The organism is Streptomyces sp. NPDC046915 (assembly GCF_040644935.1).
Classification (GTDB): domain Bacteria; phylum Actinomycetota; class Actinomycetes; order Streptomycetales; family Streptomycetaceae; genus Streptomyces.
In genome coordinates this window covers 1-41,976 of record NZ_JBEYXB010000041.1, presented here as the reverse complement: position 1 = coordinate 41,976, position 41,976 = coordinate 1, and the positions used below count along the sequence as shown (strand labels likewise).

General features: G+C 74.4%; 23 protein-coding genes. 7 read left to right on the top strand and 16 right to left on the bottom strand.

Translation table 11 applies throughout. The features are described from left to right. The 4 genes from ABZ915_RS47170 to ABZ915_RS47155 all read right to left on the bottom strand — a co-directional run. Positions 1 to 244 (bottom strand): biotin carboxylase N-terminal domain-containing protein (locus tag ABZ915_RS47170; RefSeq protein WP_361817194.1); only part of this gene is annotated, 244 nt, incomplete at its 3' end. Then, positions 241 to 462 carry an acyl-CoA carboxylase subunit epsilon gene (locus ABZ915_RS47165; protein ID WP_361817191.1) on the bottom strand — a complete coding sequence of 74 codons (222 nt, stop codon included), beginning with the start codon at positions 460 to 462 and terminating at the stop codon, positions 241 to 243. The genes ABZ915_RS47165 and ABZ915_RS47170, both read right to left, overlap by 4 nt. Next, positions 459 to 2,126 carry an acyl-CoA carboxylase subunit beta gene (locus tag ABZ915_RS47160; protein WP_361817188.1) on the bottom strand — a complete coding sequence of 556 codons (1,668 nt, stop codon included), beginning with the start codon at positions 2,124 to 2,126 and terminating at the stop codon, positions 459 to 461. The genes ABZ915_RS47165 and ABZ915_RS47160 overlap by 4 nt, the downstream gene beginning before the upstream one ends. Positions 2,127 to 2,192: 66 nt before the next feature. Then, positions 2,193 to 3,527 carry an MFS transporter gene (locus ABZ915_RS47155; protein WP_361817200.1) on the bottom strand — a complete coding sequence of 445 codons (1,335 nt, stop codon included), beginning with the start codon at positions 3,525 to 3,527 and terminating at the stop codon, positions 2,193 to 2,195. A 486-nt stretch (positions 3,528 to 4,013) separates the two neighbouring features. Here ABZ915_RS47155 and ABZ915_RS47150 point away from each other — a divergent pair, with 486 nt between their 5' ends. After that, positions 4,014 to 6,305, top strand: coding sequence for a LuxR C-terminal-related transcriptional regulator (locus tag ABZ915_RS47150; RefSeq protein ID WP_361817185.1), 2,292 nt, complete (start codon positions 4,014 to 4,016; stop codon positions 6,303 to 6,305). A 216-nt stretch (positions 6,306 to 6,521) separates the two neighbouring features. On the opposite strand, the gene ABZ915_RS47145 is transcribed toward ABZ915_RS47150, so the two are convergent. Then, positions 6,522 to 6,689: a hypothetical protein gene (locus ABZ915_RS47145; protein ID WP_361817183.1), complete on the bottom strand. Its 168-nt coding sequence runs from the start codon at positions 6,687 to 6,689 to the stop codon at positions 6,522 to 6,524. Between the two features lie 135 nt (positions 6,690 to 6,824). Here ABZ915_RS47145 and ABZ915_RS47140 point away from each other — a divergent pair, with 135 nt between their 5' ends. Both ABZ915_RS47140 and ABZ915_RS47135 read left to right on the top strand, forming a co-directional pair. Further along, positions 6,825 to 7,844 carry a hypothetical protein gene (locus tag ABZ915_RS47140; RefSeq protein ID WP_361817180.1) on the top strand — a complete coding sequence of 340 codons (1,020 nt, stop codon included), beginning with the start codon at positions 6,825 to 6,827 and terminating at the stop codon, positions 7,842 to 7,844. A gap of 156 nt (positions 7,845 to 8,000) precedes the next feature. Further along, positions 8,001 to 9,020 (top strand): AfsA-related hotdog domain-containing protein, encoded by a 1,020-nt coding sequence (locus ABZ915_RS47135; RefSeq protein WP_361817177.1) that lies wholly within the window; start codon positions 8,001 to 8,003, stop codon positions 9,018 to 9,020. Here the strand turns inward: ABZ915_RS47135 and ABZ915_RS47130 are convergent. The 8 genes from ABZ915_RS47130 to ABZ915_RS47095 form a co-directional block, all read right to left on the bottom strand. Continuing rightward, the gene (locus ABZ915_RS47130; protein ID WP_361817174.1) at positions 9,000 to 9,860 is read right to left on the bottom strand and encodes a 4'-phosphopantetheinyl transferase superfamily protein; all 861 of its coding nucleotides are present in this window, start codon (positions 9,858 to 9,860) and stop codon (positions 9,000 to 9,002) included. The two genes, ABZ915_RS47135 and ABZ915_RS47130, sit on opposite strands and share 21 nt — an antisense overlap. Further along, complete coding sequence (locus ABZ915_RS47125) at positions 9,857 to 10,126, bottom strand: phosphopantetheine-binding protein (RefSeq protein ID WP_361817171.1); 270 nt, start codon at positions 10,124 to 10,126, stop codon at positions 9,857 to 9,859. The genes ABZ915_RS47130 and ABZ915_RS47125 overlap by 4 nt, the downstream gene beginning before the upstream one ends. Continuing rightward, positions 10,116 to 12,125 carry an HAD-IIIC family phosphatase gene (locus ABZ915_RS47120; RefSeq protein WP_361817168.1) on the bottom strand — a complete coding sequence of 670 codons (2,010 nt, stop codon included), beginning with the start codon at positions 12,123 to 12,125 and terminating at the stop codon, positions 10,116 to 10,118. Before ABZ915_RS47120 ends, ABZ915_RS47125 begins: the two co-directional genes overlap by 11 nt. 145 nt (positions 12,126 to 12,270) lie before the next feature. After that, a complete protein-coding gene (locus ABZ915_RS47115; RefSeq protein ID WP_361817165.1) occupies positions 12,271 to 13,329 on the bottom strand; it encodes a 3-oxoacyl-ACP synthase III family protein in 1,059 nt (352 codons plus the stop codon). Further along, on the bottom strand, positions 13,326 to 16,241 hold the full coding sequence (locus tag ABZ915_RS47110; RefSeq protein WP_361817162.1) for a beta-ketoacyl synthase N-terminal-like domain-containing protein: 2,916 nt from the start codon (positions 16,239 to 16,241) through the stop codon (positions 13,326 to 13,328). Before ABZ915_RS47110 ends, ABZ915_RS47115 begins: the two co-directional genes overlap by 4 nt. 5 nt (positions 16,242 to 16,246) lie before the next feature. Continuing rightward, positions 16,247 to 16,531, bottom strand: a complete 285-nt coding sequence (locus ABZ915_RS47105) for an acyl carrier protein (RefSeq protein ID WP_361817160.1) — start codon at positions 16,529 to 16,531, stop codon at positions 16,247 to 16,249. Between the two features lie 35 nt (positions 16,532 to 16,566). Continuing rightward, positions 16,567 to 18,318, bottom strand: a complete 1,752-nt coding sequence (locus ABZ915_RS47100; protein WP_361817157.1) for an acyl-CoA dehydrogenase — start codon at positions 18,316 to 18,318, stop codon at positions 16,567 to 16,569. Then, a complete protein-coding gene (locus ABZ915_RS47095) occupies positions 18,312 to 20,630 on the bottom strand; it encodes a fatty acyl-AMP ligase (protein WP_361817154.1) in 2,319 nt (772 codons plus the stop codon). The genes ABZ915_RS47100 and ABZ915_RS47095 overlap by 7 nt, the downstream gene beginning before the upstream one ends. A 397-nt stretch (positions 20,631 to 21,027) precedes the next feature. Here ABZ915_RS47095 and ABZ915_RS47090 point away from each other — a divergent pair, with 397 nt between their 5' ends. The 4 genes from ABZ915_RS47090 (at position 21,028) to ABZ915_RS47075 (ending at position 25,839) form a co-directional block, all read left to right on the top strand. Further along, a complete protein-coding gene (locus ABZ915_RS47090) occupies positions 21,028 to 23,628 on the top strand; it encodes an AfsR/SARP family transcriptional regulator (protein ID WP_361817151.1) in 2,601 nt (866 codons plus the stop codon). A gap of 152 nt (positions 23,629 to 23,780) precedes the next feature. Beyond that, on the top strand, positions 23,781 to 23,936 hold the full coding sequence (locus ABZ915_RS47085; protein ID WP_361817148.1) for a hypothetical protein: 156 nt from the start codon (positions 23,781 to 23,783) through the stop codon (positions 23,934 to 23,936). A 116-nt stretch (positions 23,937 to 24,052) separates the two neighbouring features. Beyond that, the gene (locus ABZ915_RS47080) at positions 24,053 to 24,886 is read left to right on the top strand and encodes a hypothetical protein (RefSeq protein ID WP_361817145.1); all 834 of its coding nucleotides are present in this window, start codon (positions 24,053 to 24,055) and stop codon (positions 24,884 to 24,886) included. Continuing rightward, the gene (locus ABZ915_RS47075) at positions 24,883 to 25,839 is read left to right on the top strand and encodes a hypothetical protein (RefSeq protein ID WP_361817142.1); all 957 of its coding nucleotides are present in this window, start codon (positions 24,883 to 24,885) and stop codon (positions 25,837 to 25,839) included. The genes ABZ915_RS47080 and ABZ915_RS47075 overlap by 4 nt, the downstream gene beginning before the upstream one ends. Positions 25,840 to 25,913: 74 nt before the next feature. Here ABZ915_RS47075 and ABZ915_RS47070 read toward each other — a convergent pair whose 3' ends face one another. The 3 genes from ABZ915_RS47070 to ABZ915_RS47060 are packed head-to-tail and all read right to left on the bottom strand — an operon-like array spanning position 25,914 to position 41,973. Beyond that, complete coding sequence (locus ABZ915_RS47070; RefSeq protein ID WP_361817139.1) at positions 25,914 to 26,750, bottom strand: alpha/beta hydrolase; 837 nt, start codon at positions 26,748 to 26,750, stop codon at positions 25,914 to 25,916. Between the two features lie 35 nt (positions 26,751 to 26,785). Continuing rightward, positions 26,786 to 27,817 (bottom strand): ketoacyl-ACP synthase III family protein, encoded by a 1,032-nt coding sequence (locus ABZ915_RS47065; protein WP_361817136.1) that lies wholly within the window; start codon positions 27,815 to 27,817, stop codon positions 26,786 to 26,788. Between the two features lie 17 nt (positions 27,818 to 27,834). Then, complete coding sequence (locus ABZ915_RS47060) at positions 27,835 to 41,973, bottom strand: SDR family NAD(P)-dependent oxidoreductase (protein ID WP_361817197.1); 14,139 nt, start codon at positions 41,971 to 41,973, stop codon at positions 27,835 to 27,837. Between the last annotated feature and the right edge of the window lie 3 nt (positions 41,974 to 41,976).

Here is a 41,976-nt window from a genome sequence, read left to right as displayed (position 1 = left end):
CCCGGGCGGCCCCGAGGACCTTGCCGATGTCGAGGTAGCTGGTGGCCGGGGTGTCACCGCCCAGAGCGAACGCCTCATCCGCGGCGCGGACATGCGACGCGTCCCGGTCCGGGTCGGCGTATACGGCCACGCTCGCGATCCCGGCGTCCCGGCAGGCCCGGGCCACGCGGACAGCGATCTCACCACGGTTGGCGACGAGCACCTTGGTGACGCGGCCGGTGCCGTGGACCGTACGACCGGTCATGACGCCCACGCCCCCGGCGGGCGGAAACGGGCGCCGGGGTGCCGCCACACCGTCGGCGTCGGCGTGGCCTCCTCCGCCGGCTCCTCGGCACCGCCGGACAGGCGGGTGACGAGCAGGACGGTGAGCGCGGCCACCTCCTCCGCGGTAGGCGTGCCCCGGGTGACGCGCAGCCCGGCGGCGGCGAGATAACGGGTCGCGTCGGGCGGCGTGGCGGTCACAGGGGGAGGTTCCCGTGCTTGCGGCTGGGCAGTGCGGTCTGCTTGGCCCGCAGCATGGACAGCGCGTCGATGAGCCGGGCACGGGTGTGGACCGGGTCGATCACGTCGTCGACGAGGCCGCGCTCGGCCGCGTAGTAGGGGTGCATGAGTTCCGTCCGGTACTCCTTGATCCGCTGGGTGCGCATCGCCTCGGGGTCCTCGGCGAGGGCGATGTCCTTGCGGAAGATGACGTTCGCGGCGCCCTCGGCGCCCATCACGGCGATCTCGTTGGAGGGCCAGGCGAGGGTGATGTCCGCGCCGATGGAGCTGGAGTCCATCACGATGTAGGCGCCGCCGTAGGCCTTGCGCAGGATCAGCGAGACACGGGGCACGGTGGCGTTGCAGTAGGCGTAGAGGAGCTTGGCGCCGTGCCGGATGACACCGCCGTGTTCCTGTTCCACACCGGGCAGGAAGCCGGGCACGTCGACGAGGGTGACCAGCGGGATGCTGAAGGCGTCGCAGAACTGGACGAAGCGCGCGGCCTTCTCGGAGGCGTGGATGTCGAGGACACCGGCCAGGGTGGCCGGCTGGTTGGCGACGATGCCGACGACCTGGCCGCCGAGCCGGGTCAGGGCGCAGACGACGTTGGTGGCCCACTGGGAGTGCACCTCGAAGTACTCGCCGTGGTCGACGATCTCGGCGATGACCTCGCGGATGTCGTAGGAGGCGTTGGGCCGGGAGGGGACGAGGTCGAGCAGGCGCTCGCAGGCGCGGTCGGCGGGGTCCTCGAGGTCGCCGGCCGGGGCGAGTTCACGGTTGTTGGAGGGCAGCAGGGACAGCAGGTGCCGCACGTCCTGAAGGCACTCGGTCTCGTCGTCGTAGGCGAATCCGGCCACGCCGGACAGCGCGGCGTGGCTGTCGGCGCCGCCGAGGTGCTCGTGGCTGACGTGTTCGCCGGTGACCGCCTGGACGACGTCGGGGCCGGTGATGAACATCTGCGCGGTGCCGCGCACCATGAAGACGAAGTCGGTCAGCGCCGGGGAGTACGCGGCGCCGCCCGCGCACGGGCCGAGGATCACCGAGATCTGCGGGATGACCCCGGAGTTGCGGACGTTGCGGCTGAAGATGCCGCCGTAGCCGGCCAGGGCGGTGACACCCTCCTGGATGCGGGCGCCGGCGCCGTCGCACAGGCCGACCAGCGGGGCGCCGGCCGCCTGGGCGAGGTCCATCAGCTTGTGGATCTTCTGGGCGTGGGCCTCGCCGAGGGCGCCGCCGAAGATGCGGAAGTCGTGGGCGTAGGCGAAGACGGTACGGCCGTGCACCAGGCCCCAGCCGGTGATCACGCCGTCGGTGTAGGGCTTCTTGTACTCCAGTCCGAAGCCGGTCGCCCGGTGCCGGCGCAGGCCCTCGACCTCGGTGAAGGTGCCCGGGTCGAAGAGCAGGTCGAGGCGTTCGCGCGCGGTGAGCTTGCCCTTGGCGTGCTGGGCCTCGGTGGCCTTCTCGCTGGGGCCCCGGGTGACCTGGCGTCGCAGGGCGCCCAGTTCGGCCGCGCGTTCCCGCAACGAGGCGTCGCGTACGTCGTCCTGGAGGGCCGTCGGCGGTGGCGCGGCGGCGGGGAGCGGGTTCGCGGGGACGGTGTCCGCGATCGCGGTGGGGATCGTGGACCGTTCCTCGATGACGCTCATGCAGACCTCTTTCGACGCGGTGGATCCCGGCTCGGGGACGCGGCCTCGTGAGGGTCAGCGGATGGCCTAAAGGCGGGCTTGCGCGTGGGCGGCCGGGTCGCCGTCCGGGGCGGCCGGTGCGGGTCGGCGGTGCAGTACCGCGAGTCCGGCCAGGGCGGCCACGGCGGGCAGCAGGGTCATTCCGGCCACGACTCCGGCGTGGGCGGTGGTGCTCTGACGGGCGGCGTGGCCGGTGCCGGAGGAGACGTATCCGGTGGCCTGGAGGGCGAGGGCGTACAGGAAGGGGCCCACGGCCAGACCGAGCGACTCGGCCGCGCCGAACAGGCCCGACAGGGTGCCGGCCGGGCGTCCGGTGCGGTCGGCCTCGGCGCAGCGCTCGGCGAGCAGGGCGTACAGCAGCAGGAGTTGGCCGGCGTGGCCGGTGCCGGCGACGAACACGGCGAGGGGCGCCGCGGCGGGCAGGGCGGGTGTCACCGCGAGCAGCAGGCAGCCTGCGACGAAGACGGCGGTTGCCTGGCGGAAGGCGGCGCGGTGGCCGGTGCGGGCGCCGCGGCGGGTCCACCAGGGGGTGGTGAGGAGATTGGGCAGGACGAACGCGGCGACCAGGACGGAGGTCATGTCCTCGTGGCCCAGGGCGTGTTCGGCGAAGTAGGGGCCGCCCGCGAGGAGGCAGCCGGTGGCGGTGACCTGAAGGGCGGTGCAGACGACGAGGGCGGCGAAGCGGGGGGTGGTGCGCAGGACGGTCCAGGGGCGTGGGAGGGGGGCCGAAGGGGTGGCGGCGGGCGGGGAGGTGTCCGGGCGGGTGGAGCGGGGTGGTGGGGCGGCTGTCGCGCGGACGGCGAGGGTGGCCGCCGCCATCACGCTGGCGCCGAACAGGCCGGCCCAGCGGTAGCCGGTGAGGCCGCCTCCGGTGGCGGTGACGAGGGCCGGGGCGGCGGCTCCGGCGGTCAGTGCGGCGACGGCGATGCCCGCCACCCGGGCGGCGACCAGACTCGTACGGGACTCGGGGTCGGCGGCGAGTTCACCGGGCAGCGCGGCGTAGGAGGCGTGGAAGAAGGCGAAGGCCGTGGCGGCGAGGGTGAGGGCCAGGGTCGCCCAGAGGGCACCGGCGGTGCCGTGGGCGACTCCGGCGAAGGTCAGGGCGAAGGCGAGGGCGGTCGCCGTGCCGCCGGCCGTGAGGTGGGCGCGGCGGATGCCAGGGCGGCGGGCGCGGTCGCCGAGCCGGCCCGCCCAGGGGGTGGCCAGCACGTCCCACGCCTTGGGGAGCAGTACGGCCGCGCCCGCGGCCACGGCGGGGATGCCGAGGGTGTCGGTCAGGTACGGCAGCAGGAGCAGACCGGGCAGCGTGGTGAAGACGCCGGTCACCGCGGATCCGCAGGCATAACCGACCCGACTGCGCACACGGAGGGCAGGTGACACGTCTGTTTCTCCCTACGCACGGGGGGTACGGCCGAGAACGTGTTCCGATCATGGGAACCATGCGGTCGAACGCCAGTCGGGAATTTCCCCGGCATCGGACCCCGGCCAGCTTGTCGTGAACCGTGTCCGGTGCGGCCGTGCCCGGCCTGCCCGGTTCGGGAGCTGAGCCTTGCCTAAGTAAGAAGTGGGCAAGAGATCCGTGAGACTCCAGAGAGAGTCAAGCGATCCTCGAACGATCCTCAGGTGGAAGAGGAATCCCGGCGCGCCGACAGTGGATTGCCCGTGCTTTACCGCTGGCATACCCCTGCTTTGCTCCACTTGGCGGCGCCTCGCGCGCGCTGGAATTCCCCGTCACCGCACCTCGCCCCACCTGCACTTCCTGCCATGCAGGCAGTGGTCGGCGGGGACCGCTTGGCGCGCGCGCCAGCGCGGGTGAGCCTGCACGCAGCCAGCGACGAAGGAGGCCCCGTGCCGCATGGGCCGACCGGGCGGCCGGGCCGGACCGCCCGGACTGATCCGCGTGCCCGCGAACTCTCCTTCCTGGTAGAGGAGTTGCGCCGGGCTCGCGGGCGGGCCGGGATCGTGCGGTTGTCGGGGGAACCCTGGATCGGCAAGACCCGTCTGGCTCGCCGGCTGGCCCGGGAGGCGGCACGCCAGGAGTGGGCCGTGGTCTGGGGCCGGGCGGCGGGCGGGGAGGGGCCGGGGCGGCCCTTCCACGCGCTGGTGGACGCGCTCGACGACCGGCTGGCCGCGCTGGAGCCCGGGGTGCTGCGCCGGCTCGGGGCGGCGCGGGTCCGCCGGCTGGCCGAGGTCTTCCCCGCGCTCGGTGCCGGGACCGTGCCGGGGCCGGAGGACCTCGACGTGTACGCGGTGTCGCGGGCGGTGCGCGCACTGCTGGAGGAACTCGCCGGACGGGAAGGGCTGTTGCTGGTCCTGGACGACGCGCACCGGGCGGGGCCCGAGGTCGCGGAGTTCGCCGAGCACCTCCTGCGGCGGCCGCCGGCCGGCGCGGTGCTCACGCTGCTCGTCCATCGCGGTGGCGGTCCGGGCGCCCGGCGGCTCACGGCGCTCGCGCACGGGGACGACGCCGTACGGGACGTCGTGCTGCGGCCCCTGTCGCGGGCCGAGGCGGAGACGCTGCTGCCCGCCGGGCTCGCCCCGCTGCGCCGGGAGCTGGTCCTGCGGGACTCCGCGGGGGTGCCGGGGCTGCTGCGGGCGCTGTCGGCCGACGGCGGCCCGGAGGACGACTGGGACATGCACAGCGGCCTCGAACTGACCCGGGGGGACTGCCCGTCGTCGGCGCTGCCGGCGTTGGCGCCCGCGCTGGATCTGCGGGTGCTGTCCCCGCTCGCCCGGCGGACCGCCGCGGTCGCGGCGGCCGTGGGGGACCCGTTCACCGTGGAACTGGTGGCCGACGCGGGCCGGCTGGCCGCCGGGGACGTGCTGCGGGCGGTGGACGAGCTGTACGGCGAGGGGATGCTCCGGCCCGACACCTTGGCGGGCCGGTACCGGTTCGCGCGGCCCGCGGTGCGGGCGCTGGTGCAGCGGGCGGCGGGCGCCACGTTCCGTGACACGGTGCGCGAGCGTGCGGTGCCCGTGCTGCGGGCCGCGGGTGCCGGGGGTGAGCCGCTGCTCGGCGCGCTGCTGGAGACCGCACCGGCGTTGACGGCCGAGGACGCCGGGCTGCTCGCACGGCAGGCGCACGCCACACTGTTCGTCCAGCCCGCCCGCGCGGCCCGGATGGCCCGCCGTGCGGCCGAGCGGCCCGACGCCCCGCTCGGCGTACGGCTGCTGCTGTGTCAGGCGCTGGTGCTCAGCGGGCGGCTCGTGGAGGCGGTGGGCGAGTACGCGCGGGTGACCGCGCCGGTGCCGGGGGCGACGCAGGGATACGGGCAGCGGTGGCCGTCGGCGGAGAACCAAGTCGCCGACTGGGCCGAGGCCGCCGTGTGGCGGGCGCGGGCCCTGCGGTTGCTGGGGGTGCGCCGACAGGCCTGGGACGTGTTGCGGGCGGTGCCGGGGGAAGGACGCGCCGCCGTGCCGGAGACGGACGCGGAACTCGCCGCGCTGCTGCTGGAGTCGGGGCGGGCGGCGCGCGGTGCCGCCTCGGCCGTCGCACGGCGTCTGGCGCGGCGGGTGCCGGCCGAGGAGGCCGGTATGCGGGGGCACGCCCTGGCGTTGCTGGCCGCCGCGGACGGCGGGGAGGCGGTCCGGGAGGCCGAGCTGCTGCTCGCCGGGGCCGGCCCTGAGCGGTCGGCGGCGCATGTGGAGGCGTGGCGCTGGCTGGGCGAGGCCGCCGCGACGGCCGGCGACGGGGCCCGGTCCCGGCGCTGCTTCCAGTACGGCTTCGATCTGGCTCTGCGGCACGCCCAGGGCCACTTGCTGGGCCGGTTCGCGCTCGGGCTGGGACAGGCCTGTCTGGACACCGGCGACGCGGCCGCCGCGGTGATTCACGCCCGTTTTGCGTCCGCGGAATTCGAGCGGCTCACCGCCCACGACTTCACAGCCATTGCACAGGAACTGGCAAAACGCGCCGACCGGGTGGCGGCGAAGGATTCGGAAGGTGATCGAATAGCTCTACTCAGTGCCCGGGAGCGAGAAATAGCGCTGCTTATCGGACCGGGTCTGACGAATCAGCAGATTGCCGTGCGACTCAATATCAGCGTGAAGACGGTGGAAACTCATATGGCCCGGATATTCCGGAAAATGGGGGCGGCATCCCGGGCCCAGGTCACTTATCTCCTGTCGGCCCCGCCCGAATGAAGATCGCCCCGCTCTCGGTATTGGGACCGAGGGCGGGGCGGCGGGAGGCGTCCACCGGCGGGGGATCCGGTGTGCCTCGCGGAACTCATTGTTCCCGGCGTGTCTTGCGAAGGGCTAAAGTCCGCCCCGCTCACACGCGAGCGAGCGGACCGGGTCGATCCGGTCCGCTCCGGTGCGCGGGGACGCCCGACGGGGCGAACGTTGCCTGTCGCGGCACTAGCCCCACTGGTCGTCCGCCGGGGTGTTCGATGTCCCGGCATTCGAGACCGACGCGGTGACCGCGCCATGCGGAATGCGAGCCTCCGTCATGTTCGATCCCAGTGCGGCGAGGATTCCCGCCGCGGTCAGAAGTCCGGCTGTCGTGAATCGCAGCACCTTGCCCATGTCTACCCCCAAGTTCGACAGTTGGCGTGCGGTACGACAGCAATGCTGGCCGACCCTGGTTTTCCTCCCAAGACATTCCTGATGTCGTAAAGTTGCCTGACAAGAAGTTCTCGGGACGCGGGGAGTGAGCCTGCAATGTCTGAAAGCGCCCTCTCTGACGGCGGTTTCGCCATGCTGGATGATGCCGAGGCGAGCGCGTACCGCAATGCGGTGCTGCTGGGGCGCTTTGTACGCGAGGAGATGGCGACCACCCTCGGGGTCTCGCTGGAAAAGGCGGCCGCCATCGAGGAGCGGCTGAAGGCGCTCAGCCTGCTGCGTTCCCTTCCCGGCGAGCCGGGACTGCTGCTGCCGGTGAGCCCCGACGCGGCGGTGGCCGATCTGGTGGGGGAAACCGAGGACCGCATCCGTGACCTGCAACGGACGGTCGCCGAGGTGCGCGACCAGATGGGCACCCTGCGCTCGACGTACTTCGAGAGCAGACAGCAGCGCAACCAGGCCGAGGCCTTCGACGTCATCAGTGACATCGACGCGTTACAGGCCATGCTGGACGAGCAGGGCGAACGCTGCCGCCTGGAGATGCTCACCGCGCAGCCCGGCGGTGCCCGCCCCTCCAACCTCCTGGCCAACGCCCGCCCCAAGGTCCTGGAACGGCTGCGGCGCGGGGTGCGGATCCGGCACCTCTACCAGCACACCGCGCGCAGCGATCTGGCCACCACCGCCTACGTCCAGGCGGTGACCCGGCACGGGGCGGAGGTGCGCACCACCGACGAGCTGATCGACCGGATCGTCATCTACGACCGGGAGGTGGTGTTCCTGCCCGAGCAGCACGTGGACGGCCGGGTGCCCGGGGCGGTGGTGGTGCGCGAGCCGACGCTGGTGGCCTTCCTCTGCCGGGTCTACGAGCATCTCTGGGACGGCGCCACGCAGTTCGACCCCGGCGCCGAGGACGGTGCCGAGATCACCGACGACCTGAAGCGGTCCATCGTCAAGCTCATGGCCCAGGGGTACAAGGACGAGCTGGTGGCACGCCGGCTGGGCATGTCGGTGCGCACCTGCCGCCGGTACATCTCACAGATCATGCTGGGCGTCGACGCCACCAGCCGTTTCCAGGCCGGGGTCAACATCGCGCTGATCGGACTGCTCGACGGCCAGTAGCCCCTACGACTCCCCTCGTACGGCGGGACCGGCGGCACAGTCTGCCAGTCCACAACGTGCCAGCGCCCGAACCTGGTTCGGGCCACCGGCCGCCCGGCACGCTGGAAGCGCGTACTGTCGCAAGGCGGCCGGATCCCGGCCGGGGAGGGTGAGCCGATGAGCAACTCCGCGCCCGTGCCGGCCCCACGCGGCCGCATCGGCCGCCACCTGGTGCACCGGCCGCACTCCTTCGACCCGCTGGCCGTGGACACCCCCGCCGACCGGGTGCAGGAGTTCGTACTCACCGGTGAACTGCCCACCGGACACCCGCTGTTCGGCGACGGTCCCGGGCACTTCCACGACCCGCAGGCCGCGCTGGCGATGGTCCGTCAGGTCAGCGAGGGCATCGGGCAGGGCCACTTCGGCATCCCGGCGGACCGGGTCGGCGTCTTCTACCGGTTCGGCCTGGACATCGGCGACGTCGGCGCCTGGCGCCGGCACGGCGGGCCCGGCACGCTGGCGGTGACCATGCGGGTGCGGCCGGACAAGGTGATCTCCGGGATCCCGCGGGCCCTGGAGTTCGACACCCGGCTGGAGATCGACGGGATCCCGGCGGGCACCGGGTCGGCGAGCCTGCTCTTCCTCGCGCCGCTGCTGCACCGCAGCCACCGTGAGCACAACCGCGCCACCGCGCTCGCCTCCGCCGGACAGGACACCCAGCCGGCCGGACACGGCGGCGCACACCGCCCGTTGCAGCCGGACACCGCCGCCCCGGCCGGCCCCGGAGCCGCCGAGGTGGGACGGTCGACGCCCGGCAACGTCCTGCTGCGGGAGCCCCTGACCGTCGACGGCAGCCGGCTGTCCGTCGCGGTCCGCCCGCCGCACACCTGGCCGGCCGTGGTGGCGCGGGAGGACGGCGTACCCGCCCCGGCGCTCCTGCTCGAAGCACTGCGCCAGACCGCGCTGCTGGCCGCGCACCGGCTGCGCGGCCTGGACCCCCGGCACAGCACGCCGGCCGCGCTGCACACGCACTTCCGCGGCTACGCCGAGCCCGACCTGCCGCTGCGCTGCGTCGCGGTGGCCCAGGACGCCGGGCAGGACGCCCTGGGGCGGCCGCTGGTGCCGCTGACGCTGACGCTGACCCAGGCGGGCCGGGCCGTGACGGAGGCGACCGTGTCAGTGGTCGAGGACCTGTGACCACCGGGCGCTGCCGGTGTCCAGCGCTTCCTGGATGGCGGCGGCCGCCTCGGCGTCGAGCATCGTGGTGATCTCGGTGTCCAGGGTGCGGCCCAGACCGGAGTCGTAGACGGCGATGCTGATCACGAACGCGGTGCCGCCGCTGTCCAGGGTGACCGTGCGCAGCGCCCACTCCTCGCCGGTGCCGGCCGTGCCGTCCGGGCGGTTGACCTGGGTGGGCCGGTTGTCCGGGCCGAAGCCGAACTCGGTGAAGCGGAACTGGATGCCCTGGCCGATCGCCTTGCTGTAGGCCTCCTTGAGGGTCCACAGGCGGACCAGGCTGGGGTTGCGCTCCGGTTCGGGCAGCTCCGACAGCAGCAGCCGCTCGTGCGGGGTGCAGATGTGCCGGTCCAGGCCGCGGGCGTAGATGCTGCGGTCGGCGCGCTCGGCGTCGACGCCGATCAGTCCGCGGGTGGTCAGGCCCACCAGCAGCAGGTCGTCGGTGTGGCTGAGGCTGATGTCGATCTGGTCGCAGCCGCGCAGGTACGGCCGTCCGGTCGGCCCGTAGGCCAGTTCCAGGTCGATCGCCTCGGCGCGCAGCGCGGCGGCGGCCGCGTGTTTGAGCAGCCGCCGCGAGGCCGCGTACCGGCCGCGGATGTCCGGGTGTTCGATGTCCCGGTAACGGGACCAGTCGCGGCCCAGCACCGCCCGCAGCGCGGGGCCGTCCATGCCGCCGGGCCGCCAGTCGTCGAGGCGTCCGTGGACCACGGCCGTGCCGTACTCGCGCAGGTCGTCGTGGACCAGCGACCAGTCGGTCCCCTCCGCCGTCACGGCGATCAGGTCGCCGCCCGCCGCGTTCATCGTGTGTCTGTCCCGTCGTCCGGCCCGTCGCCGCTGACAAGTGCGTGGATCTCGCGCAGGCTGCGGGTCTGGAGCAGGCTGCCGACCGGGACGCTGCGGCCCGTCTCGCGTTCCAGCAGCATCAGCAGGCGCAGCAGGTGCACCGAGTCCCACTCGGGCAGCACGTCGAAGTCCGCCGCGGCCTGCTCCTCGGTCAGGTCCAGGCCGAGTTCGTCGCGTACCGCGTCGAGGAAGCCCGCGAGGTCGGCCGTACGGTCACGGCTCATCCGTGTCTCCTTCGAAGTCGGCCCGCACGGTCAGGTGCCCGGGTACGGCGGGGATCTCGGCGAGGTCGTGCCGGAAGAGCAGTTCCTCGCCGTCCTGAGGGGCGGCCGGTGCGGCGGGGGTGCCGGTGGCGTGGGTGTCTTGGGTGTGGGTGTCGTGGATGTGGGCTTCGTGGATGTGGGTGTCGTGGGTGTGGGAGGCGTCCGCGACGAAGCCGAGCGAGGGGTAGAAGTCGCGGGAGCGCCCGTTGCTGCGGGTGGGGCGGAAGCGGGCGCGGACCGCGGACAGACCGCGGGCGCGGGCGTGCGAGAGGACCGCGGTCATGCAGCCGTGTTCGATGCCGCGGGCCAGGGCCCGGCAGCTGAGCAGCATGTTGTCGATGTGCAGTCCGTCCGCGGCGTCGCGGGCGAAGACGGCCCCGACCAGACCGCTGTCGCCGTACCGGTCGCTCACCCGCACCGCCAGCAGCCGCCGCTGCGGATCGGCGCACAGCTCGGAGATGTCCTCCGGCGGGACGCGCTCGCCGGTGAGGTTGAACTGGTTGGTGCGCAGGGACAGTTGGGACATGCGGTGGAGTTCGGCCGGGCGGGGCGGCGAGATGCGGACGACGACGTCCAGCTCCCGGAGGTACTCCTCGTAGGAGTCGGCCGTCTCGCGCAGCCGGTTCCGGGCGGCGTTGGCCCGGTACTGGCCGGTGCGGCCCCGGTCGTCGTCGGTGACGAACGGGGTGTCGAACCAGCCGTCGGCGAGCAGCCGGCCGACGTGCCGGGCCGGTTCGGTGCCCAGCGGGACGACGGGGGTGCCGGGCAGGCGGTGACGTATCAGGGCGCGCTCGGCGGGGTTGTCGTCGGCGAACACCAGGGCGTCGGTGGCGATGCCCAGGTCGGCGGCGATGGTGCGCAGGGCGGTGTCCTTGGGGTCCCAGCCGGCCTGGACGCCCACGAAGTCGTCGGCGCGCAGGATCAGGTCGGGGTGGTCGCGCAGCACGGCCTGGACCGGGGCGGGGTCGTTCTTGCTGCTGACGGCGAGCAGGACGCCCTGGCCGGCGAGCTGTTTGGCGACCCGCTGAACGGCGGCGTACGGCTCGCCGCGCAGGGTGGGGCCGCAGTCGATGCCCTCGGGGCCGTCCTCGCTCAGCACCCCGTGCCACAGGGTGTGGTCGAGGTCGAGGACCAGGCACTTCTTGCCCATGCCGAGCCGGGCGCGCAGTACGTGCACGGCCTCGCGGGCGAGCGCGGCGAACAGGGCGGGGGCGAAGGCGCTGCGGGTGTAGAGGGCGAGGCGGGGGTCGGTGGCCGGGCCGGTCTCGGCGACCAGCGGGTCCAGGTCGACGACGGCGAGGGCGGGGTGGGCGGCGGTCAGCCGCAGCAGGCGGGCGTTGAACTCCCGCCACACGGCGCCGAGTTCGGCTCGCTGTCGCTGGTCGACCAGCTGGTGGGTGAGATGGCGGGGCAGCGGCAGCGTGTTGAGCACCAGGGCGCCCGTGCCGTGGGTGTCGTGCATGGCGGCGACGGCCTCGAGCCGCTGGAGGAGCCGGGCGCAGGCCTGTTCGGCGTCGGCGGCGGTCCACGGGAGCGGGAGCTGTTCGGCCACGGCGTCGGCGCCGAGCACGCACACCGTCAGGTCGGGGCGGCGGCCGCGCAGCTCGCTGCCGGGGTCGGTGAGGTCGCGCAGGTAGGCGCCGTGGTCGCCGGTGACCGGACGGGCGAGCAGTCCGTGCCGGGCCAGTTCGGCGACCAGCGGGTCGGTCAGCTGGGCGGTGCTGGAGTGCCCGGTGAGGGCCACGGTGACGGTGGGGGTGTCCGGGTGGTGGGCGAGGACGTCCTCGGGCCGCAGCCGGGCCAGCAGGCCGCCGCAGCGGGTCAGTTCGTCGGCGGTCCGCTCCTGCGGCTGGTCACCCGCGTCGGTGAGCCGGGCCAGCAGAGGGGCCACCTCCGGATAGTCGGCGGCCAGCCGTCCGGCGGCGTGCAGGGCACGGAGCCCGGCGAACGCGTCGGTCATCGGGGCACCTCCGGGGAGGCGGGGGTTCCGCGCGGGACACGGAGCCCCTGCGATGCCTCGGCACCCGGGGAGCCGGGCGCCCGCCGGGTGGTGGCGTGTGCGGCTGCGGCGGATGTGGTCGGGTGAGGTTCCGGGACGTGGGGGGTCATCGGTTCGGCTGCCCTTCCGTGCGGGTGCCGGGCCGTTCCAGGGCCAGGCCCGCCTTGATCCATTTGCTGGACTCGACGACCACGGAGACGGCGCGCTCCCCCGGGGCCAGCCGGGTCAGCAGGCGGTCGAGCTGGAGGAGGGGCAGGGCGTTGCCGGTGTTGCCGGTGTCGCGTACGCAGGACACCTCACGGGTGGTGGGCGGCAGTCCGAGCCCGGCCACGATGCGTTCGGTCATATGGCCGGAGAGCTGGGGCGGCAGCAGGTGGTCGACGTCCTGCGGCCGCCAGCCGGCCGTGTGCAGCAGTTCCCACACGATCTCGCCGGCCAGGGCGGGCACCTCTTCCTCGATGGTCCGGTAGTCCTCGTGGAGCATCTGCCGGTCCGGGCGGGGCGGGACGGCCCCGTGCCAGCCGACGACCTGGCCCGGCGGCCGGCCCTGTCCGGTGAAGCGGTGCAGCAGCGCGCGCACCGCGACCGCGCCGTCGTGCGGGTCGGCGGTGACCACGGCGGCCCCGGCCCCGTCGCCGAACAGGACGTAGTTGACCAGTTCCTGGGTGGCCAGCGCGGTCGCGTCCCGTCCGGCCTCCAGGAACCGGTCGGTGACGTCCCCGGCGACGACGAGTCCGGTGCGGTGGCCGGCGGCGAGCAGCGCGCGGGCGACGTCGAGGGCCTGTACGGCGCCGGAGCAGCCGGCCTGGATCTGGTAGGTGGGCAGGTGGTTGAGGCCCAGCCGGTCGGCGGTCTCGTTGGCCGTGGTGGGCAGCAGCGAGTCCGGGGTCGCGGTCGCCAGGACCAGGAAGTCCAGCTCGGCCGGGCCCAGGCCGGCGGCGGCCAGCGCCCGTGCGGCCGACTCGGCGCACAGGTCGGTCAGGGTGTGGGTGACCTTCCCGGTGGCCAGGTCCCAGCCGAAGTGGCGGGTGCGGGTGCCGACGAACAGGTCGATCCACTCCTCGCTGATCCCGAACGCGGTGCTCAGCTCGGCGTTGCCCACGGGGTCGCCGGGCAGCGCGGTGCCGGTGCCCGCGAGGTGCAGGGGCGTGGTGCTAGCGGTCATGCGGTGACCTCCACCGTGGTCATCTCCCGCACCCGTGCGGCGAGGGTGCCCACCGATCGCAGGGCGGGCAGCAGTTGCTGCACGGTCAGGCCCGCGGTCTGCGGCAGCCGCTGCTCGATCCGGTCCTTGAGCTGCATGATCATCACGGAGTCGAAGCCGAGGTCCTCGTAGAACCGGGCCTGGGCGTTGACCTGTTCGCGCGGGTACTCGCCGACCTCCACGACCGCCTCGACGACGGCGTCCAGTACGGGGTCGTGGCCGGCGGCCACGGAGGGCGCCGACGGCTGCGGCTGCGTGGCGAGGCCGTCGGCGTCGGGGGCGGCCGGGGCGGCCGGCACGGGTGCCGGGGCCGTCTGCCAGAAGCGCCGGGCGTCGGAGAAGACGTAGGGGGCGAGCCGTTCGGTGCGCCGGTGCGAGGGCTCGTACAGGGCGTCCCAGCACGGCTCCACTCCGCTGAGGTACAGCCCGCCGAGGGCCCCGGCGAGTTCGGCGGCGCCGGCGGACCGGCCCGGGGCCGGGTGCAGCAGCCGGACGCCCGGCGGCAGGTCGGCGCGTTCGGCCAGGCCCAGCAGGTGCGCGGCGGGGCCGATCTCGACCAGGCAGGTCGGGGCGGTCTCGGCCATCAGGGCGGCGAACGCGTCGGCGAACCGCACCGGTTCGACGGCGAGCCCGGCCCAGTACGCGCTGTCCAGGACCTCCTCGCCGAGCATGCGGCCGTACCGGGCGGAGGCCAGCGCGGTCCGGGGCCGGCCGGGAGCGACCGTCCAGGGGCCGGCGGCGAGGCGGTCGGCGACGGCCGCGGCCACCGGGCCGTGGCCGGGGTGCCCGGTCCGCAGCCGGCGGGTGAGCAGCCCGCGTTCCGCCAGGGTCCCGGCGGCCGCGTCCAGGGGTCCCGTGGGGCCGGCGACGACGGTGTCCCGGGGTCCGTCGACGGCGGCCACGAACAGGTCCGGGTGGTCGGCGAGCACGTCCGCGATCTCCTCGCGCGTGCCGCGCACGGCGAGCATCCCGCCGTCCGGCAGCCCGGACGCGGCCTCGGCGTGCGCGGCGACCAGGCGGGCGGCGTCGGGCAGCGCGAGGGCGCCCGCGGCGACGGCGGCCGGGTACTCGCCGATGCCGTGGCCGAGCACGGCGTCGGGTACGACGCCCAGGTCGGCCAGGGTCCGGGTGAGGGCGTAGGCGACCGCGAACAGGGCGGGCTGCGCCCACCGGGTGAGGTGCACCCCGGGGTCCTCGTCGAGGACGAGGTCGCGCACCGAGTCGCCGGTGTACGGGCGCAGCGCGTCGTCGGCGTCGTCGAGGTGGCGCCGGTAGTGCGGGGACTCGCGGTAGAGGGCGGCGGTCATGCCGGGTTCCTGGCAGCCCTGCCCGGAGTACAGGAAGGCGACCACCGGGGGGCGCCAGGCGCGGTCGGCGACGGAGGCGCGCAGTTGTTCGTCGTCGGCGGCCAGGCGCAGCGCGTCGGCGAGCCGGTCGGTGTCACGGGCGGTGAACGCGGCCCGGTAGGGCAGGCCGGTCTTGACCTTGTTGCTGGTCCAGCACACGGCGGCGGCGTCGCCGCGTGGCCGCCGGGCGAGGGTCTCGGCCTGCGCGGCCAGGTTGCGGCGCAGTGCCTCCGGGGTGTCGCCGGAGACCGTGAACACCCCGGCGGGGGCCGCTCCGCGCTCGGCGGGGCGCGGCAGCCGGGGTCCGGTGGCGAGCACGGCGTGGGCGTTGGTGCCGCCCATGCCGAAGCTGCTGACCGCGGCCAGCACCTCACCGGCGGGCAGCCGCACGGGCGCCTTGAGCAGGCTCAGGCCGCGTTCGGCGAGCCGGAGTTGCGGGTTCTCGCGGTTCGCGAAGCGGCTGGCGGGCACGATGCGGTGGTGCAGGGCCAGCGCGGTCTTGATCAGGCCGGCGATACCCGCGGCGCCCTCGGTGTGGCCGATGTTGCCCTTCACCGATCCGATGGCGCAGGGCTGTTCCCGGGGCACCGCGTGCACCTCGCCCAGGGCCGCGCACTCGATGATGTCGCCAAGGGTGGTGCCGGTGCCGTGCGCCTCCACGAAGCGGATCTGTTCCGCGCCGACGCCGGCCCGCCGGTAGGCGGCGGCGACCACGTCCCGCTGGGACCAGCGGCTGGGTGCGGTGACGCCGTTGCTGCGGCCGTCCTGGTTGACGGCGGTGCCGCGGATGACGGCGTAGACGCGCTGGTGGTCGGCGAGCGCGTCCTCGAGGCGGCGCAGCACCACCACTCCGGCGCCGTCGCTGCGGCCGACGCCGTCGGCGTCCAGGCTGAACGGCTTGCACCGGCCGTCGGGGGCGGCGAGCCCCATCTGCCGGTAGACCAGGCCGAGCGCGGGGGTGAGCACGAGGTTGACGCCGGCGGCCAGCGCGGTGGAGCACTCCCCGGCCAGCAGCGAGTTGACCGCGAGGTGGACGGCGACCAGGGAGGAGGAGCAGGCGGTGTCCACCGCGAGGCTGGGGCCCTTGAGGTCGAGGTGGTAGGAGATCCGGTTGGCGGTCATGCCCGCGCTGCTGCCGGCGCCGAGCTGGGGGGTGACCCGCGCGTAGTCGCCCATGTGCAGCTGGGCCCACTCGCTGCCCATCACGCCGACGAACACGCCGGTGTCGCTGTCGGCGAGCGAGGACGGGGAGCGGCCGGAGTCCTCCAGGGCCCGCCAGGCGCACTGGAGCAGGATCCGCTGCTGCGGGTCCATGGCGGCGGCCTCGCGGGGCGCGATGGTGAAGAAGTCGTTGTCGAAGACGGCGGCCTCGTCGACGAAGCCGCCGTGCACGTCCGCGTCGAAGCCGGGGCCTCCGCGGTCGGCGGGCAGTGGGCCGATCGCGTCGCCCTGGCGCATGAGCAGGTCCCAGTACGCCTCGATGCCGTGCGCCGCGGGGAAGACGCAGTCCAGTCCCACCACGGCCACGGGCTTCACCGCTGCCGCCCGTTCGCCGGGTCCGCGCCGCGGGCCACCAGGTGGGCGGCGAGGTCGGCCACCGTGGGGTGGTCCCAGGCCAGTGACGGTTCGACGGTGATGCGGAACTCGTCCTCGATGTCGCCGCACAGGCTGAGCGCGCACACCGAGTCCATGCCGTACTCGGCCAGCGGCACGGTGGGATCGATGCTCTCTGGCAGCCGGTCCAGGTAGACCGCCAGGTGGGTGGTCAGCCACTGGTGCAGCGGGGCCTCACTGTGCCGCGGCGGGGAGAGGGTCATCCCTGAACGCTCCTTGTCCTGATGCTCTGGGCCCCTCAGCCCTGGAGCGGTGTGTTGTACAGGTCGAAGCTGCGCCGGTCGCCGTAGCGGGCCAGGACTTCCTGGTGGATCCGCGCGGTGCACTCGGCCGGCAGGTCAACGGCGGGGGTGCCCAGCCGCTGGGCGATGCGGTGCAGGGCGGCGGCCGCCCAGGACGGGTCGGCCAGGAAGGGGTCGGGCCCGCCGCGGTTGTGCCACCACACGCCCAGGACGCAGGCGGCGGCGAGCAGCAGCACGTAGCGGTCGGTCAGGGCGAACCAGGCCGGGCCGACCGGCCGGGCGGGGTCCGGTGGCGGCAGCGCGAGCACCCGGCCGCGCAGTTCGAACAGTTCGGCCGTCATCTGCCCGGCCAGGTCGCGCAGGGCGCGTTCGGCCGGGCCGGCGCCGGGCAGCGATCCGGCCACCGCCAGGAGCGTGGCGCTGACGCTGTCCCGGCCGCAGGCCAGCGCCAGCCGGCCGTAGTCGAAGGGCGGCATGGGGGCGCCCGGCCGGAACAGCGCGGCGGGCGCCTCGGCGCCGGTGAACCAGGAGGCTTGGGCGAGGGTCCGCAGCTGCGGGATGATCGTCGCCTGGCAGGCGACGGTGCCGGCGTGGCCGAGGCTGACCACCGGCACGTCCCGGATGTGTTTCTGGAAGACGCCCACCGTGCCCTCTCGGGCGTAGATTCTGGAGCCGAGCACGGTCGCCAGGTCGTACATGGTGTCGCTGAGCACCCGGGGCAGCAGCAGTTTGACCGCCGAGGAGTACACGCTGGTCTCGGCGGGCAGCAGGTGCAGCGCGCGGGTGGCGACCACCGCCAGGCAGTCGTACAGCAGCAGGTTGACGAAGGCTCCGGCGAGCGTGGTGGCGGTGTGCTGCGGGTCGGCGGGGGCGAGCCCGGACCGGCCGGGGCCCTGGGTGCGGTCGACCAGGACGGCGACGCGCAGCGCGGTGTCCACGGCCGCGGAGGACAGTGAGGCCATGAGGGTGCGGCTGACCTGGAAGGAGCGCAGGGCGGTCACCACACCGCTGCCGAGCGGGCCGAGCAGGGTGTCGTCGGGGACTACGCAGCCGTCGAGTTCGACACCGGCGAAGTAGCAGCCGCGCAGGCCCAGGGCGGCCGGGCGGCGGGTGACCCGGTAGCGGCCGGCGGGCAGGGTGTGCGGGTCCAGCAGGAGTGCCGAGTGGCAGCCGGTGAGGCCCTCGGAGGCGGTACGGCAGAACAGCACCAGGGCGTCGGCGCGGTGCAGGTTGTTGACGACCGGTTTGCCGCCGGTGACGGACAGCGCGCCGGGGAGCACCTCGGCGCGCACCTGGCTGCGTACGAAGTCGTTGGTGTGGGCGGTCTCGTGCTGGGCGATGGCCGCCTTGGAGCCGCCGAGCAGCAGGCCGGCCAGCCAGTGCCGCTGGGCCTCGCTGCCGTGCATCCACACGTCGGAGGCGGCCATGAAGGTGGTCATGCCGTAGCCGGCGCCGAGGGAGACGTCGCGGCGGAAGACCGGGCGCATCACCCGCAGCAGGGTCTCCGCCGAGTCGAAGCGGCCGCCCAGGTCCCTCGGTACGAACTCGCGGTTCATGCCGAAGTCGTCGAGGAGCGCCTCGGCGTCGGCGGACAGCACGGCACGGCGGTCGGCCCGGAGCAGGGCCCCGTAGCCGACCGGGTTGCCGGCGTCGGCCGGGTCGCCGAGGAGCCGTTCGAGGCGGGTGACCCGGTCGGGGGTGTCGTTCACCGGGGTCTCGGGCCGGTCGAGCAGCGCGGTGTTCACCACGAGGTGCTCCGTGCCGGGTCGCCCGACGGGACGGTGGCGGGCTGGATCAGCGCGCGGACGGCCGGGTCGAGGACCTCGTAGAGCGGGGAGAGCTGGCCGTGCAGGAACAGCCGGCGCATCAGGGTGCGCTGGATCTTGCCGCTGGTGGTGCGGCGCAGGGTTCCGGGGCGGAGCAGTGTGATGTTGGCGGCCGGCACGTCGAAGTTCTGGCCGACCAGCGACTGGATCCGGCGGGCCAGCGCGCGCAGGCGTTCGGTGTCCGCGCGGGGTGCGCGGACCTCGTGCACGACGACGAGCTGCTCGCGGTCGGCGTCGACGGTGAACACCGCGCCGTGCCCTGCGCCGAGCGCGGGGCTGAGGTCGCGGATGGCCCACTCCACGTCCTGCGGGTAGATGTTGCGCCCGTTGAGGATGATGACCTCCTTCAGGCGCCCGGTGATGTACAGCTCGCCGTCCTGAAAGGCACCGAGGTCACCGGTGCGCAGGAAGCCGCCGGGGGCTTCGGGTAGCGCGGTGACGGCTGTGGCCGGGGGTGGGGCGGCGGCGGTTGCGGTTGCGGTTGCGGTTGCGGGGGGTACGGCACTGGGCGCGGGACGGTGAGCGGCCGCGTGGCCGGGCATGGTGCCGGTGACACCGAGGACGGGGCAGCGGCCGACACCGCCGGCGGCGCCGAAGACGGGGTGGGGGATGCGGGGTGTGGCGGGCGCGTCGTGGGGTGCGCCGTCCGGGCGCGCGGCCCCGGAGGCCGCGTCGGCGGCCTCGGCACCCGGTGCTGCGGACGCGTCGCCCGCCGCCCCGTCGGTACTCGCGGGAGACACCGCGGTCCGCACCGCGGGCGCCGTGGCCGGCCGCGCGTCGGACGCCGCGCCGGTCGTGCCGCCCTCGCCACCCGGGCCCTCGGACGCCGTGCCGTCCGGGTGCGTGGCCCCGGAGGCCGCGTCGGCGGCGTGGAGTGCCGTGGGCCGGACGGCCGACCTCGCGTCGAACGCCACGCGGGGCGTGCCGCCTCCGGCGCCCGACTCCGCGGGCGAGCCGTCCGGCACACCGTCGAGCCCCGCACGGGACAGCGTGGCGTGGAAGGTGCGGGCCGACTCCAGGGGCTGGCGCCAGTAGCCCTGGGCGGTGCTCTCGCCGCGGAGCCATATCTCGCCGACGCGGCCGGCGGGCAGTTCCCGGCCGGCGACCGGGTCCACGATGCGTACGTCGAAGTCGGGTGCCCGGCCGTTGCCGACCAGGGTGCGGGTGGCCGCGCCGGGGCGGGGGGCGCGCAGTTCGTCCTGTTCCAGGGCGGCGGCGTCCACGGTCAGCCGGCGGGCGGCCACACCGGGTTCGCCGCCGGAGACGACCAGGGTGGCCTCGGCCAGGCCGTAGCCGGGGTAGAGGCTCTCGGCGCGCAGTCCGGCGGGGGCGAAGCGGCGGGCGAAGGCGTCCAGGGTCGCCGCGCGCACCGGTTCGGCTCCGCACAGTGCCAGTCGCCAGCTGGTGAGGTCGAGTTCGGCGAGCTGGGCGTCGGTGACACGGCGGGTGCACAGGTCGTAGCAGAAGTTGGGGCCGCCGCCCACGGTCAGGCCGTACTCGCCGATCGAGCGCAGCCAGCTGATGGGCCGTTTGATGAAGGAGACCGACGGCAGCTGGACGCAGAAGGTGCCGAGCCACAGCGGGTGCAGCACGTGCGCGATGAGACCCATGTCGTGGTAGTGCGGCAGCCAGCTGGTGAAGCGGTCGGCGGCGGAGGTGCCCAGGAGGTGCTGGAGTGCCTCCTGGTTGGCCAGCAGGTTGCGGTGGGTGACCATCACGCCGCGCGGCCTGCTGGTCGAGCCGGAGGTGTACTGGAGGAAGGCGAGGTCGTCCGGGCCGGTGCGCGGGGCGCGCCAGGCGGCGGGGTCGGCCTCGTCGAGGTCCGTCGCCAGACAAACCGTTTCTCCACGGCCGGAGACGGCCAGCCACAGCGAGGTGTCCGCCGCGTGCTCGGCGTCGGTCAGCACCAGCCGGGCCCCGGTGTCCTTCAGGATCCCGGACACCCGCTGAAGCCGCTCTCCCCGGTCCCCCGGCAACGGCGCGGGCACGGCGACCGCACCCGCGTACAGGCAGCCGGCGAACCCGACGAGGAACTCCGCCCCCTGCGGGTACAGCAGCAGCACGGGCTGGCCCTGGGCGCCGTGTTCACGCAGCCGGACCGCCAACGCGCGGGCCCGGCGGTCGAGTTCGGCGTACGTGAGGTGCCGGGCTCCGCCGGGATCGCTCAGGAACACCTGGGCGTCCGCGTCGCCGAGCGCGTCGGCGCGGTCCCGGAGCAGTTCGGTGAAAGTCATGGATGCAGCGGTCAAGATCGGCCCCCTCGTGGCGCTTTCGTTGCGGGGCACACGACGCCCCTCCTGCCGCCAAGGCCTGTCCATGCTCGGTTCGCGCCCTAAAGTGCCGCTTGCGATACGGCAACCGGTCCTGGGGAATTAGGGGTACGCCTGTCCGAATTTAGGGGGTGGCCGCGGCCTACAGTTGGGGGCACGGAGCCGTTCGGGCCCCGGCCTCCCGTCGGCCCCCCTCGCGCGCGGGCCGACGGCGTCCGGCGGGGTCCCGTCCACCGCTCGAGCGGTACCAACGGGCTCCGTCGAGCCGGCGTACGACGGCGCCGGGCGCGGACCGGCTGCCGGGGACCCGGCCGCACGGCCCGCCCGGCGACCGCGCGATTGCCGAAGAAGGCGGGGGAACATGCGTTTTCGGATACTGGGTCCACTGGAAGTCACCTCGCCCGGGACGGCCGTACCGGTCACTCCCCGGGCCGCGAAGATCCGCGCGGTGCTCGCCACCCTCCTGGTGCGGGCCAACGAGGTCGTCTCGGTCGACAGCCTCATCGACGAACTGTGGGGGGAGAACCCCCCGCGCACCGCGACGACCACGCTCCAGGTCTACATCTCGCAGCTGCGCAAGCTGCTGCACGCCGCCGATCCCGAGTACGGACGGGACACGCTGGTCACCCGGCCGCCCGGGTACGCCCTGTACCTCGACCCGGCGCAGCTGGACCTGACGGTGTTCGAGGAGCTGCACCACAGCGGCCGGGAGGCGCTGCTGCGCGGCGAACACGCGGCCGCGGCCGATCTGCAGAGCCGGGCGCTGGCCCTGTGGCGGGCACCGCTGGCCTCCGACACCCCGCACGGCGCGCTGCTGGCCAGGACCGCCGTACGGCTGGCCGAGGTGCGCACCGCCGCCCTCGAACAGCGCTTCCGGGCCGAACTCCAGCTCGGCGGCCACCAGAACCTGGTCGGTGAACTCCAGGCCACCGTCGCCGAGATGCCCATGCGGGAGGAGTTCCACGCACTGCTGATGGTGGCCCTGTACCGCACCGGACGGCAGGCGGACGCGCTGCGGGTCTTCACCCAGCTGCGCCAGGCGCTGGTGGAGGAGCTGGCCATCGAGCCGGGCCGCCGCCTCCAGCAGCTCCAGCAGCGGATCCTGGCCGGCGACCCCGAGCTGTTACGGCCGGCCGTACGGGAGACCGCGCGGACCGAGCCCGCGGCGCCGGCCGACGGGTCCGCCTCCGCGCGGGTCCGGCTGCCCGGGCAGGCGCTGGACCGGCTGCCCGCCCGGGACCCGGTGTTCGTCGGGCGCACCGAGGAACTGGAGCGGCTCGGCTCGCTGTTGCGCGACGTCCCGGCCGGCGGCTGCGTCGCGGTCACCGGTGCGGCGGGCACCGGCAAGACGGCGCTGGCCGTGGCCGCCGCGCACGAGCTGAGCGGCCTCTTCCCGGACGGCCGGGTCTTCCTGGAGCTGGGCGGGCCCGGCCCGGCGGATCCGACGGAGGCGCTGACGGCACTGCTGCGCCGGTTCGGGGTGTCCGGGCCGCTGCCGCCCCAGGAGTCCGAGCTGCGCCGCATCCTGAACCGGCTGACCAAGGACCGGCGGATGCTGCTGGTCCTGGACGGGGTCCGCTCCCCGGCGCAGGTGCGGTCGCTGCTGCCGGACACCCCGGGCAGCACCGCCCTGCTGACCTGCCGGCGCACTCCGGAGGAGCTGACCGGCCGGGTGCTGGAACTGGACGTGCTCCCCCAGCCGGAGGCACGTCGGCTGTTCACTTCGGCGGCGGGCCGGCTGGTCCCGCGGCGCGGCGGCGAGGCGGCGGTACGGGAGATCGCCGCCTTGTGCGGGGGGCTGCCGCTGGCGCTGCGGGCGGCGGCCGCCCGGCTGGCCTCCCGCCCGCACTGGGGCCTGGAGATGCTGGCCGCCCGGCTGCGCGAGGAGCCGCGACGGCTGGCGGAGCTGACGGCCGCGGCCCCCGGCTTCCACGACCGGCTGCGCTCCTCCTACGAGGAGGCGCCGCCGGCGCTGCGGCGCGCCTTCCGGCTGCTGGGTCTGGTGCCCTCCGGTCCGTTCGGGGCGCAGACGGCGGCCGCGGTGCTCGGCGAGGACGTCGTCAAGACCGAGGAGGTGCTGCGGCAGCTGGCCGAGGTGCGGCTCGCGAGCCAGGTGCCGGACGGGCCCGCCCGGGGCGCCCATCGGCTGCCCGGGCTGTGGCGGCTGCTGGCCCTGGAGTGTCTGGCCGCGGAGACGCCGGCCGAGGAGGCGCGGGCGGCCACCGCCCGGCTGGCGGCGGCATGCGTCGCGCAGGCCGCCGCGGCCGACGGGGCCGCCGAGATGGACGGGCTGCATCCACTGGAGTGGTTCGCCGAGCGGCAGGACGGTCTGGTGGCCGTCGTACGGCGGTGTCACGCGGCCGGGCTGTGGGCCGAGGCCGTGGAACTGGCGGACGCGCTGACCGGACTGCTGGAGGCGCGGGCGGCCTGGGAGGCCTGGGAGGCCTGCCACACGCTGGCGCTGGACGCGGCGCGCCGGCGGGAGGACCTGGCGGCCGAGGCCCGGCTGCTGCGGTCGCTGGGCGACCTCGCCTGGCAGCGGCGGCGGCTGGACCGGGCAGCCGAGTACTACGAGCGGGCCCTGCTGACGGCCGACGCGGCACCGGCGGCCGCCGAACGCGGCCGGGCCCTGGTCGGCCTCGCCGACCTCCAGCTCGACGCGGGTGGGCTGGAGGGCGCGGCGGCCCTGCTCCCGCCCGCGCTGGACGCCGCGGGCGACGATCCGCGCGGCCGCTACGAGGCGCACCGGGTGTGGGGCCTGCTGGCCCTGGAGACCGACGGCCCCACGGCGGCCCGGCCCCACTTCGCCGAGTGCCGCGACCTGGCGGCCGGCCTGCGCGACCGCCGGTTGCAGTCGTACGCCGACCGGTGGCTGGAGCGGGTACGGGGCGCGGAGGGCCGGCCCGCGGGATGGTCGGAGGTGCGGCCGGGGGTGTGGCGGCTGGAGGGCTGCGAGGTGTGAGGCCGCGGCGGACGCGCCGCGATCGTTCCGCCGGGCCAGCCGCCGGGCTGGTCTCCCTTTAGCGGGGGGCGCGTTGATGCGGGGTGGGTTCCGCACGCTCGACGGTGCGCGTCCGGGGCCCGGTCTTCATCCGTACAGCGTGAGGAGGTTCCATGTCCGACCCCGCCGACGTTCCCGCCGGCCTTTCCGCCGCGGCAGCGGCCGAGGAGGAGGCCGAGGAGAGCGCGCCCCGCCTGCAGAGCGCGGTGACGGCCGACCTCGAGGAGTTGGTCGCCGAACTCGACGAGGGCGAGGCCCTGGGAGGCTGACCCCGCCGGGCGGGGCCCACCTGACGGCGCCCCGCCCAACGGATCGCGAGCGGGGGGGTGGGCAGTTGGGTCCGTGTACCGCGCGGGGCGCCCTGTTGCGCGGGTACGCCCCCGCCGTGGCCGCCTACCGAGATCACCGGCGGCAGTTGCAGAAGGAGTCGGTCCTCGGACGGGGTCCGCTGCTGGCCGCCCTGCTGGCGGGACGGCGCGCGGCGCTGGCCCGGTTGCGGGACGCGGTGTGGCTGCGGCGGCTGTCGGACGTGACGTACCGGCAGGTGGCGGCGGTGCTGGACAGCGGCCGGTACCGGGAGCTGATCCCGCTGCGCGTCGAGGACTTCCTGCCGTTCATGGAGCTGCGGCTGCCGTTCCTCGCGCAGACGACGGTGCTGCGGCACCCCACGCACGCCACCGCCGCCGAGCTCCTGCCCGGCCTCCTGCGGCCGCGCGCCCGGCAGGTGCGGCAGGTGCTCGCCGAGTCCCGGCTCGACGTGCCGGTGCCGTTCCGCAGCGTGGACGACGACGGCCGGCTGGTGGTGCACGGCCTGGACGCGCCCACGCTGGAGGCGCTCGCCGGGCTCGCCCACGAGCTGGGCCACTGCCTGTACGAGCGGGCCCGCCCGGTGCGTGACGTGCTGGGCCAGCTGGCGTCCGAGCGGCTGGCGCAGCGGCTGGAGGAGCAGGCGGTCGCGGCCTATCTGCGCCGGTACGGCAGCGCGGAGGAGTGCCGTCAGTGGTGGGTGTGCCAGCGCCGGCAGGACGCGCTGAACCTGCACTACTTCCTGGCCGAGCGCGCCGAGCTGTACGGCCGCCCGGACCCGGCCCCCGCCGACCCGGTGGCCCTGGACGCCACCAGCACGTTCCGGGAGTCGCTGTTCACCCTCCCCGGCTATCAGGTGGTGTACGCGCGGGCCTCCCTGGCCCGGCTGCCCGCCGCAGGAAGGACACCATGAACGCCAGCTCTCCCGCCGCCGCGCCGGAGGTCTTTGCCGGCCCGGCCGGTCTCGACGCCGTACGCGCCCGTTACGCGGCCCTGCTCGCCCGGGACGGCGGCGCGCCCGCCGGCCGGGCCGGGCTGCCGGGCGGTACACCGCCGCCGTACCTGTGCGGCCGGCTCAACCACGGCCGCTGGCCCGCCCCGCCGCCCGGCGGCGAGGCACTGGGGGTGGCGGACGCCTCGCTGGTGGAGTTCGGCGGCGGGGAGCTGCGGCTGCGGTACGCGACCGGGCTGGGCCCGGACGTCCTGCGGGAGCTGGCGCTGTCCGGCTACCGCACGGTGCTGCCGGGGCCGCGGACCACCGCCCGGCTGACGGAGGCCGTCGACACCCTGCCCGGTCTGTCGCCGTGGGCGGCGCGTGTGGTGGGGGACTTCGTCGGCGCGGTGGTGCTGCTCAAGCCGCGGCCCGACCTGGCTCCGCTGGGCGAGACGATGTCGTCGTGCTCCTTCGAGGGCCTGCCGTTCACCGTGTTCCTGACCGGTCTTGGCCTGCACCGGCTGCCGCCCGGGTTCATGTTCACCGAGCCCTCGGTCTACAGCCTCCAGGAGTCGCTGTTCCACGAGGCGCTGCTGCTGTGGCTGAACGAGGCCCGGCGGGTCGCGGACCCCTTCCGGTCGGCGCGGGGCCGGGCCACCAGTGTGTACGTGTCCTGGCAGAACGAGTGGTGGAGCGCGGAGCGCTGCCTGCGCGAGCTGTTCGTGTTCGCGCATCTGCCGACGCTGCGCGCGGCCGCCCTGGAGCGGACCTCCGGCCCGCGGGCCGCCCTGCTGGAGGAGGCGCTGCGTTCGGCCCGTGCCTGCGCCCGGGAACTCCTGAACAGTCTCACCGGCCACCGCGACGCGCTCGCCCGGCCCGGCCGGGAGCTGCTGGAGGAGGTGGCGGGTCTGCTGCCGCGCCGGCGGGCGTGAGGCGTGTCCGGCGCGTGTGAAGGGCCCCACGGAGACCGGTCCGTGGGGCCTTCGGCATGACGGGTGTGTGACGCTCAGCCGGCCAGGACCTCGCGGAGCTTCGCCGCGAAGGCGCGGGGGTGGGTCTTCAGGCCGATGTGGCCGCCGGGGAAGGGCTCCAGGGGGGTGCCGAGGCGGGCCGCGAGGGCCTCGGCGCAGCGCCAGGACCAGTTGCGGCCGGAGGCGGCGCCGGCGGCGGGGACGACGGGGGCGCCGGACGCCTTGAGACGGTCGAGCATCTCGTCGTCGAACTGGTTGCGGCGGAACTGCGGCACTTCCTTGGCGAGGAAGAACTCGATGTTGTCGGTCTGGTCCGCGCTGGTGGGTTCCAGGACGACACCCGGTTCGACGTCGGCGACGGTCAGGTCGATGTTGTTGAAGGCCGCCATCTCGCGCACCGCCGCGGGCCAGCCCTCGGCCGCGTGGAGCGCCTCCAGCTTGGTCAGGGCCTGGGCGGCCTCGACGCGTTCGCCGGGGGTGAGCAGACCCAGGACGAGGGGTTCGTGGACGACGGCCCGGCGGACCTGTCCGGGGTGGCGCAGGGCCAGGTGGAGGGCGATGTTGGCGCCGATGCTGGAGCCGAGGACGAGTGCGGGTTCGTCGGTGAGGGCGGCCAGCAGCAGGTGGGCGTCCTCGGCGTTCGTCTCCGGGGTGACCGCGTCCACGGGTTCCCGCAGGCGGCTGCGGGACAGGCCCCGCCGGTCGTACGTGACCACCGTGTGGTCCTCGGTCAGCAGCGCGACGAGGTCGTCGGTGCGGGTGGCGTCTCCGCCGCCGCCCTGGATGATCAGCAGGAGGGGGCCGGCGCCCCGGACGTCGTAGTGGATGTCGCAGCCGGGGGCGTGCAGGACGGCGGACCTTGCCTCGGTCATGGGGTGCTCCTGGAGCGGGTCGCGGACACAGGCTCTTACCAGGTGGGTCGGTCGGTGATGGTCAGGATCGCCGATGAGCTGATCCAGCCCGGTCCCTGGGAGAGCAGCAGGACGTGGTCGCCGGGGGCGAGTTCGCCGGCGCGGATCAGGTGGTCCAGGGAGATGACGAGGTCGGCGGCGCCGACGTGGCCCACGGAGCGGCCGAAGTCCCAGCTGGAGCGGGACATCGGCAGGCCGAGCGGGGCGAGCACCGAGAACTCGATCATGCGGCCGTCCTGGTTGATCGGGATGACCCGGGCCAGGTCGGAGGCGTTGAGGTCGGCGTCGACCAGGGTCCGGTGGATGATCGACAGGTCGAACTCGCCGATGCGTTCCACCGTTTCGGCCAGGGGCATCTCGCGTTCGTTGAACAGGGCCGCGCGTTCGGCCACGGCGACCTCCGCCCGGGTGCCGTCGCGGGGCGGCAGCAGGGACTCGTCGCCGCGGTGCCACTTCTCGAGTTCCGGCAGGGTGCCGGAGTTGATGGCGCGCAGTTCGGCGAAGCCGCTGCCGGCGCCGACGACGGCCGCGGCGGCGCCGTCGGCGAGGATGTAGGAGTCGCCGAAGCCGCGCCAGCGGTCGATGAGCGGGGTGCTGAAGTTCTGTGCCGTGGTGAGCAGCGCGGTCTCGACCTCGGCGGCGCCGGTGATCTGCCCGACGGCGATCTCCAGGGCGGCGAGCATGCCGTTGCAGCCCTGCCGGATGTGCAGGGAGGGCACGTTGCCGACGCCGAGTTCGCGCAGGATGTAGGCAGGCGGGTAGGAGCCGTCGGGGCCCTGGTGGTAGACGCCGCTGTGGATGTGCGACTCGATGTCGCCGGGGTCGAGTCCGGCGCGTTCCAGGGCGGTGCGGGCGGCGGTCACCGCCATGTCCAGGGCCGGGAGGTCCTCGGCGACGTGCGTGCCGGTCAGGCCGCTCGCCTTGTAGACCTCCTCGTCGTACAGGCCGTCGGCGACGCCCTGTTCGGCGCTCACCCAGTCGGGCAGGAACACGCCGACGGAGTCGATGAAGACGCCTTCTGCTTTCATACCGGTCTCCTTGCCCGTCAGTGGTCGAGGATCTGCTTCTTGAGGTGCTGTGCCAGCTCTGCCGGGGTCGGCTGGTCGAAGACCACTCCGGGCGGCAGCCTGAGGCCGGTGACCGCGTTGAGCGCGTTGCGCAGGGCGAGCGCGAGCAGCGAGTCGAAGCCGAGTTCGCGGAACTTCTGCTCCGGGTCGATCGCGTCGGGTGTGGCGTGGCCGAGGACGGCGGCGGCGTGCGAGCGGACCAGTTCGAGCAGGGTGCGGTCGCGGGCGTCGTCGTCGAGTGCGGCCAGTTGCTGTTTGTACGTCGGTCCCTCGTCGGCGGCCGTGTCCCGGGCCCGGCGCCTGGCGGGGCGGCCGAGCAGCGAGCGGAGCAGTGCCGGTGCGGGGGCGGATTCCGCCTGGCGGGCGAGCTCCTCGAAGGCGGGCCGGGCCAGGACCACTTCGGCCTGGTCCAGTCCGCAGGCCGCGTCGAGCAGGTCGAGCAGTTCGGTCTCCCGCAGCGGGGGCAGTGCCGGGGTGCCGCCGTCCGTCCAGGGGCCGTAGGCCACGGTCGTCGCCGTGTCGCCCGTGGTGCGGCGGGTGTGGGCGAGCGCGGACTGGTGGGCGGTGGTCGCGGCGTCGGCCGCCTGGCCGGTGCCGCCGAGCAGGCCGGCCACCGGGGTGAGCAGGACGAACGCGCTGACCTCGCGGCCCGCCGTGGCCTCGTGCAGGGCGCGTACCGCCTCGGCCCGTGCGGCCAGGGCCGGTCCGAACGTGTCCGGGCCGAGGTCGGCCGCGACCGTGTACGGCGCCGGTTCGGTGAGGTGCAGCACGGTCCGCAGCGGGCGGTCGGCGGGCAGCCCGTCCAGCAGTGCGGCCAGCGCCGCCGGGTCGGCGGGGTCCGGTGCGGCCACGGTGACGCGGGCGCCCAGTCCGGTCAGTTCGGCCGACAGCTCGCTCACTCCGGCGGCTTCGAGCAGCAGGAGGTCCCGTACCGCGTGCGCGGTGACGAGGTGGCGGGCGACGAGCCGGCCGAGGGGGCCCCCGGCCCCGGCGATCAGGGCGGTGCCGCCCGGGTCGACGACCGGTGCCGGTGCCGCGGGCCGCAGGCGGGCCAGCCTCGGCACCCGGACGGTGCTGCGGCGCAGGGCCAGTTGGGACTCGGTGCCGGACAGCTGGGCCACGAGCGTGCGCCAGGACGCCTTGCTGCCGTCGGTGTCGGCGAGCACGAACCGGCCGGGTGCCTCGCCCTCCAGGGCGCGTACGAGTCCCCACACCTCGGCGGCGTGCGGGTCGGGCGTGCCGTGGGCGGGGACGGCGTTCCGGGTGAGGACCACCATGCGCGCGTCGGCGAAACGGCTGTCGGCCAGCCAGGTGCGCAGCGGGTGCAGGACGTCCGCGGCGCCTCGGGGTCCGGCGGAGAGCAGCACCACGTCGGGGCGGGCGGTGCCGTCCGACTCGATCCGGGCGGCGAGTTCGTCGAGGTCCGCGTAGGCCTCGGCGTAGGTGCCGGCCGCCATCAGCCCGGAGCGGGCCTTGAAGGTGTCCGCGCCGATCACGGCCCAGGCGGCGGGTGCCGGTGCGGTGGGCCGTACGGCCGGGGCGTCGGTCCAGGTGACGTGGAACAGGGCGTCCCGCTGGGCCGCGGAGGCGTGCCGGACGGCGGGTGCGGTGACCGGCCGCAGGGTGACGGCGTCGACGGTGACGGCGGGGGTGCCGGTGGCGTCGGCGGCGGTGACGGCGACGGTGCCGTCCGGACCGGCCGGGGTGACGGCGACCCGGAGCGTCTGCGCGCCGGAGGCGTGCAGGGTGACGCCCTGCCAGTCGGCGGGCACCCGGATGCCGTCCCGCGGGAAGGCGGCGAGGACCGCGTGCAGGGCGGCGTCGAGCAGGGCCGGGTGGAGGCCGAAGGCGGCGGCGTCGGCGCGCTGGGCGTCGGCCAGGGCGACCTCCGCGTACACCTCCTCGCCCCGCCGCCACAGGGCGCGCAGGCCGCGGAAGGCCGGCCCGTAGCCGTGGCCGTGCTCGGCCAGGCGCGGGTAGAGCTCCTCGATGCCGACCGCTTCGGCGCCGGTCGGCGGCCAGACCGTCAGGTCCGGTGCCGTCTCGGGTTCCTGGGCCGTCTCCTGAAGGACGCCGGTGGCGTGGCAGGTCCAGGCGAGTCCCTTGGCCTCGCTGTCCGGGCGGGAGTGCACGGACACCGTGCGGCGCCCGTCGGCATCCGGTTCGCCGGCCTCCACGCGCAGCTGCACACCACCCCGTTCGGGCAGCACCAGCGGCTCCAGCAGGGACAGTTCGGCCACCCGCTCGCAGCCCACCTCGTCCGCCGCCCGCAACGCCAGCTCCACGAACGCCGTACCGGGCAGCACGGGCCGTTCGGCGAGGGTGTGGTCCGTGAGCCACGGCAGGGTGCGCGGGGTGAGCAGGCCGGTGAGCAGGACCGCCTCGGAGCCGGGCAGTTCCAGCGCCGCCGTGAGCAGCGGGTGGCCCGGGGAGGCGGCGCCCAGGCCGGCGCCGCCGGCGGCGGGCTCGTGCGGGGCCAGCCAGTAGTGCTGCTGCTGGAAGGCGTAGGTGGGCAGGTCGGCGGGGGCCGCCTCGGGTACGACGGTGGTCCAGTCGACCGGCACGCCTTCGACGTACGCCTGCCCGGCCGACAGTACGAACCGGTCCCAGCCGCCCTCGTCGCGGCGCAGCGAACCGACCGCGACGGCCTGGCCCTCCACGCCCGCCGCCTCGAAGGTCTCCTGGAGGCCCATGGTCAGCACCGGGTGCGGCGAGCACTCGACGAACCCGGTGAAGCCCTCCGCCAGCAGGGTGCGCACGGTGTCCTCGAACTCGACGGTCCGGCGCAGGTTGCGGAACCAGTACTCGCCGGTCAGCCCGGCCGTGTCGATCGGGCCGACCTCGACGGTGGAGTAGAAGGCCACCGGCGACGACACCGGCGCGACCGGCTCCAGCAGCCTCAGCAGTTCGTCGTGGATCCCCTCCACGTGCGGGGAGTGGGAGGCGTAGTCGACCGGGATACGGCGGGCCCGCACACCGTCTTCCTGGAACCGCTCCATCAGCGCGTCCAAGGCGGCGGTGCCACCGGAAACCACCGTGGAGCGAGGCCCGTTGACGGTGGCGACGGCCACCTCACCCTCGTACGGGGTCAGATACGGCCGCACGTCAGCCACCGGCAGCGCGACCGACACCATCCCACCCCGACCGGCCAGCGCACCGATCGCCTGACTGCGCAGGGCCACCACACGCGCCGCGTCCGACAGGCTCAACGCACCCGCCACACACGCGGCGGCGATCTCACCCTGGGAGTGCCCGACCACCGCGTCCGGCTCGACACCCACCGAACGCCACACCTCGGCCAGCGACACCATCACCGCCCACAGCGCCGGCTGCACCACATCCACCCGCTCCAGCAGGTCCGCCGTGGCGTCGTCCGCGGGGAGCAGTACCTCCAGGAGGTCCCAGTCGGTGAACTCGGCGAGCGCGTCGGCGCATTCGCGCAGTCGGGACGCGAACACCGGGGAGGAGGCGAACAGTCCGCGGGCCATGCCGGCCCACTGCGAGCCCTGTCCGGGGAAGACGAACACCGTCTTGCCGGGGACCGCGGTGCCGGAGACCACGTTCGCGGAGGCCTCGCCGGCGGCGAACGCGTCCAGGGAGCCGAGGAACTCGGTGCGGTCGGCGCCGACGAAGACCGTACGGCGTTCGAAGGCCGTGCGGGTGGTGGCCAGGGCCCGGCCGACGGCGGCCGGGGTGAGGCCGGGGCGCGCGTCGACGAACGCGCGCAGCCGGACGGCCTGGTCGCGCAGGGCGGCCTCGGTGCGGGCCGAGAGCATCCACGGGACGGCTCCCTCGGGCTCGGCGGGCTCCGCCGGTGCCTCCGGTTCGGGGGCCTGTTCCAGGATCAGGTGGGCGTTGGTGCCGCTGATACCGAAGGAGGACACCGCCGCCCGGCGCGGGCGGTCCAGTTCCGGCCAGGGCTGTTCCTGGGCGAGGAGTTCCACCGCTCCCCTGCTCCAGTCGACGTGCGGGGTGGGCGCGTCGACGTGCAGGGTGCGCGGGAGGACGTCGTTGCGCAGCGCCATCACCATCTTGATGACACTGGCGACGCCGGAGGCGGCCATGGTGTGGCCGATGTTGGACTTCAACGAGCCGAGCCACAGCGGCTGTTCGGGGCTGTGGTCCTGGCCGTAGGTGGCGATCAGGGCCTGTGCCTCGATCGGGTCGCCGAGCTTGGTGCCGGTGCCGTGCGCCTCGACGACGTCGACGTCGGCGGCCGTGAGACCGGAGTTGGCCAGGGCCTGGCGGATCACCCGTTGCTGCGAGGGGCCGTTGGGCGCGGTGAGTCCGTTGCTGGCGCCGTCCTGGTTGACGGCGCTGCCCCGGATCACCGCCAGCACCTGGTGACCGTTGCGGCGGGCGTCCGACAGCCGCTCCAGGACGAGGACGCCGGCGCCCTCGCCCCAGCCGGTGCCGTCGGCGGCCGCGGCGAAGGCCTTGATACGGCTGTCGGCGGCGAGGCCGCGCTGCCGGCTGAACTCGGCGAAGATGCCGGGGGTGGCCAGCACCGACACCCCGCCGGCCAGCGCGAGCGAGCATTCGCCCTGGCGCAGTGCGTGCGCGGCCTGGTGCAGGGAGACCAGGGAGGAGGAGCAGGCGGTGTCCACGGTGATCGCCGGGCCCTCCAGGCCCAGGAAGTAGGCGATACGGCCGGAGAGGACGCTGGTGGTCTTGCCGGTGAGGCGGAAGCCGTCGACCTTCTCGTCGGCGCCGTGCAGCGGTGAGCCGTACTCCTGGAACAGGGCACCGATGAACACTCCGGTCTGGCTGCCCTTGAGCCCGCCGGGCAGGATGCCCGCGCGTTCCAGCGCCTCCCACGCGGTCTCCAGCAGCAGTCGCTGCTGCGGGTCCATCGCGGCCGCCTCGCGCGGGCTGATGCCGAAGAAGTCGGCGTCGAACCGGGGGGCGTCGTAGAGGAAGCCGCCCTCGACGGCGTAGCTCTTGCCGGAGCGGTCGGGGTCGGGGTCGTAGAGGTTCTCCAGGTCCCAGCCGCGGTCGGTGGGCATGGCGCCGATCGCGTCCACGCCGTCGGCGACCAGCCGCCACAGGCCCTCCGGCGAGTCGGCGCCGCCGGGCATCCGGCAGCCGATGCCGACGATCGCGACCGGGTCGGCGGTGTCGCCGACGGCGGCGGCCGGTACGGGCGCGGCCGGTGCGGCGGTGGACTCGTCCTCGTCGCCGAAGAGTTCGCCGCGCAGGTGCCGGACGAGGTCGGTGGGGGTCGGGTAGTCGAAGACGGCCGTGGAGGACAGTCGCGCGCCGACGGTCTCGCCGAGCCGGTTGCGCAGTTCGACCGCGGACAGCGAGTCGAAGCCGAGCTCCTTGAACTTGGCCTCGGCGCCGATCGTCGCCGGGGAGGCGTGGCCGAGGACGGTCGCGGCGTGCTCGCGGACCAGGTCCATCAGGGCGCGGTCGCGGTCGGCCGGGGACAGCCCCGCGAACCGTCCGGTGGCGCCGCCGCCCGCGGCGGCGGCCGAACCCGCGGTGCGCCGGGTACGGACCCGTACCAGTCCGGCGAACACCTCCGGCAGCGCGCCGGAGGAGGCCTGGGTCGCGAGCCGGGCGGTGTCGAGGCGGGTGGCGACCGGCGCGGGGTCGCTGCCCGCGGTGGCCTCGTCGAACAGCGCCATTCCCTCGCCGGAGGTGACCGGGATCAGTCCGGTGCGGGCGATGCGGGCCAGGTCGACCTCGTCGAGCTCGCCCGTCATCTCGCTGCGTTCCTCCCAGAAGCCCCAGGCCAGCGAGGTGGCGGGCAGCCCCTGGGCGTGCCGGTGCTGGGCGAGGGCGTCGAGGAAGACGTTGGCCGCCGCGTAGTTGCCCTGGCCGGCGTTGCCGAGGGCGCCCATGACGGAGGAGTAGAGGACGAAGTGGGTGAGGTCGGCGTCGCGGGTGAGGTCGTGCAGGTGCCAGGCGGCGTCGGCCTTCGGGCGCAGCACGGCGTCGACGCGGTCCGGGGTGAGGGCGGAGACCAGCCCGTCGTCGAGGACGCCGGCGGTGTGCACGACCGCGCGCAGCGGCCGGCCGGCCGGGACGCCGGCCAGGAGTCCGGCCAGGGCGGCGCGGTCGGTGACGTCGCAGGCGGCGACGGTGGCGTCGGCGCCGAGCGCCCGCAGTTCCCCGACGAGTTCCGCCGCTCCCGGGGCGTCCGGGCCGCGCCGGCTGACCAGGAGCAGGTGGCGTATGCCGTGCTCGGTCACCAGGTGGCGGGCGGCGAGCCGGCCGAGGGTGCCGGTGGCGCCGGTGATCAGGACCGTGCCGTCGGGGTCCCACTGCCGGGGCATCGTGAGCACGATCTTGCCGATGTGCTTGGCCTGGCTGACGTACCGGAAGGCGTCGGGCGCCTCCCGCACGTCCCAGGCACGCACCGGGATCGGGGTGAGGTCGCCGCGTTCGAACAGCTCGACCAGAGCCAGCAGGATCTCCTGGTACTCGTCGGGCTGGTGCAGGGCGACCTGGATGAGGTCGAAGGCGGTGTAGTCGACGCCGGGGTGGTCGCGGGCGACCTGCTCACGGTCGCGGATGTCGACCTTGCCCATCTCGACGAACCGGCCGCCGGGCGCCGTCAGCCGCAGGGTCGCGTCGACGAACTCGTTGGCGAGGCAGTCGAGTACGACGTCGATGCCGTGTCCGCCGGTGGCGGCCCGGAACTCGTGCTCGAAGTCGAGGGTGCGGGAGTTGGCGATGTGCCGGTCGTCGAGGCCGGAGGCGCGCAGGGTGTCCCACTTGCCGGTGGAGGCGGTGCCGTACACGTCGCCGCCGAGGTGGCGGGCGAGCTGCACGGCGGCCATGCCGACGCCGCCCGCGGCCGCGTGCACCAGGACGGACTCGCCCGGCTGGACCCGGCCGAGGGTGACCAGGCCGTAGTAGGCGGTGGCGAACACGATGCCCACGGAGGCGGCCTGTTCGTACGTCCAGCTGTCGGGGATGCGCGCGGCCCAGCGGGCGTCGGCCACCGCGACGGGCCCGAACGCGCCGGGCAGCATGCCGAGCACCCGGTCGCCGGGCTTGAGCGAGGTGACCTCGGAGCCGACCTCGGTGACCACGCCGGCGCCCTCGCCCATGTCGGCGTCGCCCGGGTGGACGCCCAGGGCGATCAGCACGTCGCGGAAGTTGAGGCCGGCGGCGCGGACCGCGATGCGGATCTCGTGCGGGCGCAGCGGTGCGGTGGCCTCGTCGCAGGGCACCAGGGAGAGCGATTCGAGCATGCCCTGGCCGACCACGTCGAGCTTCCAGGGGCGGTCCCGCGGCGGCACCAGTGCCCCGCCGGTGGCCGCCCGCGCCAGTCGGGGCACGAGTACGTCCCCGCCGCGCAGGGCGATCTGGGCCGGGCCGGCGGCCAGGGCGGCGGGCAGGGCGGCCACGGACCGCTCGTCGGCGTCGACGTCGGCCAGCAGGAACCGCCCGGGGTTCTCGGCCTGCGCGGACCGCAGCAGGCCCCACAGCGGGGCGTCGGCGAGGTCGGTGAGCGCGTCGGCGGTGGGCGCCGCGACCGCGCCCCGGGTGACCAGGCCGAGCCGCAGCCCGGCCAGCCGCTCGTCGGCCAGCCACTGCTGGACGAGGGCGAGGGTGTCCCGTACGGCGGTGTGGGCGGCGCCCGCCGGGTCGACCACGTCGTACGACGGCGCGCGGCACACCAGGACCGGCCCGGAGACGGCGGTGCCCTCCTCCAGGGCGGCGGTGAGCGCGGCCAGGTCGGCGAAGTGGTGCTCGGGCGTGCCGCCGGCCGCCAGGCCCAGGTGGTCGGGGCCGAGGAGGCTCCAGGCCGCGGTCTGCGCGGGGTCGGCGGCGAGCGCCGTCCAGTCCACGCGCAGCAGCGCGTCGGCGACGTTCGCGGCGCCGAGCCGGGCCAGGTCGGCGGTGCGCCACACCAGGGTGTCGACGGTGGCGACCGGGGCGCCGTCCGGGTCGGCGACCGTGAGGGTGACGGTGTCGTCCGCGCCGGCCGGGGTGACGGCCACGCGCAGCGACTGGGCGCCGGAGGCGTGCAGGCCGACGCCCTGCCAGGAGAAGGGCAGCCGGATCCCGTCCGCCGGGAGGGCACCGGTGGTGGCCAGCACCGCGTGCAGGGCGGCGTCGAGCAGGGCCGGGTGCAGGCCGAAGGCGGCGGCGTCGGCGCGCTGCCCGTCGGCCAGGGCGACCTCCGCGTACACCTCCTCACCCCGCCGCCACAGGGCGCGCAGGCCGCGGAAGGCCGGCCCGTAGCCGTAGCCGTGTTCGGCCAGCCGCGGGTAGAGCTCCTCGATGTCGACGGCCTCGGCTCCGGTCGGCGGCCAGGCGGTCAGGTCCGCTGCCGCTTCCGTGGTTCCGGCCGTCTCCTCCAGCACGCCGCTGGCGTGGCAGGTCCAGGCGAGTCCCTTGGCCTCGCTGTCCGGGCGGGAGTGCACGGACACCGTGCGGCGCCCGTCCTCGCCGGGTTCCCCGACCTCCACGCGCAGCTGCACACCACCCCGTTCGGGCAGCACCAGCGGCTCCAGCAGGGTCAGGTCGCCCACCCGCTCGCAGCCCACCTCGTCCGCGGCCCGCAGCGCCAGCTCCACGAACGCCGTACCGGGCAGCAGCACCTGGCCCGCCACGGCGTGGTCGGCGATCCAGCCGTGGGTGCGCAGCGACAGCCGCCCGGTGAGCACGGTGGCGGCCGAACCGGCCAGTTCCACGACCGAGCCGATCAGCGGGTGCCCCGCGGGCGCCTGCCCGATCGAGGAGGCGTCGCCCTGCGGGTCCGGGGCGGTCAGCCAGTAGTGCCGGTGCTGGAAGGCGTAGGTGGGCAGGTCGGCGGCGACCGCCTCGGGTACGACGGTGGTCCAGTCGACCGGCACGCCCTGCGTGAAGGCCTGCCCGGCCGACAGCAGGAACCGCTCCCAGCCGCCCTCGTCGCGGCGCAGCGAACCGACCGCGACGGCCTGGCCCTCGACGCCCGCCGCCTCGAAGGTCTCCTGGAGGCCGACGGTCAGGACGGGGTGCGGCGAGCACTCGACGAACCCGGTGAAGCCGTCCGCGAGGAGCAGCCTGACGGTGTCCTCGAACTCGACGGTCCGGCGCAGGTTGCGGAACCAGTACTCGCCGGTCAGTCCGGCCGTGTCGATCGGGCCGACCTCGACGGTGGAGTAGAACGCGACGGGGGCGGAGACGGGGGCGACGGGCTCCAGCAGGCGGTGCACCTCGTCGTGGATCCCCTCCACGTGCGGGGAGTGCGAGGCGTAGTCGACCGGGATACGGCGGGCCCGCACACCGTCTTCCTGCCACCGCTCCATCAACGCGTCCAAGGCGGCGGTGCCACCGGAAACCACCGTGGAACGAGGCCCGTTGACGGTGGCGACGGCCACCTCACCCTCGTACGAGGTCAGATACGGCCGCACCTCAGCCACCGGCAGCGCGACCGACACCATCCCACCCCGACCGGCCAGCGCACCGATCGCCTGACTGCGCAGGGCCACCACACGCGCCGCGTCCGACAGGCTCAACGCACCCGCCACACACGCGGCGGCGATCTCACCCTGGGAGTGCCCGACCACCGCGTCCGGCTCGACACCCACCGAACGCCACACCTCGGCCAGCGACACCATCACCGCCCACAGCGCCGGCTGCACCACATCCACCCGCTCCAGAGCGGCTCCGTCGCCGGTCAGCAGCACGTCAAGGAGGTCCCAGTCGGTGAACTCGGCGAGGGCCTCGGCGCATTCGCGTAGCCGAGTGGCGAACTGCGGGGAGGAGGTGAACAGTCCGCGAGCCATCTCCACCCACTGCGAGCCCTGTCCGGGGAAGACGAACACCGTCTTGCCAGGGGTCGCGGCACCGGTCACGACATCCGGCGCACTGCTGCCGGAGGCCAGCGCGGACAGCGACGCCAGCAGGTCCGCGCGGTCGGTGCCGATGGTGACGGCGCGGTGTTCGAAGGTGGCGCGGGTGGTGGCCAGGGCTCGGGCCACGGAGGCGGGGGTGAGGCCGGGGTCGGCCTCGACGTGGGCGTGCAGGCGGGCGGCCTGCTCGCGCAGGGCCTCTTCCGTACGGGCGGAAAGCACCCAGGGAACCGCTGCCTCGGGCTCGACCGGGCCGGTCTGGGCCTCCGGGTCCGGGGCCTGTTCCAGGATCAGGTGGGCGTTGGTGCCACTGATCCCGAAGGAGGACACCGCTGCCCGGCGAGGGCGGTCGAGGTCCGGCCAGTCCTGCTGGTCGGCCAGCAGGGACACCGCGCCGGCCGTCCAGTCGACGTGCGTGGTCGGCGCGGCCAGGTGCAGCGTGCGCGGCAGCACGCCGTGCCGCAGGGCCATCACCATCTTGATGACACCGCCGACACCGGCCGCCGCCTGCGAGTGCCCGATGTTGGACTTCAACGAACCCAGCCACAAAGGCTGTTCGGGTGCGTGGTCCTGGCCGTAGGTGGCGATCAGGGCCTGCGCCTCGATTGGGTCACCCAGCTTCGTGCCCGTGCCGTGGGCCTCGACGACGTCGACGTCGGCGGCCGTGAGACCGGAGTCGGCCAGCGCCTGGCGGATCACCCGCTGCTGTGAAGGACCGTTCGGCGCGGTCAGCCCGTTGGAGGCGCCGTCCTGGTTGATGGCGCTGCCCCGGATCACCGCCAACACCTGGTGACCGTTGCGGCGGGCGTCCGACAGCCGCTCCAGCACCACCAGACCGGCACCCTCGGCCCACGCGGTGCCGTCCGCCGAGTCCGAGAAGGCCTTGCAACGGCCATCAGGAGCAAGGCCCTGCTGGCGGGAGAACTCCACGAACATCCCCGGCGTCGCCATCACCGCCGCACCACCGGCCAGGGCGAGGGAGCATTCGCCGCCCCGCAGGGCCCGCGCCGCCAGGTGCAGGGCCACCAGCGACGCCGAGCACGCCGTGTCCACCGTGATCGCCGGGCCCTCCAGGCCCAGCGAGTACGAGATCCGCCCCGAGGCGACACTCGCCGTCCCACCCGTCAGCAGATAACCCTCGAAACCGTCGGCGGGTTCGTGCAGCCTCGGCCCGTAGTCCTGCTGCATCACACCGGCGAAGACACCGGTGTCGGTTCCCCGCAGCGTCCCGGGATCGATTCCGGCGCGCTCCAGCGCCTCCCACGCGGTCATCAGCAGCAGCCGCTGCTGCGGGTCCATCGCGGCCGCTTCACGCGGGCTGATGCCGAAGAACTCGGCGTCGAACTCCCCCGCGTCATACAGGAAACCACCGTGCCGGGCATACGTCTTGCCGCTCACACCCCGCTCGGGATCGTAGATGCCCTCCACATCCCAGCCACGGTCCTCGGGCAGACCACCGATCGCGTCCACCCCGTCGGCCACCAGCCGCCACAACTCCTCCGGCGAGGCCACCCCACCCGGATACCGGCACGCCATCCCCACCACGGCCAACGGCTCGTCGTCGGCGCCGGTGGCGGTGTGGGTCGTCCGGGCCGCGTCGGCGGTGCCGAGCAGTTCCTGGGCCAGGTGGGCGGCGAGCACGTTGGGTGTCGGGTGGTCGAAGAGGAGGGAGGCGGGCAGCGCCAGTCCTGTCTCGGTGACGAGCCGGCCGCGTAGTTCCACCGAGGTCAGGGAGTTGTAACCCAGGTCCTTGAAGGTCAGGGCCGGGTCGACCTCGCCCGTGTTCTCGTAGCCGAGGATCTCGACGGTGTGCCGGGCTATGAGGTCGGTCAGCCGCTCGTGCCGTCGGCGGTCGGTGAGCCCGGTGAGGCGGGCCGCCCACTCGGCGCGCTGCCCCTGCTCCTCGTCGTCCTCGATGGTGTCGGCCTCGGGGCGGACGGCGGTGGCCGTCGTCGTGCGCGGCTGGTCGTCGGGTACGTCGATCCAGTGCCGCCTGCGCTGGAAGGCGTAGGTGGGCAAGAGGACTCGGCGCCCCTCGGTGAGCAGCGCGCCGAAGTCGACCTCGGCTCCGGAGGTGTGTGCGACGGCCAAAGCCGACAGCAGGGCACGCTCCTCGTCCTTGCCCTTCTGGAGTACGGCGGCTGCCGTGAACTCGCCTGATTCCAGGCCGCCTTGGACCATCGCGGTCAGGACCGGGTCCGGGCCCAGTTCCAGGTACGTCGTGACACCGTCGGCGGCAAGGGTCTGGATACCGTCGTGGAAACGGACCGTGCCACGGATGTGGGCCGCCCAGTAGGCGGGGCCCGTCAGTTCCTCAGCTGTGGCGAGCCGACCGGTGACGTTGGAGACGACCGGGATCGCCGGAGGATTGAACGTGAGCGTCGAGGCGATGCGGGTGAACTCCTCCAGAGCCTCATCCATGTGCGGGGAGTGGAAGGCGTGGCTGACCGTCAGCCGCTTCACCTTCACACCCTCACCGGCGAACCGCTCGGCGATCTCCTCCACCGCGTCCGCATCCCCGGAGAGAACAATCGCAGCCGGCCCGTTCACAGCCGCCAGATCCAACCGTCCCGCGAACTCCGCGAGAACCGGGGCGATTTCGGCCTCAGGAGCGGCGACGGCGAGCATCGCCCCACCACCGCGCGCGGCCTGCATCAGCCGCCCCCGCGCCGCGACCAGCGCGCCCGCGTCGGCCAGGGACAGCACCCCGGCCACATGCGCGGCCGTCAACTCACCGATGGAGTGGCCCATCAGGACGTCCGGCCGCAGCCCGAAGGACTCCACCAGCCTGAACAGAGCCGTCTCCACGGCGAACAACGCGACCTGCGTGTACTGGGTCTGATGCAGCAATTCGGACTCGGCGCCGAAGACGACCTCCTTCAGCGACCGCTCCAGATGCGGGTCGACCGCCGCGCACACCGCGTCGAAGGCTTCCGCGAACACCGGTGACAGCCCGTACAGCTCCCGGCCCATGCCGAGGCGCTGGGCGCCCTGGCCGGTGAACAGGAACGCCGTGCGGCCGCCGGCCGCCTTGCCGCGTACGACTCCGGACCGGGCCTCGTCGTCGGCGACGGCGGCCAGGCCGGCCAGCAGTTCCGCGCGGTCGGCGCCCAGGACGACGGCCCGGTGGTCGAAGGCGGTGCGGGTGGCGGCCAGTGAGAAGGCGACGTCCACCGGGTCGGGGCCGTCGTCGGCGCCGACGTGGTCGAGCAGTCGCGCGGCCTGCTCGCGCAGCGCGGCCCGGGTCCGGCCGGAGACCAGCCACGGCACGAGCCGGCCCTCGTCGGCCACTCCCGGCTCGGCACCGGTGCCCGGCTCGGGGGCTTGTTCAAGGATGAGGTGGGCGTTGGTGCCGCCCATACCGAAGGACGACACACCCGCCCTTCGCACACCCTCCACGGGCCACTCCCCCAGCCCGGTCTGCACCCGCAGACCCCAACCCTCCAGATCGATGTCCGGATGCGGCGAAACGAAGTTCAGACTCGCCGGAACCTTCCCCGCCCGCACCGACAAAGCCGCCTTGATCAGGCCGACAACACCCGCCGCACCCTCCAGATGCCCCACATTCGACTTCGCCGACCCCACCACCAACGGCACCGGACGCGCACCAGAGCCGTAGGCCTCCCCCAGCGCCCGCGCCTCCACCGGGTCACCCACCGGCGTACCCGTACCGTGCAACTCCACATACGCCACGTCCGCCGCCGACAGCCCGGCCCGGTCCAGCGCCAGGCCGATCACCTCGGCCTGGGCGGCCGACCGGGGTGCGGTGAGGCCCGTACCGCCGCCGTCGTTGTTGACGGCACCACCACGAATGACACACACGATGTCGTCACCGTCGGCGACCGCGTCCGCCAGCCGCTTCAGAACGACGACACCACCACCCTCACCCCGCACATAACCATCCGCACGCGCATCGAACACATACGAACGGCCCTCCGGGGAAAGCCCCCCGAACCGCTCCACCGCCACCGAAGTCTCCGGCACCAGCAGCAAATTCACCCCACCCGCAAGCGCCGCGGAGCACTCACCCTTAAGCAGCGATTCACAGGCCTGATAGATCGCGACCAACGACGACGACTGCCCCGAATCCACCACCAGACTCGGCCCCGTCAAACCCAGGAAATACGACACCCGGTTCGCCACGATCGACCGATGCAGACCCGTCGACGTGAACGTCCCGAAACGCCCCGCACCCGCCGCCCGCGTCAACGCCGCATAATCATCCTGAATCACGCCGGCGAACACACCCACCCGCTCACCACGCAGCGCCCCGGGCACCACCCCGGCACCCTCCAACGCCTCCCACACCAGCTCCAGCATCAA

Excerpts from the sequence above, each read along its gene's own strand:
- ABZ915_RS47160 (WP_361817188.1), bottom strand. The coding sequence starts at position 2,126 with ATGAGCGTCATCGAGGAACGGTCCACGATCCCCACCGCGATCGCGGAC.
- ABZ915_RS47145 (WP_361817183.1), bottom strand. The coding sequence starts at position 6,689 with ATGGGCAAGGTGCTGCGATTCACGACAGCCGGACTTCTGACCGCGGCG.
- ABZ915_RS47140 (WP_361817180.1), top strand. The coding sequence starts at position 6,825 with ATGTCTGAAAGCGCCCTCTCTGACGGCGGTTTCGCCATGCTGGATGAT.
- ABZ915_RS47135 (WP_361817177.1), top strand. The coding sequence starts at position 8,001 with ATGAGCAACTCCGCGCCCGTGCCGGCCCCACGCGGCCGCATCGGCCGC.
- ABZ915_RS47130 (WP_361817174.1), bottom strand. The coding sequence starts at position 9,860 with ATGAACGCGGCGGGCGGCGACCTGATCGCCGTGACGGCGGAGGGGACC.
- ABZ915_RS47125 (WP_361817171.1), bottom strand. The coding sequence starts at position 10,126 with ATGAGCCGTGACCGTACGGCCGACCTCGCGGGCTTCCTCGACGCGGTA.
- ABZ915_RS47120 (WP_361817168.1), bottom strand. The coding sequence starts at position 12,125 with ATGACCGACGCGTTCGCCGGGCTCCGTGCCCTGCACGCCGCCGGACGG.
- ABZ915_RS47115 (WP_361817165.1), bottom strand. The coding sequence starts at position 13,329 with ATGACCGCTAGCACCACGCCCCTGCACCTCGCGGGCACCGGCACCGCG.
- ABZ915_RS47105 (WP_361817160.1), bottom strand. The coding sequence starts at position 16,531 with ATGACCCTCTCCCCGCCGCGGCACAGTGAGGCCCCGCTGCACCAGTGG.
- ABZ915_RS47095 (WP_361817154.1), bottom strand. The coding sequence starts at position 20,630 with ATGACTTTCACCGAACTGCTCCGGGACCGCGCCGACGCGCTCGGCGAC.
- ABZ915_RS47090 (WP_361817151.1), top strand. The coding sequence starts at position 21,028 with ATGCGTTTTCGGATACTGGGTCCACTGGAAGTCACCTCGCCCGGGACG.
- ABZ915_RS47085 (WP_361817148.1), top strand. The coding sequence starts at position 23,781 with ATGTCCGACCCCGCCGACGTTCCCGCCGGCCTTTCCGCCGCGGCAGCG.
- ABZ915_RS47075 (WP_361817142.1), top strand. The coding sequence starts at position 24,883 with ATGAACGCCAGCTCTCCCGCCGCCGCGCCGGAGGTCTTTGCCGGCCCG.
- ABZ915_RS47070 (WP_361817139.1), bottom strand. The coding sequence starts at position 26,750 with ATGACCGAGGCAAGGTCCGCCGTCCTGCACGCCCCCGGCTGCGACATC.
- ABZ915_RS47065 (WP_361817136.1), bottom strand. The coding sequence starts at position 27,817 with ATGAAAGCAGAAGGCGTCTTCATCGACTCCGTCGGCGTGTTCCTGCCC.
- ABZ915_RS47060 (WP_361817197.1), bottom strand. The coding sequence starts at position 41,973 with ATGCTGGAGCTGGTGTGGGAGGCGTTGGAGGGTGCCGGGGTGGTGCCC.